Here is a 57,671-nt window from a genome sequence, read left to right on the forward strand (position 1 = left end):
CGAGTGCACCGCGATCGCCCAGGAGCACCTCGGCGCGGCGTTCGACGTGCAGGCCGGCGGCAGCGACCTCGTCTTCCCCCATCACGAGATGTGCGCCGGCCACGCCCAGGTCGCGGACCCGTCGGCGCCGTTCGCGAAGACCTACGTGCACGCCGGGATGGTCGGCTACGACGGCGCGAAGATGTCGAAGTCGCGCGGCAACCTGGTCTTCGTCTCGGCGCTGCGCAACAGCGACGTCGACCCGATGGCGATCCGGATGGTGCTGCTGCGCCACCACTACCGCACCGACTGGGAGTGGCTCGACGGCGAGCTGTGGGAGGCCGTCGACACCCTCGAGCAGTGGCGCCGCGCGCTCTCCCTGGGCGCCGGTGCGCCGTCGGGGCCCGTCGTGGCCGAGGTGCTGGCCGCCCTGGCCGACGACCTCGACGCCCCGCGGGCGCTCCGGGCGGTCGATGCCTGGGTGGCGGCCACCCTCGGCACCGACGGCCTGGCCGACACCTCCGACCCCGACGCCGCCCTCGCGGTGCACGCGGTGCTCGACGCCGCGCTCGGGCTCGACCTCTGAGGCGGCCCGGCGCGGTTTGTGACCAAACCGCACCCGGCCAGGGCTCAGGTCCGCGGTTTGTGACCAAACCGCACCCCGCCAGGGCTCGGGTCGGCGGTTTGTGACCAAACCGCACCCGGCCAGGGCTCAGGTCCGCGGATTGTGACCAAACCGCACCCCGCAGGGCTCAGGTCCGCGGTTTGTGACCAAACCGCACCCGGCCAGGGCTCAGGTCCGCGGATTGTGACCAAACCGCGCCCCGCGCGCGTCAGCCGTCGTCGTCGCGCCGCTTGAGGTACCGCTCGAACTCGCGGGCGATGGCCTCCCCGGACGCCTCCGGCAGGTCGGTGGTGTCGCGGGTCTCCTCGAGCGACCGGACGTACTCGGCGACGTCCTCGTCCTCCTCGGCGAGCTCGTCGACGCCGCGCTCCCAGGCCTGGGCGTCCTCGGGCAGGTCGCCGAGCGGGATGCTGGTCTCGAGCAGCTCCTCGAGCTGGCCCACCAGCGCGAGCGTCGCCTTCGGGCACGGCGGCTGGGCGACGTAGTGCGGCACCGCGGCCCAGTACGACAGCGCCGGGATGTCGAGGCGCACGCACGCGTCCTGGAGCACGCCGACGATCCCGGTGGGGCCCTCGTACGTCGACTGCTCGAGCTTGAGGCGGTCGACGAGGTCGGGCTCCGTGGCGGTGCCGGTGACCGGGATCGGGCGGGTGTGGGGGGTGTCGGCGAGCAGCGCGCCCAGGGTGACGACCAGCGTGGTGCCCAGGTCGTCGCAGGCCGCGAGGATCTCGGCGCAGAACTGGCGCCACTTCATGTTCGGCTCGATGCCGCGCACCAGGATCACGTCGCGGTCGAGGTCGGGGGGCGAGCAGACCAGGATCCTGGTGCCAGGCCAGCTCACGCGGCGGTGGCCGTGCTCGTCGGTGCCGACCACGGGGCGGTTGACCTGGAAGTCGTAGAAGTCGTCGGGGTCGATGGCCCCGACCACGCGCGCACCCCACACCCGGGCGAGGTGGTCGACGGCCGAGCTCGCGGAGTCCGCGGCGTCGTTCCAGCCCTCGAAGGCGGCGATGACGACGGGCTGCACCAGGCCGGGCATCTCCTCGATCTCGATCACGATGAAATCCTAGTCTGCGCACCTCACCGACCGGCGCGGGGATTTAGAGGAACCCGCCCGGCGGTGCCACGATTCGGGAATCCTGTCCGCACCGTGGACGCTGCTTCCTAGGCTGGACCCAGCACCCGCGAGGTGTGGCCCCCCGAGAGGAGTACGCGTGACTGAGCAGGCACGCCGCGAGCAGCACCTGAGGCCGGACGCCACGGCCGCCCTCACCAGCGCCCTCGAGGAGCGGATCCTCGTCATCGACGGGGCCATGGGCACCGCGATCCAGCGCGACCGGCCCTCCGAGGAGGGCTACCGCGGTGAGCGGTTCGCCGACTGGCCCAGCGACCTGCAGGGCAACAACGACCTGCTGACGCTGACGCAGCCCGACATCATCGCCGGCATCCACCGCGAGTACCTCGAGGCCGGCGCCGACATCATCGAGACCAACACCTTCAACGCCAACGCGATCTCGCTCGCCGACTACGGCATGGAGGAGCTCGCCTACGAGCTCAACTACGAGGCCACCCGCCTCGCCCGCCGGGCCGTCGACCAGGTCGCCACGCCCGAGCGGCCCCGCTACGTCGCCGGCGCGCTCGGCCCCACCACCCGCACCGCCTCGATCTCGCCCGACGTCAACGACCCCGGCGCGCGCAACGTCAGCTACGACGACCTTGTCGCGGCGTACTCGGAGTCCACCCGCGGCCTCCTCGACGGCGGCTCCGACCTGATCTTCATCGAGACCATCTTCGACACCCTCAACGCCAAGGCGGCGATCTTCGCCGTCGAGACGGTGTTCGAGGAGTACGGCCGCCGCTGGCCGGTGATCATCTCCGGCACCATCACCGACGCCTCCGGGCGCACCCTGTCGGGCCAGGTCACCGAGGCGTTCTGGACCTCGGTGCGCCACGCCCGGCCGATCGCCGTGGGCCTCAACTGCGCCCTGGGCGCCAAGGAGATGCGCCCCTACATCGCCGAGATGGCCCGGCTGGCCGACTCCTACGTGTCGTGCTACCCCAACGCCGGCCTGCCCAACGCCTTCGGCGAGTACGACGAGGCGCCCGAGGAGACCGCCGCGATCATCGCGGAGTTCGCCGACGCGGGCTTCGTCAACCTCGTCGGCGGCTGCTGCGGCACCACGCCCGCCCACATCGCCAGCATCGCCAAGGCGGTCGAGGGCAAGCCCCGCCGACAGCCGGCGACGGTCGAGCCCGCCATGCGTCTCTCCGGGCTCGAGCCGTTCACGATCACCGACGACAGCCTCTTCGTGAACGTCGGCGAGCGCACCAACATCACCGGCTCCGCGAGGTTCCGCAACCTGATCAAGGACGGCGACTACGACACCGCCCTCTCGGTGGCCGCGCAGCAGGTCGAGAACGGCGCGCAGGTCATCGACATCAACATGGACGAGGGCATGATCGACGGCGTCGCGGCCATGGACCGCTTCACCAAGCTGGTCGCCAGCGAGCCCGACATCAGCCGGGTGCCCGTGATGGTCGACTCCTCCAAGTGGGAGGTCATCGAGGCCGGGCTCAAGAACGTCCAGGGCAAGGCGATCGTCAACTCCATCTCCCTCAAGGAGGGCGAGGAGAAGTTCCGCGAGCAGGCCACGCTGTGCAAGAAGTACGGCGCCGCCGCGGTCGTCATGGCCTTCGACGAGGACGGCCAGGCCGACAACCTCGAGCGCCGCAAGGTGATCTGCGAGCGCGCCTACCGGATCCTGGTCGACGAGGTCGGGTTCCCGGCCGAGGACATCATCTTCGACCCCAACGTGTTCGCCGTCGCCACCGGCATCGAGGAGCACGCGACGTACGGCCTGGACTTCATCGAGGCCACCCGCTGGATCAAGCAGAACCTGCCCGGGGCCAAGGTCTCGGGCGGCATCTCCAACGTCAGCTTCTCGTTCCGCGGCAACAACCCCGTGCGCGAGGCCATCCACGCGGTCTTCCTGTACCACGCGATCGACGCCGGCCTCGACATGGGCATCGTCAACGCCGGCGCCCTGGTCGTCTACGACCAGGTCGAGCCCGAGCTTCGCGAGCGGATCGAGGACGTCATCCTCAACCGCCGACCCGACGCCGCCGAGCGGCTGCTCGAGGTCGCCGAGGCCCACAACAAGAAGGGCGAGGCGGTCGAGGCCACCGAGGAGGAGTGGCGCTCGCTGCCGGTGGGGGAGCGGATCACCCACGCCCTGGTGAAGGGCATCGACGCGCACGTCGAGGCCGACACCGAGGAGCTCCGCCAGGAGATCGCCGCGCGCGGCGGCCGCCCGATCGAGGTGATCGAGGGCCCGCTGATGGACGGCATGAACGTGGTCGGCGACCTGTTCGGCGCCGGAAAGATGTTCCTGCCCCAGGTCGTGAAGTCGGCGCGGGTGATGAAGAAGGCCGTCGCCTACCTCATCCCGTTCATCGAGCAGGAGAAGGTCGACAACCCGGCGCTGGCCACCGCCAAGGACACCAACGGCACCATCGTGATGGCCACGGTCAAGGGCGACGTGCACGACATCGGCAAGAACATCGTCGGGGTGGTGCTGCAGTGTAACAACTTCGAGGTCATCGACCTCGGCGTGATGGTCCCGGCGCAGAAGATCCTCGACACCGCCACCGAGGTGGGCGCCGACATCATCGGCCTCTCCGGGCTGATCACCCCCTCGCTCGACGAGATGGTGAACCTGGCCACCGAGATGCAGCGCCAGGGCCTCGAGATCCCGCTGCTGATCGGCGGCGCCACGACCTCGCGCGCCCACACCGCGGTCAAGGTCGACCCCAAGTACGCCGGCCCGGTGGTCTGGGTCAAGGACGCCTCGCGCTCGGTGCCCACGGCGGCGGCGTTGCTCCACGACACCCGTCGCGACACGCTGCTCGCCGAGGTCAAGGAGGACTACGACGCGCTGCGCGCCCGGCACGCCTCCAAGAGCGAGCGGAAGCTCCTCGACTACGACGCCGCCCGGGCCAACGCGACGCCGATCGACTGGTCGTCGTACCAGCCGCCCGCGCCGCGGCAGACCGGCATCCACGTGCTCGAGGACTACGACATCGCCGAGCTGCGCGACTACATCGACTGGCAGCCGTTCTTCAACGCCTGGGAGATGAAGGGCAAGTTCCCCGACATCCTCAACAGCCCCACCACGGGCGAGGCCGCGCGCAAGCTCTACGACGACGCCCAGACCATGCTCGACAAGCTGATCGCCGACAAGTGGCTGCGGGCGCGCGGCGTCTACGGCTTCCTGCCTGCCGCGGCCGACGGCGACGACACCATCGTCTACGCGGACGAGACGCGCACCACCGAGCTCACCCGCCTGCACCACCTGCGCCAGCAGGGCGAGCACCGCGACGGCGTGCCCAACCGCTCCCTGGCCGACTACGTCGCTCCAGCAGCCACCGGGCTGCCCGACCACGTGGGCGGTTTCGCGGTCACGGCCGGCATCGGCCTGCCCGAGCGGGTCCAGGCGTTCCGCGACGAGCTCGACGACTACAGCGCGATCCTGCTGGAGTCGCTGGCCGACCGGCTGGCCGAGGCGTTCGCCGAGCGGCTGCACCAGCGGGTGCGCACCGAGTTCTGGGGCCACGTGCCCGAGGAGCAGCTGAGCAACGAGGACCTGATCGCCGAGAAGTACACCGGCATCCGGCCCGCGCCGGGCTACCCGGCGTGCCCCGACCACACCGAGAAGCTCACCCTGTGGGACCTCCTCGACGTCGAGGCGGCCACCGGCATCGAGCTCACCGAGTCGATGGCCATGTGGCCGGGTGCGTCGGTCTCGGGCTGGTACTTCAGCCACCCGCAGGCGCAGTACTTCGTGGTGGGCCGGCTGGGCCGCGACCAGGTGATCGACTACGCCGAGCGCAAGGGCTGGACCCTCGCCGAGGCCGAGCGCTGGCTCTCGCCCAACCTGGGCTACGACCCGGAGGACTGATGCCGCTGCCCGCCGCCGTCCTATGGGACATGGACGGCACGCTGGTCGACACCGAGCCGTACTGGATCGCGACCGAGTTCGCGATGGCCGAGAGGTACGGCGGCACCTGGAGCGAGGCCGACGCCCTCCACCTCGTGGGCAACGACCTGCTGTCCTCGGGCCGCTACATCCGCGATCGGATGGGGCTCTCGCTCGAGCCGGAGGCGATCGTCGAGGAGCTGCTCGACGGGGTCGTGGCCCGGGTGCAGGAGTCGGTGCCGTGGCGGCCCGGCGCCCGCGAGCTGCTGACCGGTCTCCACGACGCCGGCGTGCGGTGCGCGCTGGTGACGATGTCGTACGAGCGCTTCGTCGCCCCGATCCTGGCCCACCTCCCGGCCGAGGCCTTCCGGGTGATCGTGACCGGCGACCGCGTCGAGTTCGGCAAGCCGCACCCCGAGCCCTACCTCACCGCTGCGGCGTCGCTGGGGGTCGACCCCGCCGACTGCGTCGCGATCGAGGACTCCAACACCGGCGCCAAGTCCGCCGAGGCCGCCGGCTGCACGGTGCTGGTCGTCGAGAGTCACGTGCCCGTCCTCGACGGCCCGCGCCGGATCTTCCGGGACAGCCTCGCCGACGTCTCCGTCGACGACCTGGGTGGACTGGCCGCCGAGCTGGGTTGAGGGGTGCGGTTTGGTCACAAACCGCGTCCTGCGGCGCTCCGAGCGCGCGGTTTGTGACCAAACCGCGTGCCTTGTCGCGAACGGCCGCGTCGGCGCGCCTCCGACAGCCCGGTACGCCGCCTTTCGGGTCAGGGGCGGCGGTGTGGTCACAGACCGCACACCTGAGCCGCGCTGAGGCACGGTTTGTGACCAAACGGCGGCCTCCTCAGGCCGGCGGAGTCGCCTCGGACCCGACGACGGCGCCACCCTCGGCCACCGCGTCCCGCGACGGGAGCGGCGGGGGAGTGCCTCCCCAGGCGGGACAGATCGCCTGGTGGGGGCAGAACCGGCAGGCGGGGCCGCGGTTGGGCAGCCACTCACCGGAGTCGTGGGCCTCCCGGATCGCCGCCCAGATCGCCTCGACCTTCCGCTCGGTCGCGCGCAGGTCGTCCTCGTCCGGCTCGTAGCGCAGCACCTCGCCGCTGCCGAGGTAGACCAGCTGCAGCACCCGCGGCACCACGCCCCGGGTGCGCCAGAGCACGAGCGCGTAGAACCTCATCTGGAACAGCGCCCCGGCTTCGAACCCCTCGCCCGGCGCCCGCCCGGTCTTGTAGTCCACCACCCGCACGGAACCGTCCGGGGCGACGTCGAGGCGGTCGACGATGCCGCGCAGCAGCAGCCGCGACCCGAGCAGCGCCTCGACGTACACCTCGCGCTCCGCGGGCTCGAGGCGACGCGGGTCCTCCAGGTCGAAGTACGCCGCAACCACCTCGTGGCACGACGCCCACCACTCCTCCCGGTCGAGGTCGGGGCCGAACATCTCCTCCATACTCGGCTCCTCGGCCACCACGGCGTCCCACGCGGTCGGAAGCAGCGACCGGGCGGTCTCGGGGGTGCGGTCCGCGGCCGGCACGTCGTAGAGGTCCTCGAGGACCTTGTGCACCAGGGTGCCGCGGACGGCGTCGGGGGAGTACGGCTCGGGGAGCCGGTCGACCGAGCGGAACCGGTAGTGCAGCGCGCAGCGCGTGAAGTCCATCGCGCGGCTGGGCGACAGCGCACCCAGGACCTCCACGCCGTCGACGGGTGTCCCGACCCGGGTCGGGTCAAGCGGCACGACCGGGTCGACCTCGAACGCCGCGACGTCCTGCTCGGCCACCATGTCCGCACCCTAGACGCGGCCGGCGACGGTCCCCCCGCGCGGCCCGTCCGCATTCGCCGACGCCCCGCGAGGGCCGGGCCCGGCCGGTCCGGGGCTCGACCGCGGCTAGACCGCGACTCGACCGCGACTCGACCGCGACTCGACCGCGACTCGACCGCGACTCGACCGGGGGCACCGGGCCGTCGCCGCGACCGCGGCCCGGGCGGGGGACGTCGGATAGCCTCGCCGACGTGTCCGACCCCGAATCCAGACCCCGCGCGCCCCGGCCTCCGGGGACGTTCCGGATCGGCACCATCGCCGGGAGCGACGTGCTGGTGTCGTCGTCGTGGTTCGTGATCGCGGGGCTGATCGCGGTGATCGTCTCCCCACGGGTCGACCAGGTGCAGCCCGGCCTGGGGGCGTGGAAGTACGTTGCGGGGCTCGCCTTCGCGGTCATCCTCTACGGCTCGGTGCTGCTCCACGAGGCCTCGCACGCCTACATGGCGCGGCGCTACGGCTTCGGCGTCGGCTCGATCACGCTGCACTTCCTCGGCGGCATGACCGCCATCGAGGGGGAGGCGCGGCGGCCACGGCAGGAGTTCATGATCGCCGTGGTCGGTCCGCTCACCTCGCTGGCGGTCGGGGCGGCCGGGGTCGGACTGTGGTTCGTCGTCCCCGACGGGCTGCTGCTGATGGCGGTCGAGGGGCTGGCCGGCGCCAACCTGCTCGTCGGGGTGCTCAACCTGGTCCCGGGCCTGCCGCTGGACGGCGGCCGGGTGCTCAAGGCTGCGGTCTGGGGTGCGACGGGCGACGTCCACCGGGGCACCATCGTCGCCGGCTGGGGAGGCCGGGTCACCGCCGTCCTGGTGCTGGTCTGGCCGTGGGTGCAGGAGCGGGTGCTCGACACCCCGCCCTCGCTGCTGGACTTCGTCATCGCCGGCATCATCGCCCTGTTCCTGTGGTCGGGCTCGACCGCTGCCATGTCGTCGGCACGGCTGCGCCGCCGGATCCCGCACCTGGTCGCCCGCGACCTGGCCCGCCGTACCCTCACCGTCCCCGAGGACCTACCGCTGGCGGAGGCGATCCGCCGCGCTCAGGACGCCGAGGCGGGCAGCATCGTCACGGTGACCTCGGGCGGGCACCCGGTCGGGCTGGTCAACGAGGCCGCCGTGCTCGCCACCCCCGACGACCGCCGACCCTGGGTGGCGACGTCGTCGGTGTCGCGCTCGCTCGGCGAAGGGCTCTCCCTGCCGGTCACGATCACGGGCGAGGAGCTGATCCTCGCGATCAGCCGGACCCCGGCGGCCGAGTACCTGCTGGTCGAGGAGGACGGCGGCATCTACGGCGTGCTGTCCACCGCCGACGTCGATCGGGCGTTCCGGGAGGCGCCGCACTAGGGTGCGGGGCGTGACCGAGGCCCCCGACGTACCCCACGACGCCTGGTCGGGCGTCCACCGCGGACCGCTTCGGGCCGGTGAGTGGGTCCGCCTGACCGACCAGAAGGGCCGGCGCCACAACATCTGCCTCGAGGCCGGCAAGCGCTTCTTCTCCAACCGCGGGCACTTCGAGCACGACGACCTGATCGGGCGCGAGGAGGGGTTCACCGTCACGTCGTCGGCGGGCGGGGAGTACCTCGTGTTTCGGCCGCTGCTCTCGGAGTTCGTGGTCTCGATGCCGCGCGGGGCGGCGGTGGTCTACCCCAAGGACGCCGCCCAGATCGTGGCGATGGCCGACATCTTCCCCGGCGCCGACGTCGTGGAGGCCGGGGTCGGCTCCGGCGCCCTGACCTGCTCGCTGCTGCGCGCGGTGGGCCCGCACGGGCGGGTGTCGTCGTACGAGCGCCGCGAGGAGTTCGCCGACGTTGCCCGGGCGAACGTCGAGCAGTTCTTCGGCGGCTCCCACCCGGCCTGGGAGCTCACGCTCGGTGACCTGGCCGAGGCGCTGCCGGCAAGCGGCGACCGCTGCGACCGGATCATCCTCGACATGCTCGCCCCCTGGGAGTGCCTCGACGCCGCCGCCGACGCACTCCGGCCCGGCGGGATCGTGTGCGCCTACGTCGCGACCACGACCCAGCTGTCGCGGTTCATGGAGACGGTCCGGGTGCACGGCGGGTTCACCGAGCCCCAGGCGTGGGAGTCGCTCGTGCGCGACTGGCACGTCGAGGGGCTCGCGGTGCGGCCCGGGCACAAGATGATCGGCCACACGGCGTTCCTGGTCACCGCTCGGCGGATGGCCCCGGGTCAGCGGGCCCCGCTGAAGAAGCGCCGGCCCGCGCCCGGCGCCTACGGCCCCGACTACACCGGTCCGCGGCCGCCGGGTGTGCCCGTGGAGTCCGCCGAGGGCTGAGCGGTGTCGGCGGCCCGGTGGGTGCGGTTTGGTCACAATCCGCGCCCCGCGGCCCGTCCGGTGTGCAGTTTGTGACCAAACCGCACACCCCCGCTCCGACCGCACGGCGCCACCGACCCGCCCGGTCGCACGAGCACCACACCGCCCGTCCACCCTTCGGGCACGCGTTCAAATCGTGACCAACACCGCGAGATATCCCCTTCTCTCCCGGACGTGCGCGGGTAATGTCGCACGCACAGGAGGTGTTGCCGATGTCGACATCGGATGGCGTTCCCAGCACGGGCGGCAGGAGCCCCGAGGAGCTCATGAGCCAGGTGCGCTTCCTGGAGGCCGAGGTCTCCGAGCTCCGCCGCAGGGTCGGTGACGGGCCCACCCAGTCGCGGGGGCTGGAGCTCCGGCTCGCCGACGCCCAGCGGTCGCTGGCGGCCGTGACCTCGCAGAACGAGCGCCTGGCCCAGACCCTGCGCGAGGCCCGCGAGCAGATCATGAAGCTCAAGGAGGAGGTCGACCGGCTCGCGCAGCCTCCCGCCGGTTTCGGCACCTTCCTCGCCCGCAACGACGACGACTCCGTCGACGTGTTCACCGGAGGACGCAAGCTCCGGGTCAACGTGAGCCCGAGCGTCGACCTCGACTCGCTGAGCAAGGGCCAGGAGGTCATGCTCAACGAGGCCCTCAACGTCGTCGCGGCGCTCGAGTACGAGCAGGTCGGCGAGGTCGTGATGGTCAAGGAGATCCTGGCCGACGGCCAGCGGGCCCTGGTCATCGCCAACGCCGACGAGGAGCGCGTCGTACGCCTCGCCGAGCCGCTGCTCGCCGACACCATCCGCGCCGGCGACAGCCTGCTGCTGGACTCACGAGCCGGCTACGTCTACGAGAAGGTGCCGAAGTCCGAGGTCGAGGAGCTGGTGCTCGAGGAGGTCCCCGACATCGCCTACGAGTCGATCGGCGGCCTCGGCGGCCAGATCGAGGCGATCCAGGACGCCGTCGAGCTGCCGTACCTCCACCCCGAGCTGTTCCGGGAGCACAAGCTGCGCCCGCCCAAGGGCGTGCTGCTCTACGGCCCCCCCGGCTGCGGCAAGACCCTCATCGCCAAGGCGGTCGCCAACAGCCTGGCCAAGAAGGTCGCGGCGCGCACCGGCCAGGAGGGGAAGTCGTACTTCCTCAACATCAAGGGCCCCGAGCTGCTCAACAAGTACGTCGGCGAGACCGAGCGCCACATCCGCCTGGTCTTCCAGCGGGCCCGCGAGAAGGCCAGCTCGGGCACGCCGGTGATCGTGTTCTTCGACGAGATGGACTCGCTGTTCCGCACCCGCGGCTCCGGGGTCTCCTCCGACGTCGAGAACACGATCGTGCCGCAGCTGCTCAGCGAGATCGACGGTGTGGAGCTGCTCGAGAACGTGCTGGTCATCGGCGCCTCCAACCGCGAGGACATGATCGATCCGGCCATCCTGCGGCCCGGCCGCTTGGACGTGAAGATCAAGATCGAGCGCCCGGACGCCGAGTCGGCGCGCGACATCTTCAGCAAGTACCTCACCCCCGACCTGCCGCTGCACGCCGACGACCTCGCCGAGTTCGGCGGCGACCGCGACGCGACCGTGGCGGGCATGATCCGCGCGACCGTGGAGCGGATGTACACCGAGACCGAGGAGAACCGGTTCCTCGAGGTGACCTACGCCAACGGCGACAAGGAGGTCCTGTACTTCAAGGACTTCAACTCCGGCGCGATGATCCAGAACATCGTCGACCGCGCCAAGAAGATGGCCATCAAGGACTTCCTCGACCACGAGCAGCGTGGGCTCCGCGTCTCGCACCTGCTGCAGGCCTGCGTCGACGAGTTCAAGGAGAACGAGGACCTGCCCAACACCACCAACCCCGACGACTGGGCGCGGATCTCGGGCAAGAAGGGGGAGCGGATCGTCTTCATCCGCACCCTCATCACCGGCAAGCAGGGCACCGAGCCGGGCCGCTCCATCGACACCGTCTCCAACACCGGCCAGTACCTCTGACCCCTCGACCCGCGCCGGATCGACGTCCGGCGCGGGCGGGTCGTGGCCCCTCCGGGGCCGGCTGATGCTGCTCAGCTCACGCCGCTCGGGCTCATCGACACGGGTGACGTCGGGCCGCGCACCGAGGCGGCGACGACCGCGACTCGCGTGCTGGCGGCCGCCAGCTGCGGCGCGACGAGGGGTGCGGTTTGGTCACAAACCGCACCCCTGATCACGCCCCGGCCAGGGTTTGTGACCAAACCGCGGACCCTTGAGGCCGCAACCCCGCCCCCAGCCTGAGGTCCCGACCGATCGGCGAGGGCGCCGACACACCCCGCGTGGTGGTAGCCTCCGTGAGCCGCTGGAAGCTGAACGTCACCGGCATGATGACCTCGGTCGCGCCATCGGTGACGCAGCCCATCAGTAGCTCGCGGCCGGACAGGTCGACCACGCCGCTGATCTGGACGGCACCCTGATCGTCGATGTCCAGCCCGACCAGCTGGGACAGGTCGCCGCGTTCGATGCCCGCACGGTCGCCCACCACGCACGTCCAGGAGTTGGCCGACTCCACCACCATCCCGCCGGTGCCGGTCAGCTGGTAGGTGCCAGCCGGGAGGGTCGCCCGCATCCACTTCTCGTCCACGAACGACTCCCCGCCCTCGGCCAGCACGATCCGTCGGGTGACCGGCTCGAGCTCCTGCGCGTGCCGACCGTCCACGCGGTCGGCGTTGAGGCGGGGTACCAGCCGGTTGCTCGAGACCTTGAGCGACGGTGCGGAGCGGCGCGACTTCAGTCGGAGCGCGGGGCCTGGGCCGGTGTTCTTGATCGTGGTGGTCCCGCGCACCGTCGTGGTGCCGCCGACCACCAGCCCGCGGCCGGTGGCGGCCCAGGCGACGGCGTCGACGCCGGCGACCAGCACCGTGGCAGCGCCGAGCACGGCGAGCCCGGTGCGCACCCGGCCCCCGCCACCTCGCGATCCGGCCCTCGACCGACCGCCGCCCCACCGCTGCGAGCGCGCGCTCATGCGCGGGCCTCGATCACCAGGTTGAACGGCGTCTCGGCCGCAACCCGGGCGGTGGCGAAGCCGGCGTCCACGAACGCCGCGGTGAGCCGCGCCGGTCCGGCCTGGGCGCCGAGCGCCGCGCCGCCGTCGGAGATGCTGTGAGGCACGCAGAGCGCCGAGCTCGCGGCGTAGTAGGTCAGGGTCACCGGGCTGTCGAGGGAGTCCTCGAGCCGGTCGGTGGCGAACGGCTCCACGGCGAACACCTGACCGCCCTCGGCGAGCCGGCCGCGGCAGTGGGCGAGTGCACCGACCGGGTCGCCCAGGTCGTGCACGGAGTCGAAGAAGCAAACGAGGTCGTAGGAGCCGGTGAACGTGGCGGCGTCGGACACCTCGAAGCGCACCCGGTCACCCACCCCGGCGGCCTCGGCAGCCTCGGTCGCCCGGCGCACCGACTCGGCGTGGGAGTCGATGCCCACGAACGTCGAGCGCGGGAACCGCTCGGCCATCATCACCACCGCCGAACCCAGACCGCAGCCGACGTCGATGACCCGGATCCCCGACTCCAAGCGCTCCATCAGGCCGGTGACCGCCGGCAGCCACTCGCTGAACAGGGAGTTGCGGTAGAGCGTGCGGAAGAACCGGTCGACGCCCGCGAACAACCGCGGGTCGTGGTCGTGCCACGGGACGCCGTCGCCGGTGGCGTAGGCGTGCGCGAGCCGGTCGACCGATGCGTAGACGGCGGTGATCACCTCGAACCCGGCGACGCCGGCGGCCGGGCTGTCGTCGTCGGCCAGGACCATCGCGTGCTCGGCCGGCAGCGCGAAGGTCGTGGTGGCGGGGTCGTAGGTGAGGTAGCCGATCGCCGCCTGGGTGGCGAGCCACTCGCGGACGTAGCGCTCGGCCAGGCCGGAGCGCTGGGCGAGCTGGGCGCTGGTCGTCCGCTCCACCGAGGCGAGCGAGCGCCACAGGCCGAGCCGGTCGCCGAGGTGGGCGAGCACGCCGTTGTAGGCGATCGCCCGGTCGACCGCGACCTTCATGGCGAACTCCTGGACCCGTTCGAGGTCGAGCGCGGGTGCATCGAGCTGGGTGGTCATGGACGGTTCCTCTCTGCGGGGCACCCCAGTGGTGCCCGGTGGCGTCACCCTCGCGGCGACCGATCGCACCGGGCTGTCACCCGCGTACGTCGCCTCACACGCCCGGTGACAGCGTGGTGACAGCGGACCACCCCACCCTCGAGTCCATGACCGAGCTCCTCGACACCTCTTCCTTCGTCTCCGTCCCCGACCTCACCCACCTCGGCACTGTGGTCACGGTGTGGGCCCATCCCGACGACGAGGCCTACCTCGCCGGCGGGCTGCTGGCCGCGCTGCGCGACGCCGGGCAGCGGGCGGTGTGCGTCACCGCGACCCGCGGCGAGGCCGCCGACCCGCACGCCACCGCGGGGGAGCGGGCCGCCCTCGCGGCCCGACGCACCGAGGAGCTGGCGGCATCGCTGGCGGTGCTGGGCGTGACCGAGCACCGGTGGCTGGACCTGCCCGACGGCGGTTGCGCCGACCTCGACCCGTCCGGCCCCGTGCGGTGCCTGGTCTCGATCCTCGACGAGGTGCGGCCCGACACGGTGGTGACGTTCGGACCCGACGGCGTCACCGGCCACCCCGACCACCGCACGGTGGGGGCCTGGACCGAGGAGGCGCTACGCCGCGCCGCGGTCGACCCGCTCGTCCTGCACCCCGTGGCCCCACTCGAGCCCGTCGACGCGGCGCTCGACGAGGAGCTCGACCTCTACGCCGAGGGCGGTCCGCGCACCTGCGCCGACGACGAGGTCGACCTCGCCCTGCCGCTGACCGGCGCCGCGCTCGACCGCAAGGTCGAAGCGCTGCTGCGCCAGCGGTCGCAGACCGGGCCGCTGGTCGACGCGATCGGGCTCGAGCGCTACCGAGCCTGGGTGGCGACCGAGCTGTTCGCCACCCCGGTCCGCGCCGGGTGACGAGCGGGCCCCGGGTCGGGCACGCTGGTGCCTCGCTCGTTGCACCGTCAGTTGCCGCGTCCGTTGCTGCGTCCGTCCCTGCGTCTGTCCCTGCCTCCGTCGCTGCGCTCGTCCATGCGTCCGTCGCCCCGCCCCGGGTCGCGCCGGTTGCCGGCCAGCCGCTCCGGTGGCCGCGGCTCGAACGATTGGCGGGGGACGCCCGCCGTGCCGAACAGGAGCCCCGCATGCCGTCCGCCGATCCGCCCACCGTCCTCCGCGGCGCGGTCGAGGTGCGGGTCGGCGTCCTGGGCCCGCTCACGCTGGAGGTCGACGGCGCCCCCGTGACAGTGCCCGGCCCACGACGGCGAGCGCTGCTGGCCCTGCTCGCCCTCGCGGGCGGCCGGGTCGTGGGTGTGGAGCGGCTCGTCGACGCGCTCTGGCCGGAAACGCCTCCCGACAACGCGGTGCCGGCGTTGTACAACCACGTGTCCCGGCTGCGGGGACACCTCGGCGCGCACGCCGGACGGCTCGAGCGCCTCGAGCACGGCTACCGGCTGGTGCTGGGTCGCGACGAGCTCGACAGCGACGCCGTCCGGCGGCTGGCCCGGCTGGTCGGTGCGCCCGGGACTCCGCCGCAGCAGGCGGCGTCGTACGCCCGGGCCGCGCTGGACCTGTGGCGCGGCACCGCGCTGGAGGAGTTCCGGGCGCTGCCGGCACTGGAGGTCGAGTCGGTGCCGCTCGACGAGCTGCGGCTGCGGCTGGTGGACGACCTGCTCGCCGCCCGGCTCGGCGCAGCCGAGCCTAGGGTGGCTGCGGACGCCGCCGCGGCGGTCGCGGCCCAACCGCTGCGGGAGCGCTCGGCCCTGCTGCTGGTTCGGGCTCTGGCCGCCGAGGGCCGGACTCCCGAGGCGATGGCTGCGGCCCAGGCCTACCGGCACCGGCTCGCCGAGGAGACCGGCCTCGACCCCGGGCCCGCGCTGGCCGAGCTCGAGCAGGCCGTGGCCAGCGGCCGCCTGGCTCCGGCAGCGGAGACCTTGGGCACCCAGGGCGCCGGAGCCGACAGGACCAGCGGCTCCTACGGCACCAACGGCCGGGCCCTCGAGGCACGCCGCGCAGTCGTGCGGCCCGTCGTGCGGCCGGACGGGCCGCTCGTGGGCCGGGAACGCGACCGGGCCGAGGTGCTGCGACTGGTCGGCAACCACGCGGTCGTGACCGTCACCGGGACGGGAGGCGTGGGGAAGACGCGCCTGGTGCTCGACGTCGCCGCCGACACCGCGGCGCGGTCGACGGAAGCGGAGGACCGCCCGGACGTCGTGGTCGTCGACCTCGCCGCGGTCGACCGGCCCGAGCGGCTCGCTGCGGCGGTCGCCACCGCGCTCGGGCTCCGCGCGACCGGGCGTCCCACGGACGTCGCCGTCGCCGACGCCCTCGGCCGCCGCGAGGTGTTGCTGGTGCTGGACAACTGCGAGCACCTCGCCGCGGCCTGCCGCGACCTGGTCACGACGCTGCGCGGCCGGGCGCCCGGGGTACGGGTGCTGGCGACCTCGCGGGTGACGCTGCACGCGCCGGGGGAGTACGTCGTGCGACTGCAGCCGCTGGGAGTGCCGCGCGACGCGGCCGACCCGTCGGCGGTGCGGCGGCAGCCAGCGGTCCGGGCGCTGGTGGAGCACGCCCGACGGCTGCGGCCCAACTTCGAGCTGGGCGAGGACGAGTTGGCCGACGCGGTCGAGGTGCTGCGTCGCCTGGACGGACTGCCGCTGGGCATCGAGCTCGCCGCTCGTCAGGTGGCGGTGATGCCGGTGCGCGCGGTGCGAGCGCGGCTCGACCGGGCCCTCGATCTCGCGACCGGCCTGCACCGTCCCGACGACGACCGGCAGCGGACGCTGCGCGCCACGATCGACTCGTCCTACCGGCTGCTCGGCGAGGAGGAGCGGCGGCTGCTGCGGTCGCTGGCGCCGTTCCCGGGAGGCGTCGACCTGGCCACCGTCGAGGCGCTGGCCGCCGACGCCGGCACCCGGGCGGACCCCATCGACGTGCTGCACCACCTCGTCGACGCGTCGCTGGTGGTCGCTGACACCGACATGGGTCGCTACCGGCTGCTGTTCACCGTGCGGGAGTTCCTCATCGAGCAGCTGCGCGCAACCCGGGAGCTGGCGGCGGCCGAGCAGTACTTCCTCGACCGGTGCCTGGCCGTGGCGACCGATCTGGGGGCGGCGATCGTCGGGCCCGACGAGCGGATGGCGGACGTCCAGGTCCGCTGCGAGCTCGACAACCTGCGGGCCGCGCGCGACGTGGCGGCCGGGAGCGGCCGCGACGACGTCCGGCTGGGCCTGACGCTCGCGCTCGCCGACGGCCTCGTGTGGCGCGACCTGCGCGAGACCTGGGACTGGGCGCTCGAGCTGGCCGCCGACCCGGCCCTCGAGGAACACCCGCTGCGCGCTGCGGTGCTGGGTTGCGCCGCCGAGGGCGCCCGGCTGCTCGGCGACCTCGACCGCGCCGAGGCGCTGGGGCGGCAGGCACTGGCGGTCGCCGGACCCGACGCCGACCTCGCCTCGACCTACCGGGCGTGGAGCGCGCTGGCCTCGGTGGCCCACTTCCGCGGAGACTTCGACCTCGCCCGCGAGCTGTGGCTGCGCTCCGGCGAGGGGCGCCCCGCGATCGCCGGCAGCTACCTCGCCTCCGCGGCGCTGGCCACCGGCTACGGAGGCGACCCCGCTCTCGCCCGCGAGCTGCTGACCCGTGCCCGCGCGCTGGTGGCGGACTCCGGGTCGGCCTCGCAGGCGGCGTTCACGTCGTACGTCGAGGGCGAGCTGATCGCCCCCGAGCGACCCGCCGATGCGATTCCGCTGTACGTCAGGGCGATCGAGTCGGCGCGCGGGGCCGGCTCGACGTTCGTCGAGGGCGTGGCCAGCGTCGCCCTGGCCTCGGCCCGGGCCCGCGCGGGCGACGTGGCCGGTGCCGCCGCCGGGTTCGACGAGCTGATCGGGCTGTGGCGTCGTACCGGCCAGGGGACCCAGCTCTGGACCACCGCTCGCAACGCGGCCGGGCTGCTCGCCGGGGTCGGCCGTCCTGACGTGGCCGCCCTGCTCCTGGTGTGCGCCGACGCCGCCCCCGGCGCCGCGGCGGTCGGCCCCCGGATCGCCCGCTTCAGCGGTCGGTCCTTCACCGTCGTCTCCGACCTGGTGGACGACGCCGTGCTCGCCCGAGTGCGGGAGGAAGCCGCTCGGCTCGGCCCAGACGGCGTCCTGGACCTGGCCGTCGCCGAGCTTCGGGTGCTGGCCGGCGGGTAGTCCTGGATCGTCGGGCGCCGGGGGTACGGTTTGGTCACCAACCGCACCCAGGGCGGGCCGGTGGCTGCGGTTTGTGACCAAACCTCACCCCTTCGAGACCGGCGCACCCACCAACCCCACCCCGCCCGCCCCGTACGCTCGGACCATGAGCGTCCGTCGTGTCATGGGCACCGAGGTGGAGTACGGCATCTCCGTGCAGGGGCAGCCCCTCGCCAACCCCATGGTCGCGTCCTCGCAGATCGTCAACGCCTACGCCTCGGCCACCATCAAGGCCCGCCGGGCGCGCTGGGACTTCGAGGAGGAGTCGCCGCTGCGCGACGCCCGCGGGTTCGACATGTCCCGCCAGGTGGCCGACCCCAGCCAGCTGACCGATGAGGACCTCGGGCTGGCCAACGTCATCCTCACCAACGGCGCCCGGCTCTACGTCGACCACGCCCACCCGGAGTACTCCACCCCCGAGGTGACCACGCCCCTCGACATCGTGCGCTGGGACAAGGCGGGGGAGCAGGTGATGCTCGACGCGAGCCGCCGGGCCGCCCAGATCCCGGGCGCCGCGCCCATCCACCTCTACAAGAACAACACCGACAACAAGGGCGCCTCCTACGGTGCGCACGAGAACTACCTGATGCGTCGGTCCACGCCGTTCGCCGACATCGTCAAGCACCTCACCCCGTTCTTCGTCAGCCGCCAGGTCATCTGCGGCGCCGGTCGGGTCGGGATCGGCCAGGACGGCCGCGAGCAGGGGTTCCAGGTCAGCCAGCGCGCCGACTTCTTCGAGGTCGAGGTGGGGCTGGAGACCACGCTGAAGCGGCCGATCATCAACACCCGCGACGAGCCGCACGCCGACCCGGAGAAGTACCGCCGCCTCCACGTGATCATCGGCGACGCCAACCTCTCCGAGGTCTCGACGTACCTCAAGGTCGGCACCGCCGCGCTGGTGCTGTCGATGATCGAGGACCAGTTCATCTCCGGCGACCGCTCCGTCGACGGTCCGGTCGCCGCGCTGCGGGCGGTCTCCCACGACCCCACCCTGCGCCAGACCGTCACGCTCGCAGACGGCCGCACCATCACCGCCGTCCAGCTGCAGCTGGAGTACCTCGACCTGGCCCGCAAGTACGTCGAGGACCGCCTCGGCGCCGACGCCGACGCCCAGACCCTCGACGTGCTGGCCCGGTGGGAGTCGGTGCTCGACCGGCTGGAGCGCGACCCGATGCTGTGCGCCGCCGAGATCGACTGGGTCGCCAAGCTCAAGCTGCTCGAGCAGTACCGGCAGCGCGACGGCCTGGAGTGGGACGACGCCAAGCTCCAGCTCATCGACTACCAGTACTCCGACATCCGGCCCGAGAAGGGGCTCTACCACCGGCTGGCCGCGGCCGGGCGGATGGAGCGGTTGCTCGACCAGGCCTCGGTCGACGCCGCGATGCACGACCCGCCCGACGACACCCGCGCCTACTTCCGCGGTCGCTGCCTGGAGAAGTTCCCGGACGCCGTCGCCGCGGCGTCGTGGGACTCGGTGATCTTCGACCTGCCCGGCCGCGAGTCGCTCCAGCGGGTGCCGACGATCGACCCGTTGCGCGGCAGCAAGGCCCACGTGGGCGACCTGCTGGAGTCGTCGGAGACCGCCGAGGCCCTGGTGGCGGCCCTGACCCGCTGACCCGCAGACCTGCAGTGCCGCCCCGCCAGCGCCCTCTCGCCAGCGGAGCGTCGGTGCTGCGTCGGTACCGGCGACCGGCCGAACCCGCCGGAACGGGACCCGGCGTGGCAATCCGGGGCGGCGATCCGGGGCGGAACGTCGGGCACGCTGTCGGGTCGAGTGGATAGGGTCGTGGCATGGCACAGGAGCAGAAGCAGCCACGGCGGTCCTCCGAGACCGAGGAGACGACCGAGGTCGCCCCGGAGACCGACGTCGCCGAGCGCAAGGAAGCCCTCGACGACGACGTCGACGCGATCCTCGACGAGATCGACGACGTCCTGGAGTCCAACGCCGAGGACTTCGTGAAGTCGTTCATCCAGAAGGGCGGACAGTGACGGACTCCCGACTCCCGGCCGCATACCTGCGGCCGGGCTCCTCGTCGTTCACCGACTTCCTCGCCGAGCAGGCGCCCGACCTGCTCCCGGCCCGCCGCGGGCTGCCCCAGGGCAGCGCAGCCGAGCTGGCGCCCCACGCGACGACGATCGTCGCGGCCACCTTCGAGGGTGGCGTGGTGATGGCCGGTGACCGGCGCGCCACGATGGGCAACGTGATCGCCCAGCGCGACATCCAGAAGGTCTTCCCGGCCGACGAGTTCTCCGCGGTCGGCATCGCCGGCACCGCCGGGCTCGCGGTCGAGATGGTCCGGCTCTTCCAGACCGAGCTGGAGCACTACGAGAAGATCGAGGGCACCACGCTCTCGATGGACGGCAAGGCCAACCGCCTCTCCGCCCTGATCCGGGCCAACCTCGGCATGGCGATGCAGGGCCTGGCGGTCGTACCGCTGTTCGCCGGCTACGACCTCGAGGCCGCCCAGGGGCGGATCTTCAGCTACGACGTCACCGGCGGCCGCTACGAGGAGACCGCGTTCCATTCGGTCGGCTCAGGCTCGATGTTCGCTCGCGGGGCGCTGAAGAAGCTCTACCGCGACGACCTGGACGCCGAGCGGTGCGTGGAGGTCGTGGTGCAGGCGCTCTACGACGCCGCCGACGACGACTCCGCGACCGGCGGCCCCGACCTGACACGTCGGATCTTCCCGGTGGTGCAGGTGATCACCGAGAACGGCGGCGTGCGGCTCGCCGACGCCAGCGTGGCCGAGATCGCCGACTGGGTGATCGCCGGACGGATGGAGCGGCCCGACGGACCGGCCGCCGAGCTGACGGGGGGTGCCTCGGCATGAGCATGCCTTTCTACGTCTCGCCCGAGCAGCTGATGAAGGACCGGGCCGACTTCGCCCGCAAGGGCATCGCCCGGGGTCGGTCGGTGGTGGCGGTGCAGTTCGCCGACGGCGTCCTCTTCGTCTCCGAGAACCCCTCCCAGGCGCTGCACAAGGTCTCGGAGATCTACGACCGGATCGCGTTCGCCGCGGTGGGCCGTTACAACGAGTTCGAGAACCTCCGCATCGCCGGGGTCCGGCTCGCCGACATGCGCGGGTACTCCTACGACCGGCGCGACGTGACCGGTCGCGGGCTGGCCAACGCCTACGCCCAGACCCTCGGCACGATCTTCTCCAGCGGCGGCGAGAAGCCCTACGAGGTGGAGATCTTCGTCGCCGAGATCGGCGACGACCCTTCGGCCGACCAGATCTACCGGCTCACCTACGACGGTCAGGTCGCCGACGAGCAGGGGTTCGCCGTGATGGGCGGCCAGGCCGACGTCGTCGCGGCCTACCTCCAGGAGCGGTACGTCGCCGGTGCCTCCCTCGACGAGGCGCTCGGTCTTGCCGTCGCGGCCCTGGGTCACACCAGCAACGAGCGGGGCGAACCCCAGGACCGGGTGATCCCCGTCGAGGACCTCGAGGTCGCCGTGCTCGACCGCACCCGCGCGCAACCCCGCAAGTTCGTCCGCCTCCGGCCGGCCCGGCTCGAGACCCTGCTGGGCGGGCGCGGGCCCTCCACCCCCGCGCCGCCCGACCCCGACGACAACGCACCCGGTACCGGCTCGAGCGACGCGTTCCCGGACGACCCCGCCGATCCGACCGACCAGACCAGCGGGGGAGTCAGCCCGCTGGAGGACCCGCTCACCGGAGCGCCGCCGGTCGCGCCCCCGCCGGTCGCGCCGCCCGAGGACGACTCCGGTCCGCTCTGATCTGGTCGGGGTGCGGTTTGGTCACCAACCGCACCCGATCCGGTCGCCGGGCGCGGGTTTGTGACCAAACCGCGCAACCACCAACCGTCCACATCCACCCTCCGGACGACGTCGTCCACAGCGCCGGCGGGTAGGCCCACGCCCGGGACCCGACCTGCGGGACCGTCTGCGCATGTCCACGGCTCCGCGGCAGCGTCGCAGCTCCGGCCCGTTCCGCGGCCAGGAGCGGTCCTCGGCGTTCCGCCGGGTCAGCCACGGGCTGTACCGGCCGGCCACCGACCAACCACCCTTCGACGAGCTGCTCCTCGACCTGGCCGCGTGGCTGCTCGTGCTGCCGGACGGAGCGGCGTTCACCCACCTGACCGGCGCCCTGCTGCGCGGCTGGGACGTCCCGACCCTGCCCGACCGGTTGCCGGTCTTCGTCGCGGTCCGCGGTGACGTGCCCCGGCCGCGCCGCCCCGGGCTGGTCTGCGCCCGCCTGGTCGGCGACCAGACGCGCGAGGTCCGCCACGGCCTACCCGTCGACCCCGCCGCCGAGATCCTGCTCCGCGCCGCGCGCGACCTCGGCGTGCTCGACCTGGTCGTGCTCGTCGACGCCGCCCTGCGCGCGGGGGACCTGTCCGCCGACGCGATGCGGGCGATCCTCGACAGCCGCCGGCCCGGCGTGCGCGCCCTGCGGGACGCCTGGGCGCTGCGCGACCCGCTCGCCCAGTCCGCGGGCGAGACGGTGCTGCGCACCTTCCACCACGCCGCCAAGGTCCCGGTCGCCTCCCAGGTCGTCCTCCACGGCGAGGGCGGCGCCGTCGTGGCCCAGGTCGACCTGCTGGTCACGGGGACCCGCCACGTCCACGAGTACGACGGCGCCCACCACCGCGACGGTCTCCAGCACCGCATCGACCTGCGCCGGCAGCGCGCTCTGCTCCGCGCCGGCTTCCAGCCCCGAGGCTTCACGCTCGACGACCTGCTCAACCACCCGGCCGCGGTGATGCAGGAGCTCGACCGCGCCCTGGGTCGGCGCCACGACGTGCGGCGGGTGGCCTCGTGGCGCCGGCTGGTGGGCCAGTCGCTCTACTCGGCCGCGGGCCGGACGCGGCTGGTCAACCGGTGGCAGCGGCGGATGGGCACCTTCTCCTGGGGTCCGGGTCCGTGACGCCGTCCCGATCCCGGCAGAACGTCGCAGCCGCGCGCGTCGATGGTCCCCACGGGATAGGGGTCGCCCTCTAGGCTGGCAGCGTGGACCGGCGGATCTTCGGCATCGAGAACGAGTACGGCGTCACGTGCACGTTCAAGGGCCAGCGCCGCCTCAGCCCCGACGAGGTCGCGCGCTACCTGTTCCGCAAGGTGGTCTCGTGGGGGCGCAGCAGCAACGTCTTCCTGCGCAACGGCGCCCGGCTCTACCTCGACGTGGGCAGCCACCCCGAGTACGCCACCCCCGAGTGCGACGACGTCGTCGACCTGGTGACCCACGACAAGGCCGGCGAGCGGGTGCTGGAGGGGCTGCTCCTCGACGCCGAGCAGCGCCTCCACGACGAGGGCATCGCCGGTGAGATCTACCTGTTCAAGAACAACACCGATTCCGCCGGCAACTCCTACGGCTGCCACGAGAACTACCTGGTCGGCCGTGCCGGTGAGTTCAGCCGGCTCGCCGACATCCTGATCCCGTTCCTCGTGACCCGCCAGATCGTGGTCGGGGCAGGCAAGATCACCCACACGCCGCGGGGGGCCAGCTACAGCGTCAGCCAGCGCGCGGAGCACATCTGGGAGGGCGTCAGCAGCGCCACCACCCGCAGCCGGCCGATCATCAACACCCGCGACGAGCCGCACGCCGATGCGGAGAAGTACCGCCGGCTGCACGTCATCGTCGGTGACTCAAACATGAGCGAGACCACCACGATGCTCAAGGTCGCCAGCTGCGACCTGGTGCTGCGGATGATCGAGGAGGGCGTGGTGATGCGCGACCTCACGATGGAGAATCCCATCCGCGCGATCCGCGAGATCTCCCACGACGTCACCGGGCGGCGCAAGATCCGCCTCGCTAACGGTCGCGAGGCCAGCGCGCTGGACATCCAGCAGGAGTACCTCAGCAAGGCTCGTGACTTCGTCGACCGTCGCGGCATCAGCACCCCGGTCATCGAGCAGGCCCTCGACCTGTGGGAGCGCGGGCTCAAGGCGATCGAGTCCGACGACCTCGGCCTGGTCGACCGCGAGATCGACTGGGTCATCAAGTGGAAGCTGATCGACCGCTACCGCGCCAAGCACGACCTGCCCCTCGGCCACGCCCGGATCGCCCAGCTCGACCTGGCCTACCACGACATCCACCGCCAGCGGGGCCTCTACTACCTGCTGGAGAAGCGCGGGGCGGTGGCGCGGGTCACGAGCGACCTGAAGATCTTCGAGGCCAAGTCGGTGCCGCCGCAGAACACCCGGGCCCGGCTGCGGGGCGAGTTCATCCGGCGGGCCCAGGAACGGCGCCGCGACTTCACCGTCGACTGGGTGCACCTCAAGCTCAACGACCAGGCTCAGCGCACCGTGCTGTGCAAGGACCCGTTCCGCGCGTACGACGAGCGCGTGCAGCGGCTCATCGACGGGATGTGAGCCCGGTCGGGGTGGGGGGTGGGGGCCCACCCCCCCCCCCGCGGGCCCGCGCGCGCGGGGTGTGGGCCCACCCCGGTTTGGACACCACCCGCCCGCCGGGTGGCCTCTCGCGCGCGTTTTGTCACCAAACCGCGCCCCACCCACGCCGCCGCCGCGCACCCGCCCGTTAGGGTTCACCCTGCACGCCACCCTCCCGTGAAGGTCTTCGAACTGTGATCCGACGTCGTCCCGGCCGCCGCCTCGCGGCCCTCCTGCTCGCCCTCGCGCCCGTCGCAGCGCTCGCCGCCTGCGGTGAGGAGGCGCCTCCCGGACTCGAGGCCGAGACGGGCTCCAAGACCGCGGAGGGGGCGGCCGCGTTCACGGTCTCCGGCGACGTCGGGGAGTCCCCGAAGGTGACGTGGAAGGCCCGGATGAAGGCCGACGACATCGAGCACGAGACGCTGGTGACCGGCGACGGGCCCGCCCTCGAGGAGGGCGCCTCCGCCCTCGCCCACCTCTGGATCGGCAACGGCTACACCCAGAAGTCCGGTTACGACACCCGCGAGGAGGGTGCGCAGCTGCTCACCGCCAACGGCGAGCTGCCCGAGTTCCTGGCGCCGGTGAAGGGCGCGACCGTCGGGAGCCGCATCCTGGTCACCGGGTCTGCCGAGAAGGTCTTCGGCGAGGGCGGCAACCCCGCCCTCGGCATCGGCAACAAGGACACCGTCGCGGTGATCATCGACCTGGTCAGCGACCTCGCGAAGCTGCCCACCGACATCCGGGCCGACGGCCCGCCGTGGATGCCGCGCATCGTCACGAACGACGACAAGCTGCCCACCGGCTTCAACTTCTCAGACGCCACCGCCCCGGACGACAAGCTCCACAAGGCGGTGCTGCTCAACGGCAAGGGCGCCAAGGTCGAGAAGGGCCAGACCATCGCGGTCAACTACCTGGGCCAGGTCTACGAGGGCAAGAAGCCGTTCGACGAGAGCTTCAGCAAGCCCGCGCCCACGACGTTCCAGATCGGCACCGGCGCCGTCATCAAGGCGTGGGACCAGGCGCTGGTCGGCGTCACGGTCGGCAGCCGGGTCGTGATCGCGGTGCCCCCGGAGCTGGGGTACGGCGAGAAGGGCAACAAGGACGCCGGAATCAAGGGCACCGATACGCTGTTCTTCGTCATCGACGTCCTTGGTGCGGCCTGACGCTCTGCGATGATGACGCCCTGACCGGGCGGGCTCCGGCTCCGGGCCTGGTCGCCGACCGGCGCAGGCACCAGGGCACGGCCAGCACCCGGATTGGACGTCGGGGCGGACACCCGACCGCGCCGGTGCCCAGCGACCGCGGTCGGCCCGAGAACACCAGGGGGTGAGCAGCAGGGTGGACATGACGACGCGCAAGGCCGAGCGGCTGATGAACCTCCTCATCATGCTGCTCGTCCAGCGCACCTACGTCCGCAAGGACCGGATCCGCGCGATCCTCTACCCCGACTCCAGCACCGACGCGTTCGAGAAGATGTTCGAGCGCGACAAGGAGGAGCTGCGCAGCCTCGGCGTGCCGATCGAGATCGGTCACGTCGACGCCTACTTCGAGGACGACCCCGGCTACCGGATCAAGCCCGACGAGTTCGCACTCCCCGACATCCGGCTCACGCCCGACGAGGCGGCCGTCGTCGGTCTCGCCACCAAGGTGTGGCAGCACGCCCGGCTCGCCGAAGCCACCGCCGAGGCGGTCCGCAAGCTCACCGCGCTCGGCGCGGAGGTCGACGTCAGCGCGCTCGACATCATCGAGCCGCGCCTCAACGCCGACGAGCCGTCGTTCGATGTGTTCTGGGAGGCGACCCAGGAGCGGCAGCCGGTGACGTTCGACTACCGCCGCCCCGGTCACGAGGAGGCCACCACCCGACACCTGCAGCCGTGGGGCGTCACCCGCTACAGCGGACGCTGGTACGTCGTCGGTCACGACACCGACCGCGACGCCGAGCGGGTCTTCCGGCTCTCCCGGGTCGTGGGGGAGCCGAAGAAGGAGGGGGAGCCCGGCTCCTACGACGTCCCGGAGGGCACCGACATCAGCGCCGTGGCTCGCCGGCTGGCACCGCCGCCGGTGACCACCCGCGCCGTGGTGCTGCTCCGCGAGGGGGCGGGCCACCCGCTGCGGCGTGCCGCCGACGAGGTCGAGAGCGACGTGCCCGGTCCCGACCAGCGCACCAGCTGGGACCGGGTGGTGCTCACCCGCAGCCCGATGGGCCTGGCCGACGAGGTGCTGGGCCTGGGCGCCGACGCCTACGTCGTGGAGCCGGCCGAGGTCCGCGAGCAGGTCGTGACCCGTTTGCGGGCCGCGGTGGGGGAGTCGTCGTGAGCGCCGGCGCCAAGGAGCAGGTGGCCAGGCTGCTGACCCTGGTGCCGTTCCTGCACGCCCGCGGCGAGGTGCGCGTCGAGGAGGCCGCCGCGGCCCTCGGCGTCCAGCCCGACCAGCTGGTGCAGGACCTGCAGGTGCTCTTCATGTGCGGCACCCCGGGCGGCTACCCCGACGACCTCATCGACGTCGACCTCGAGGCCCTCGACGAGGACGGCGACCGGGTGATCCGGGTCTCGAACGCCGACTACCTGTCGCGGCCGATGCGGCTGACCGCCACCGAGGCGAGCGCGGTCATCGTCGCGCTCCGGGCGCTGCGCAACGGCGCCCGCGACGCCACCCGCGAGGTCGTCGACCGCGCCCTGGCGAAGCTGGAGACGGCCGCCGCCGAGGGCTCGGGCGCGCAGCGCATCGACCCCGGCGCCGGGGCCGGCGACCCCGACCTCGCGCTGCTCGCGACCCGCCTGCAGGCCGCTGCAGACCAACGCCGCCAGGTCCGGCTCAGCTACTACGTCCCCGCCCGCGACGAGCGTTCGGAACGGATCGTCGACCCGCGCGGGGTCGTCACCGCGAAGGGCTTCTCCTACCTCGACGCCTGGTGCCACTCCGCGGAGGCACCGCGGCTGTTCCGCCTCGACCGGGTGGAGTCCGCCGAGGTGCTCGACGCCGCGATCCTCAGCGAGCCCGAGGCGCCCCGCGACCTCGGGGACGGGTTCTTCACCAGCGCCCAGGACACCACGCCGGTCACCCTCGAGCTGCAGCCGCAGGCGCGCTGGATGGTCGACTACTACCCCGTCGAGGACGTGCGACCCCGCGAGGACGGCGTGCTCCACGTCGACCTGGCCGTGGCCGACCCGCGCTGGTTGGTACGGCTGCTGCTGCGGCTCGCGCCGTACGCCACCGTCGTGGAGCCGGTCGAGCACGAGCAGGCTCGGTCAGAGGCCGCCCGGGCGGCGCTCGCGCTCTACGCGTAGGGCCGGCGCGGGTCGGCGTCCCGTCGCAGGACCGGGGTGGCCCGCTGCCCGCCCTACGCCGGGCTACACTGGCGGCGTACCCCAACCAGTGGTGAGGACCCCATGTCTGTTCCGATGATCGGTATGCCGAACGGCGCCGAGTGGCTCGTGCTCCTGGCCATCGTCGTGCTCGTCTTCGGTGCGGCCAAGCTGCCCGAGCTCGCCCGGGGCACCGGCCAGGCGCTCCGGATCTTCAAGGCCGAGACCAAGGGCCTCAAGGACGACGACGACACCACCGGCGACACCCCGGAGGTGCTGCCGCCGACCGCGGTCGAGCCCCCCGTGCAGCAGAGCGAGGCCCAGCGCCGGACCGACGGTCCGACCGCCTGACGGCTGGCCTCGTCCCGCCCCACCCCGACACCTGAGCCGAGCCACGGTCGAGCATGCGCCTGTCCGGCCTGGTCGCACTCTTCGTCGGCAAGCCCGTCCACCCCATCGGGGCCGACGGCCGGATGGCGCTCTCCGACCACCTGCGCGAGCTGCGCGCCCGGATCCTGAAGATCGCCGTCGTCATCGTCGTCGGCCTGGCGGTGTCACTGATCTTCTACAACCACCTGTTCGACGTGGTGGCGGGGCCGTACCGGGACGCTGCCGAGAAGATCAACGAGGGGCTCCCACCGGGGGAGCAGCGCACCATCGACACCATCGACGGCGCCGGCGGCGGCCTGCTGCTCTACCTCAAGCTCGGCGCGCTCGCCTCGATCGTCCTGACCAGCCCGGTGTGGCTGTACCAGATCTGGGCCTTCATCCTCCCGGGCCTGCACTCCCACGAACGCCGCTGGACCCGGGTCTTCGCCTCGGTGGCCGGTCCGCTGTTCCTCGTCGGCGTCTGGCTGGGCTACGTCACGCTGCCCAAGGGCCTCGAGGTGCTCATCGGGTTCACCCCCGACGGCCTGACCAACTTGATCGAGTTCAACGACTACCTCACGTTCTTCAGCCGCACGCTGCTGGTCTTCGGCATCGCCTTCGAGATCCCCGTCTTCGTGGTGCTGCTGAACCTGGTCGGCGTGGTCAAGGGACGCTCCCTCGGCGCGCACCGGCCGTGGATCATCGTGGGCGTCTTCGTCTTCGCCGCGGTGGCCACGCCATCGGCCGACCCCTTCACCATGACGTTCATGGCGGTGCCGATGGTGCTGCTGTTCTTCGTCTCCGAGATCATCGCCCGCTTCAACGACCGGCGCCGCGCCCGCAGGAACCCCTACCGCGACCTCTCGCCCGACGAGCTGTCCCCACTGTGAGGGCCCGTGGCTGACCCGCTGCCCGACCTCGACCCGTTCGACCTCCCGGAGTGGCTGGGTGCGGGGACCGTGACCTGGACGGCAACCTCCGGGCTGGGCCGCGCCTCCGTCGTCCCCGGCCTGCTCGCCACCGACGCGGGCGAGGAGCTGGCCTGCGACCTGGTCGCCGTCGACGACGCCCACCCGGTCCCGGTCGTCGACGAGGCCTGCCGCCGGCGCGCCCACCAGTCGTGGCGACACGGCCAGGTGCTGCTCGTGGAGCGCGACGGTCGGGCCGCCCTCGCCGCGCCCGGCACCTGCTTCTCGGCGGACTCGGTGCTGGAGACCCTGCGCCGGCTGTCCCTGGCGGTCGGCGCCCAGCCCGAAAAGTTCTTCGTACGTCTGGCGGTCGGGTGAGCGCGAGCGCCGCTAGGCGCCTCTCCGTGGGTGCGGTTTGGTCACAAACCGCGGCCCGACGCCCGGCCGGCGTGCGGTTTGGTCACCAACCGCGGCCCCAGCGCCCGGGTGGCGTGCGGGTGGGCACCGACCGCAGCATCCGGCTACTCCAGAGCCGGTGGGTCACCACCGGGAACCGCCGCGGCCGAATGGGCTGCGGTTTGGTCACAAACCGCGCTCCCACCCACCCACCGGCCCGCGGTTTGGTCACCAACCGCACGCCGTCCCCCGCCGGTAGGGTCCCGACGTGCCCCGCGAGATCGCCCTGCTCACCAACCCCACGTCCGGCCGGGGGACGGGGGCCCAGGTGCACGGAGCGGTGCTCCGGCGACTGCGCGACGCCGGCCTGGGCGTCCGCGACCTGCGCGGGCGCGACGCCGACGAGTCCCTCGACCTGGCCCGGGACGCGGTGGCCGAGGGGATCGACGGCCTGGTCGTCGTAGGCGGGGACGGCATGGTGCACCTCGCCCTCCAGGCGGTGGCCACGACGTCCACCACCCTGGGGATCATCCCCGCCGGCACCGGCAACGACGTGGCCCGCTACCTCGGCCTGCCCCGCCGCGACCCGCTGGCGGCCGCGGATCGGGTGGTGGCCGGCCGGGTGCGCACCATCGACCTGGCGCGCACCGGTGTGCACTGGTACGCCACGGTGCTCAGCGCCGGGTTCGACGCGCTGGTCAACGAGCGCGCCAACGCGATGGCCTGGCCGCGGGGCCAGATGCGCTACAACCTCGCCACGGTCGCCGAGCTGCGCACCCTCCGGCCGTGCCGCTACACGCTCGACCTCGACGGTGTCCAGCGGCACGTCGAGGCGGTGCTGGTCTGCGTGGGAAACGGCCCGTCGTTCGGCGGCGGCCTGCGGATCACCGAGGGCGCCGTGCTCGACGACGGCCTGCTCGACGTGGTGGTGATCCACCCCCTCACCCGGGGCGACCTGCTGCGCACCTATCCCCGGGTGTTCCGTGGCACCCACGTCACCCACCCCTGCTACGAGCACCACGTCGCCCGCCGGGTCACCGTCGCGACCACCGGCATCACCGCCTACGCCGATGGCGAGCGGCTCGCCGACCTCCCGCTAACGGTGGAGTGCGTGCCCGGCGCGCTGCGGGTGCTGTGCTGAGCGGGGCCCTTCCCAGCCGGCCGTAGGGTGGAGCCATGAGCTCCGCCGACGAGCTGTCGCCGTCCGAGCGGTACGCCAGCTACCGCTCCGGTCGCAGCCACCCCGTCGTCCGCGACTTCCAGTCCCTCTACGACTTCCCCCTCGACGACTTCCAGCTGCGGGCGTGCCGCGAGATCGAGGACGGCCGCGGAGTCCTGGTCGCCGCGCCGACCGGCTCCGGCAAGACCATCGTTGGCGAGTTCGCCATCCACCTGGCTCTCACGACCGGGCGCAAGGCGTTCTACACGACCCCGATCAAGGCGCTGTCGAACCAGAAGTACCACGACCTGGTGGCGCGCTACGGTCCCGACCAGGTCGGTCTGCTGACCGGCGACAACGTCGTGAACGGCGAGGCGCCGGTCGTCGTGATGACGACCGAGGTGCTGCGCAACATGCTCTACGCCGGGTCGCGCACCCTCGTCGGTCTCGGCTTCGTGGTGATGGACGAGGTGCACTACCTCGCCGACCGTTCCCGCGGCGCGGTGTGGGAGGAGGTGATCATCCACCTGCCGGAGTCGGTGAGCGTGGTCAGCCTGTCGGCGACCGTCAGCAACGCCGAGGAGTTCGGTGAGTGGTTGGCCACGGTGCGCGGTGACACGACCACGATCGTGGAGGAGCGGCGCCCGGTACCGCTCTTCCAGCACGTCATGGTCGGCAAGCGCCTTCTCGACCTGTTCGCCAAGTCCGACGTCGACGCCGCGGCCGGCTTCGTCAAGGAGGGCGCACCGGTCAACGGGGAGCTGATGCGGATCGCCCGCGACGACTGGGCCAGCTCCCGGATGCGCGACCGACGCTCCCCGCGCGACCGCGGTCGGGCCAAGGGCGGTCCACGCCAGGTGGGCAACGGACGCCGGGTCTGGATCCCCAGCCGCAGTGACGTCATCGAGCGCCTCGACCGCGAGGGGCTGCTGCCGGCCATCGTGTTCATCTTCAGCCGGGTCGGCTGCGATGCGGCCGTGACCCAGTGCCTCCACGCCGGCGTCCGGCTCACCACGCCGGAGGAGCGCGACGCGATCTTCGAGTACGTCGAGACGGCGTGCCGCCACGTGCCCGAGGACGACCTGCGGGTGCTCGGCTACCACGACTTCCTCGACGGACTCACGCGCGGCGTCGCGGCCCACCACGCCGGGATGCTGCCGGTGTTCAAGCAGATCGTGGAGGAGCTCTACCTGCACGGGCTGTGCAAGGTCGTGTTCGCCACCGAGACCCTCGCGCTCGGGATCAACATGCCCGCGCGCACGGTCGTGATCGAGAAGCTGAGCAAGTGGAACGGCGAGACCCACGCCGACATCACGCCGGGGGAGTACACCCAGCTCACCGGCCGCGCCGGCCGCCGGGGTCTCGACGTCGAGGGCCACGGCGTGGTGCTCTGGCAGCCGGGGATGAACCCCAAGGAGGTCGCCGGCCTCGCCTCCACCCGCACCTACCCGCTGCGGTCGTCGTTCCGGCCGTCGTACAACATGGCCGTCAACCTCGTTCACCAGTTCGGTCGCGGCACCGCCCGCGAGCTGCTGGAGCAGTCGTTCGCCCAGTTCCAGGCCGACAAGGCGGTGGTCGGGCTCGCGCGCCAGTTGCGCAAGGCCGAGGAGGCGCTCGACGGCTACCGCGAGGCAGCGACCTGCCACCTGGGCGACTTCATGGAGTACGCCGGGCTGCGGCGGCGGATCAGCGAGGTCGAGAAGAACGCCAGCAAGGCCCGGCGGGCCGACCGGCGCGAGGAGGCGGTCGCGTCGCTGGAGGCGCTGCGGCCCGGCGACGTGATCATGGTGCCGACCGGGAAGTTCGCCGGGTACGCCGTGGTCGTCGACCCTGGCAGCAGTCCCGAGGGCCCGCGGCCCTACGTCGTCACCGCCGACCGCCAGGCGCGGCGCCTCGCCATGGTGGACTTCCCCACCCCGGTGCAGGCGCTGACCCGGATCCGGGTGCCGAAGTCGTTCAACGGCCGCAACCCGCAGATGCGCAAGGACCTCGCCGCGACGCTGCGCAACCGCACCCACGACCTCACGCCCCCGCCGGGCTCACGACCCACGCGCGGCGCACCCCGATCCGACGCCGCCAGCGAGCAGGTCGACCGGCTGCGCGACCAGCTCAAGCGGCACCCGTGCCACGCGTGCCCCGAGCGCGAGGACCACGCCCGGTGGGCCGAGCGCTGGTTCAAGCTCGACCGCGACGCCGCCACGCTGCGGCGCCGGGTCGAGAACCGCACCAACACCGTGGCCCGCCAGTTCGACCGGGTCTGCGACGTGCTCACCGCGCTCGACTACCTCGACGGCGACACCGTCACCGAGCGCGGCGCGCAGCTGCGCCGGCTCTACTCCGAGATGGACCTGGTCGCGGCCGAGTCGATGCGGCTCGGGCTCTGGGACGGGCTCAGCGCGGCCGAGCTCGCCGCGGCGCTGTCGGTGCTCGTCTTCGAGGCCCGTCGCCCCGACGACGCCTCCTCGCCGCGGCTGCCCGGCGGCCGGGTCAAGGAGGTCGTCGCCGAGATGGTCCGCCTGTGGGCCGATCTCGACGCATTGGAACGCGAGCACCGCCTCGACTACCTGCGCCAGCCCGACCTCGGTTTCGCGTGGGCGGCGTACCGGTGGGCCGAGGGCGACGAGCTCGACGACGTGCTCACCGTCGTCGACCTCGCGGCCGGTGACTTCGTGCGCTGGATGAAGCAGCTCGTCGACCTCGCCGGGCAGGTCGCCGACGCCGCCGGTGGTGGTCCGCTGCGCGAGACCGCCCGCGACGTCGTCCGGCGGCTGCGACGCGGGGTGGTCTCCTACGACGCGCTGGAGGAGTAGCCGGTCGCTCGGGGGTGTGGTTTGGTCACCAACCGCACCCGGAGGGCGCGTCGGGACGCGGTTTGTGACCAAACCGCACCCCTGCCGAGTCAGTCGAGCAGGGCCCTCACCGCGTCGGCGACGGGAGTGTCGCCCCCGACCAGGTCCCACTGCTTGCCGATGCTGCCACGCTCGTCGAGCACGGCCGCGACCACGGCCGCGGTGTCGGCGCGGGTGACGTCGGCCTTCTCGAGGGTCTCCGCGAGCGCGACCCGTCCCGTGCCGGGGTCGTCAGTCAGCACTCCGGGCCGCACGATCGTCCAGTCGAGGTCGCTGGCGCGGAGCGCGGCGTCGGAGTCGCGCTTGGCCATCACGTAGGCACGCCAGACCTCGTTGGCATCGGCCGGCGGGTCCTCGTCCATGCCCAGCGCCGAGACCTGCACGAACCGTCGGATGCCGACGCTCCGGGCGGCCTCGATCGACTTCAGCGAACCCTCGAGGTCGACCGTGCGTTTGCGCTCCTTGTTGCCGTCGGGTCCGCCCCCGGCGGCGAACACCACCGCGTCGCAGCCCTCGAACGCCGCCACGAACGCGTCAACGCCCTGGTTCTCGATGTCGAGGAGGCGCACCTCGGCGCCCTGGGCCTCGAGCTCGGCGCGGTACTCCTCCTTCCGCACCAGGGCGACCGGCTGGTGACCGTTGGCGACCAGCTGGTCGAGGAGGAAGCGGGCCACCTGTCCGTGGCCCCCGACGACGGCGATACGACTCATGGCCGCAAGCCTACGGAGGCAGCGATGGGCACGAGGATTGCTGCGGTTTGGTCACCAACCGCGGTCCGGCGGAGCGCGACGGCCGCGGTCTGGTCACAAACCGCGGCTCAGGATGACCCGGGGGACGGCCCGTCCAACCCGACCAGGTCGTCCACGGGAACCAGGGACCGGTGCAGCCGGAGCCACGCGCGGGCCCGGCGGGCCTCGGTCAGCGACCGGCCGGCGAACCGGGCCACCGCCAGGTCGGCTCCGCCCTCGGCCCGGACAAGGAGCACGACTGCGCCGTCGGCCGGTGCGAAGGTGACGAGCGCGACCCGGGTCCACGGCAGGGTGCGCCCGTCGGCCAGGTTGATGCCGTCGTCGTCGAGGCGCACGGCGGGCTGCCGCCCGGCGGTGAGTCGGAGCGTGCCCCAGCCGGCGAGCCCGGCCCCGATGCCGGCGTAACCGACGGCTTGCACCCGGTCGACGCCGGTCAGGTCCTGGGTGACCAGGGCGGCCAGGCAACCGCCGGCGAGGGCCAGCCCGGCCACGACGAGGACCAGCGTCATCCCGCTCCGACCCAGCGGGACGCGCAGTGCGAGCGGGGGAGCCACGGCGCTAGGAGGGGGTGATCGCCGTGGTCAGGCGGGCGGCTGGGCTCTCCAGGTTCCACCGGTGCGCCAGCTCGACGACCCGGTCGGGGTCGCGCGGCACGGTGGGCAGCGCCAGGTCGGACCTGTCCAGCGGGAGCTCGCGGGCCACCGCGACCACCTGGGGGGCAACCGCGAGGTAGTCGAGGGCGGCGCGCACCTTGCCCCGGGGGCCGGGAGCGAGGTCGGAACCCGGGTCGTCGGCTGCGGCGAGCAGCCCGGGGATGTCGCCGAACCGGCCGAGGAGCGTGGCGGCGGTCTTCTCGCCGATGCCCGCCACCCCCGGCAGCCCGTCGGAGGCGTCGCCGCGGAGGGTCGCGAAGTCGGCGTACTGGTGCGCGTCGACGCCGTACTTCTCTCGCACCCACGCGTTGGTCACCCGTTCGTGCTTGCTGACGCCGCGCGCGATGTAGAGCACGCGGACCTGGGCCTCGTCGTCGACGAGCTGGAACAGGTCGCGGTCGCCGGTGACCACGTCGACCGGCAGCCCGGCGCCGGTGGCCAGGGTGCCGATCACGTCGTCGGCCTCGTAGCCGTCGGCGCCGACCACCGGGATTCCGAACGCGTCGAGCACCTCGCGGATGATCGGCACCTGCACCTCGAGCGGGTCGGGCACCTCCTCGACGTCCGGGGCCTCGCTGCGCTCGGCGACCACCCGGTGGGCCTTGTACGACGGCAGCAGGTCGACCCGCCACTGCGGGCGCCAGTCGTTGTCCCAGCAGCAGACGAGGTGGGAGGGCCGGTACTCGCCGACCAGCCGGGCGATGAAGTCCATCAGCCCGCGCACCGCGTTGACCGGCGTGCCGTCGTCGGCCAGCACCTCGGGGACGCCGAAGAACGCCCGGAAGTACATCGAGGCGGTGTCGAGGAGCATCAGGCGGTGGTCGCGATCTGGCACGCCCCAGACACTAGTGGCCCCGGCCACTAGCCTGTGCCCCGTGAGCCCTTCGGACGTCGAGGACAAGGACCGCAAGATCCTGCAGCTGCTGGCCGAGGACGGGCGGATGTCCTTCACCGACCTGGGCAAGGCCACCGGGCTGTCGACCTCGGCCGTGCACCAGCGGGTCAAGCGGCTCGAGCAGCGCGGGCTGATCCTGGGCTACGGCGCCACGGTGAGCTACGACGAGATCGGCCGACCGCTGACGGCGTTCATCTCGATCCGTCCGATGGACCCCTCGCAGCCCGACGACGCCCCCGAGCGGCTGCGCGGGATCCCGGAGATCGAGTCGTGCTGGTCGGTGGCGGGAGAGGAGTCCTACATCCTCAAGATCCGCAGCACCAAGCCGGCCGACCTCGAGGACCTGCTGGCCCGGATCCGGTCGGCAGCGAACGTCTCCACGCGCACCACGATCGTGCTGTCGACGTACTACGAGAACCGGCCGGTCGTCCACCACGAGTGACGCGGAAGGGGTGCGGTTTGGTCACCAACCGCACGCGGGCGGCCCCGATCCGCGCGGGTTGTGACCAAACCGCAGCCCTGCCGCGCGAGCACCGGCACGCCGGCAGCAGGCGGCGACCGACGCGGCCGGGGTTTGGGGACGGCGCGGGGGAGGCAGCATCCCCTGCGACAGACCACCTCGGGAGGAGACCAGCACCGTGGCCACCGGACCCACCGACATCCAACCCAAGCTGGATCGGATCGCTGAGCTGCTCATCGAGCGCGACATGCGCTACCACGGCTTCATGCCGTACGGCGACGGCTGGTACGACACCTCCCAGACCGCCGTCACCGACCTCGACAACCCGGTGGCGCCGGGGTGGATCCCCGGGCCGGGCGGGCCGCCGACGGGCGTGGTGATCTCCAACCAGCAGTTCAACGACATCTCCGGCGAGGACTCCTTCAACCCCACCACCGAGGTCTACGACCACTGGCCGCAGCGGGTGGCGGAGATCTTCGAGCCGTTCCTCGACTGCCCGCTGCGCGACGACTACGACACGCTGCTCTCGTTCGCCCGCAACGGCACCGAGCAGCTCAGCCTCAACGTCGTCCCCGGCGACAGCGAGCTCGACATCACCTACGCCGACAACCCCGACCTCCGCAGCGCGCTCGACACCGGGTCGGCCTCGCTCGCCGACCTGCACGGCGAGGCGATGAACGCCTTCCGGCTCCGCTACTGGGGCCGGCTGGAGGGGATCTTCGACCGCTACAGCCTCGCGGCCCGGTCGCTGTGGGTCATGTACCTGGCGCAGTCGGAGATCTGGGCCAACTACTGGGACGACCTCGAGGCCCTCTGCGACCGGGTGATCCAGGGGCTCGACGACCCGCAGTCGGTCGACATCCCGTTCACGACGATCGCGACCATCTCCGGGATCCTCGGCAAGCTCCCGGCCGTGGGCCCGGTCTTCTCCGGCATCGGCACGGCCGCCACCATCCTCGGCACCCTGCAGACGGCGTTCGCCCACGAGCCCACGACCCGCGGCTACTCCTTCGACGGCGACGCCCACGCCTGCGAGGACCAGATCGTCCAGGCGCTCAGGGACCTCAGCGACGACGTGCGCGACCAGGAGGAGGGGCTGGCCGAGAACGCCCGGTCGGTGGAGGAGTGCCTGGGCGGGGCCGACTTCCGGCTCGACCGGCCCGTCGACGTCCTCGACGCCGACCAGCGCTCCGACGTCATCACCGACGGCGACCTGGTCGTCCTCGACCGCGGGACGCTGGAGTTCATCGCCCGCGACATCCTGCAGGCGGTCGCCACCACGCTGCGCGATGCCACAACGTGGAACCGGGTCAGCATCGCCCAGTTCGCGTTCCGCCGACCGGCGGCGGTCGGGCGTGCCACGATCGGCCCCTACAACCCGCTCGACAACGTCTGCGAGCGGCTGAACCTGCTCTGCGACACCGCGGCTGCGACCCTCGACGACGTGGCCGAGGTGCTGATGGTCTTCGCCACCAACTTCGAGCTGCTCGACGACGCCGTCGGCGGCCAGATGGAGCAACACCTGGCCGCGCTCGACAACTGAGCGGCAGCCGCCGTCACCAGGCCTGCAGCGCCGCCGTGCGTCGCGAGGCCTCGGCGACCTCGGCCGCCCGCAGCGCCGACTCGTCGAGCCGGCCGTGCTCGGCCCACCACGCCTGGCCCTCGGCCGGCAGCGTGTGGATCGGGTCGTAGTACTCGTAGGTGCGCGAGAGCGCCTCGGTGTCGTCGGCCTCGATCGAGGTGCGGTAGTTCTTGGTCCAGTACGAGATGCCGCGCTCGTGGTCGTAGTCGGCGAGCTGGTGCACCCAGCGCTTGCCGACGAACGGCACGTCGCACACGATCCGTGGGGTGGCGAAGCCCGGCAGGTAGCCCATGATGTGGTGCTGCAGGCGCTGGGCGTCGGCGACCGAGACCCGCCAGTGCTCGGAGAACGGGATCATGTCGCACATGTAGAAGTAGTAGGGCATGACCTGGGCGCCGTCGAGGAGGCGGAAGCACAGGTCGAGCAGCGCGTGCGGGTCGGCGTTGACGCCGTTGAGCAGCACGCCCTGGTTGCGTACGTCACGCAGGCCGGCCTCGAGCATCGCGGACGTCGCCCGCGCGACCAGCGGCGTCACCGACGCGGCGTGGTTGGCGTGGGTGTGCATCGCCAGCGAGACCCCGCGGGAACGCGCGAGGCCGGCGACCCGGGCCACGCCCTCGCGGACGTCGTCCTGCAGCCAGTGCTGCGGGAGCCCGATCAGCGCCTTGGTGGCCAGCCGGACGTCGCGGACGTTCTCGATCGCGAGCAGGTCGGTGAGGAACGCCTCGAGCCGGGGCCAGGGCATGTTGGCGACGTCGCCGCCGGAGACCACCACGTCGCGCACGGTCGGGGTGCGGCGCAGGTAGTCGAGCATGTCGCCCAGCCGGTCCTGCGGCTTGGCGACGAACTTGAGCTTGTCGACCACGGGGGTGGAGTTGCCGACCAGGTCCATCCGGGTGCAGTGGCCGCAGTACTGGGGGCACGTCGGCAGCAGCTCGGCGAGGACCTTGGTGGGGTAGCGGTGGGTGAGGCCCTCGGTGGCCCACATGTCGTGCTCGTGCAGCGAGTCGCGGGTGGCGTGGGGGTGGGAGGGCCAGTCGGTGCGCCGGTCGCTGAAGACCGGGATCATGTAGTGGCGCACCGGGTCGGCGTAGAGCGCCTCGGTCATCGATCCCGGCCCGCCGGGCACGAAGGTCGGGACCATCGTGTTCATCATCTGCGGCGGCACCAGCATCGACATCGTCGCGCGTTCGGCCTGGTCGCGCTCCAGGTCGGCGTAGAACCGCTCGTCGACGAGGTCGCCGAGGAGGTCGCGCAGCTGCCGCACGTTCTTGACGCAGTGGGCCCGCTGCCACTGCACCGACTCCCACTCCGCGGCGGTCACGTCGCGCCAGCCCGGGAAGCGGGTCCAGTCCGGCTCGACCAGCTCGACCTGCCGGTAGGGGTAGGGCTGACCGCCCTGGAGGTGCGCGGCGATCGAGGTCTCGATGGTCATGGCCCGAGGATAGCCACAGATCCTCCGGTAGTGCAGCATCGTCGCCGCAGATCCTCCGGCTAGTCGAGATCTGAGGCGCGCAACGTCCTGACGACCGCGGGGTGGTCGGGGCCGGCTCCGTAGCGCAGGGCGAAGACGCCCTCGACCAGCGAGCGCAGGTCGGGGTCGGCGCCGGGAGCGAGCTCCTGCGACATCAGCAGCAGCCGCGGGGCGAAGCCGTCGTGGGGTGGGTGGTAGTCGCGCACCGGCAGCAGCCGGCCCCCGAGCCGCTCGTAGAACACGATGCGGCGCCGGTGCTCCTCGACCTCGGCGGGGGAGAGGCCCTCCTCGTCGGGGTCCTCGACGTCCCAGACGAACAGCCGGCGGCCCTCGCGGCGCAGCCGGTCGGTCACCGCGGCCCAGAGCCGGCTCCCGTCACCCCGACCGCGGGTGCCCACGGCGTAGTAGCGCAGGAACGTCCAGCCGCTGTCAGCGCCGTCGTCGGCGACCAGGTCGCGCACCAGCGCGAGCCCCACCGGCGCGGCGTCGACGACGCCGACGAGCATCCGGTCGACCAGCAGGTCGGCGAACGGCACCCGGAGCGCCTCCGGGAAGGCGTCCTCGTAGATCGCCCGCACCCGGTCCACGTCGTCGGCGGACAGTGCGCCGAGCTCCACCAGCTCCATCGACACCATCAGCCGCCCTCCTCGGCGTCCCAGGCGGTCTCGCCCCCGACCACGGTGCGCAGCACCTCGATCGCCCCGATCCGGTCCGGGGCGACGGCCGCCGGGTCGTCGGAGAGCACCACCAGGTCGGCCAGCATGCCGGGGGCCAGGGTGCCCAGCCGGTCCTCGAGGTGGGAGGCCTGCGCCGAGCCCACCGTGTACGACGCCAGCGCCTCGAGCCCGGTGAGCGCCTCGGCGGGCCCGAACGCCGCGCCGGCGGCGGTGCGCCGCTCCACCATGTCCTGCATGCCGAGCAGCGGCGCGCCGTCGACGACCGGCCGGTCGGAGCTGCCGGGCAGCACCAGCCCGGCGTCGAGCAGCGAGCGCAGCCGGTAGGCCTGCCCGGCGCGCTTCGGGCCGAGCGCCCGCAGGAAGCCGTCGCCGAGCTCGCGGACGAACCTGGCCTGAGGCACCGGCACCACCCCGAGCGCCGCGGCGCGGGTCACCTGGTCGTCGCGGGCCACGCCGAAGTGCTCGATCCGGTGTCGCGGGTCGGGGCGCGGCCAGCGCCGCTGGGCCTCCTCGTAGGCGTCGAGCACCAGGTCGATCGCCGCGTCGCCGATCGCGTGCGCCGCCACCCGCCAGCCGGAGCGGTGGGCGTCGACGATGGTGCGCCGCAGGTCGTCGGCCTCGCCCTGCAGGTAGCCGCGCTCTCCCGGCGCGTCGGCGAAGTCGTGGCACATCGCGGCGGTGTGGCCGATCAGCGAGCCGTCGCTGAAGATCTTCATCGGACCGATCCGCAGCCGGTCGTCGCCGAACCCGGTGCGCAGGCCCAGGTCGAGCCCGACCGGCAGGCCGTCGTCGGCGTGCCCCGCCAGCGGGTGCAGCACCTCGGCGGCGACCATCAGCTCCACGCGCACCGGGAGCCGGCCGGCGTCGCGCGCCCGCTGGTACGCCGCCACCTCCACCGGGCTCTTGCCGATCCACCCGCCACCTATCCCCGCCTCGACGCAGCGGGTGATGCCCTGGCGCAGGTAGACCCGCGCCGCCCGCTCGATCGCGTCGACGAGCACGTCGACGGGGTAGGGCAGGACCAGCGGGTTCAGCAGCTCCTGGGCCGTCTCCTGCAGCACCCCGGTGGGCCGGCCGTCGGCGTCGACGACCACCACCCCGCCGGGGACCTCGCGGCCCCGCTCGGCCAGGCCGAGCCGGGCCAGCACCGCCGAGCTGACCGTGCACATGTGGCCCGAGGTGTGCCGCAGCCACACCGGCCGGCCGTCGGCGGCCCGGTCGAGGGCGTCGCGGTGGGGGTGGCCCCCGACCTTGTTGTCGTCGTAGCCCGCGCCCACGACCCACTCGCCCTCGGGCGTCTCCCGCGCACGCTCGGCGACCCGGTCGAGCAGCTCGTCCATCGAGCCCACCCGTAGGTCGACCTCCGCGAGCGTGAGCCCGTACCACGCCATGTGGTTGTGGGCGTCGGAGAAGCCGGGAGCGACCACGGCGCCGCCCAGGTCGACGACCCGGCGGGCGGGCACCTCCTCGAGCGCCACGACCCGGTCGCCGAGCACGGCCACCGCCTCGGCGGTGCCGGCCCGGTCGGGCCCGGTCAGCGTGCGCACCCGAGCGTTGGTGAACAGCGTGTCGGCGAGCAGGCTCATGCCAGCTGCGCCTTCGCCACCCGGTGCGAGGCGGTCAGGGGGAGCTCGTCGCGGAACACCCACGAGGTCGGCACCTTGAACGACGCCAGCCGCTCCCGGCACCACGCGGTGAGCTCCTCCGCGCTGGCGCCGGGTGCGACGACGTAGGCGCGCACCTCCTCGCCGCGCACCTCGTCGGGCACGCCGACGACCGCGGCGAGGCGGACCGCCGGGTGGGCGGTGAGCACCTCCTCGACCTCGTGGGCCGCGACGTTCTCGCCGCTGCGCCGGATCATGTCCTTGAGGCGGCCCTGCAGGTGGACCCGGCCGGCGTCGTCGATGCGGGCCAGGTCGCCGGTGCGGAACCAGCCGCCCTCCTCGAACGGGTCGGGCAGCCCGAGGTAGCCGTCCATCATCCCCGGTCCGCGCAGCCACAGCTCGCCGTCGACAACCCGGGCCTCGCGGTGCGCGGCCGGCCGGCCGAGGCACCCGGTGCCGACGAGCTCGTCGTGGTCGTCGTCGGTGACCCGGATGTCGGCGCCGGTCTCGGTCATGCCGAAGCACTCGTACCAGCCGACGCCCCAGCGCTCCTCGATCGCCGCGTGGGCCGACGGCGGGATGGCCGAGCACTGCACCACCCGCACCCGGTGGTCGCGGTCGAGCGGGTCGGGCGGCATCTTCATCAGCAGCGTCGGCATCGAGGCCAGGCAGTAGAAGTAGGTCACCCGGTGCTCGCGCGCCTTGGCCCAGAAGGTCGAGGGGTGGAAGCCGTCGAGCACGACGAGGTGGGCGCCGGCCAGCATCGCGGTGACCAGGTTCCACTGCGGGTCGATGTAGTAGAAGGGCTGCGCGGTCAGCATCACGTCGTCGGGGCCGATCCGCGGGAACCCGTCGACCAGCGAGCCGGCCAGCGTCGTCCAGTAGCCGTGGGAGAGGACGCAGCCCTTGGGCCGCCCGGTGGTGCCGCTGGTGTACTGCACGTTGGCGGTGGTGCGCCCGTCGACCTCGACCGCCGGGAGCGGGGACGGCGCGCCCTCGGTCACCGGCAACGACGCCGCGTCGACGACCTCGAGGCCGGGCAGGCCGCGCAGCACCTCGGCGTACGCCGGCGAGGTCACCGCCAGCCGGGTCCCGGAGTCGGCCACCACGTGACCGGCGTCGACCGAGCGGTAGCGGGTGTTGAGCGGCACCATCGCCGCGCCGAGCCGGTGCAGGGCCAGCCAGGTCAGCGGCAGCTCGGGGCGGTTGTCGAGCATCACCGCCACCCGGTCACCGGACCCCACGCCGCGCGCGACCAGGCCCGCGGCCGTCGCGCCCACCCGCGCGCCCACCTCGGCGAAAGTGAGCGTCACGACGTCGGTGCCGTCGTCGAAGGTCCAGGCGGGCCGATCGGGCCACGCACCCACCGCGTGGTCGAGGAGCGCCACCAGGTCGGAGCGCGGCGGCTCAGCCACGCCGGAACTCCGCGGTGGGTGCGGCCGACTCGCCCGAGAGCGAGGTCAGCACGGCGTGGTCGACCTCGCGCTGCATCGCCTCGTCGACGGTGGCGTCCAGCCCCGCGTCGAGCACCTGCTTGGCCAGGCTCACCGACAGCTCGGGCCGCTCGGCGATCCGGCGGGCGAGGTCGAGCGCGACCTCCTCGTGCCGTCCGGTCGGCGCGGAGCGGGCGACCAGCCCGATCCGCGCGGCCTCGGCGCCCGAGACCCGCTCGCCCAGGAGCAGCAGGTCCTTGGCGCGGGCCCAGCCGACCAGCTGGGGGAGCAGCCGCGAGATGCCGCCGGTGACGCTGAGGCCGACACCCACCTCGGGGAAGCCGAACGACGCGTCCTCGGCGGCGACCACGAGGTCGCAGCAGAGCGCGAACTCGGCGCCGGCGCCGAGGGCGTAGCCGTGCACCGCCGCGATGACCGGGCCCGGGAAGCGCCGCACCAGCCGGGTCACGTCCTGGATGGCCTCCAACCGGGCCCGGGTCTCGAGCACGGTCTCCTCCGGCTCGGGCTCCTTGAGGTCGTGGCCGGCGCAGAACGCGCGACCCCTACCGGCGAGCACCACCGCGCGGACGCCGTCGTCCTCGGCGCGCCGGAGCGCGTCGACGAGCCCGTCGGTCAGGGCCGGCACCACCGCGTTGAGCCGGTCGGGGCGGTTGAGGTGCACCCGCGCGACCGGCCCGTCCACGGCGTACTCCACCGCTGGTCCGGTCGTCGGCGCCCGGCTCGGCTCAGCCTCCACGTGGTCCTCCCTGGTTGTCGTGCTGGGGTGCCGGAGCATCCAACACCAGTGCGACGGTAGGCCCGCACCCACCCCGCCCGCGAGGGCCGGGGCGGCGCGTCGGCGGCGACACGCCGCCGACCCGCGAGATTTCGGTGAACCGGAGGCGAACGGCAGGCATCGCCTGACCTGCGACGACGCGTGTTTGCGCAGGTCAGAGGGGCGTTGACAGGGCGGTCCGGGGCCACGAAGGTGTCCGGTGTTCGCTCGTGCAGGTCGTGGCCGGCGGACCGACGTCCGAGTGATCTGGTCGGAGGGTGAGGTGCCATCACCCCACCGACCTGGTTCGCGGAGGTCGGTCCGCTCCGCGAGGGCGGACACGGAAGGGCCCCTTGCCCCCTAGACAACAGCCCGGTCGCGGCAGCCAGCAGCGGCACGAGTTGGTCCGAAGGGCCACGGGGCCCTTCCGGAGCCCTGCAGGCGGGCTCCTCCTCCGAGCCGGCGTCCCGTCGCGGAGGCACCGGTAGCGTGGGCCCGTGCTCTGGAGGATCCCGCTCGCCGTGACCTCCGGTCTGCTGCTCTCGCTCGCCTTCGAGCCGGTCGCGCTGCCCTGGGTGCTGCCGGTCGCGGTCGCCGGCTTCGCCGTCGCCGTGCGCGGGCTGCCCGCGCGGCGCGCCTGGCTCCCGGGCCTGCTGTTCGGCGGCTCGTTCTACTTCGTCCACATCCACTGGATGAACGCAGTCGGCCGCGACGCCTGGCTGGCCCTCGCGGCGGTCGAGACCCTCTTCTACGCCCTCACCGCCGCGCTGTGCGCCCTGTTGGCCGCCCGCCGGTGGTGGCCGCTGTGGTGGGCCGCGGCGTGGACGGCGGTGGAGGTGTGGCGCAGCGGCTGGCCGTTCAGCGGCATGCCGTGGGGGCGGCTCTCCTTCGCCGTGGTCGACACCCCGGTCGCGGCCTCGCTGCCCTACGTCGGCGCGGTCGCGGTCAGCTTCGTCCTCGCGCTCCTCGGCTTCCTGCTCGCCCACCTGGTGCTGGCCCCGCGCGGCGGTCGTCGGCCGACCGCGCTGGCGCTGGCCGGGCTGGTGGCGGCGCTGGCGGTGCCGGCACTGCTGCCCTGGACCGGTGAGAGTGCCGGGAGCTGGCGGGTCGCGGCGGTGCAGGGCGACGTGCCCGGGCCCGGCAACGACATCCTCTACGACCACCGCCAGGTCACCGACAACCACGTGCAAGCCACCATCGACCTCGCGGAGCGGGTCGACGCCGGGCTCGAGCCGCGCCCCGACCTGGTGGTGTGGCCCGAGAACAGCACCGCCGTCGACCCCTTCCGCGACGCGGGCACCAACGCCGGCATCCGGGCCGCCTCCGAGGCGATCGACGCCCCCGTCCTGGTCGGCGGCATCGTCGACGCTGGCTCCGAGCACGTGCTCAACCAGGGGATCGTGTGGGACCCGGTCACCGGGGCGGGCGACCGCTACACCAAGTGGCACCCGGTGCCCTACGGGGAGTACGTGCCGTTCCGATCGTTCTTCGACAACATGAACTTCGGCCGGCTGGCGATCATCTCCCGCGACATGCTCAGCGGCACCCGCGGCGAGCCGCTCGAGATCGGCGGCGTGCGGGTCGCCGACGCCATCTGCTTCGACATCGCCTACGACGACGGCCTCCAGGCCCAGCTCTCCCGCGGCGCCGACCTGCTGACCGTGCAGACCTCCAACGCCACGTTCATCTTCACCCACCAGATCGAGCAGCAGTTCGCGATCACCCGGCTGCGGGCCCTCGAGTTCGGCCGCAGCGTCGTGGTCGCCTCCACCAACGGCGTCACCGGGGTGATCGGCCCCGACGGCGAGGTCGTCGACCGGGCCGACACCCGTAGCACCGCGGTGCTCAGCCAGGACGTCGAGCTGATCGGCAGCCGCACCCCGGCCACCCTGATCGGCCCGTGGACCGCCCGGCTGTGCACGCTGGTGACGGTGGCCGGCCTGCTGCTGGGGACGGTCGCGTATCGTCGGCGCCGGGACACTGCCGGGTCTCCGCCGGTGCTCGTGACCGCGGAGGGCGCAACGCCCGGACAGTGAACAGGGAGGCAGCCAGAGTGGACACCCGCGACCTCGGCCGCGTCGTGATGGTCGTGCCGACCTACGACGAGGCCGACAACCTCGCCTGGATCGTCGACCGGATGCGCACCGCCCGGCCCGAGGTCGACGTGCTCGTGGTCGACGACAACTCACCCGACGGCACCGGTCGGGTCGCCGACGAGCTCGCGGCGACCGATCCCGGCGTGCACGTGCTGCACCGCGCCGGCAAGGGAGGCCTGGGCGCGGCGTACCTCGCCGGCTTCGCGTGGGCGCTGGCCGCGGGCTACGACGTGGTGGGGGAGATGGACGCCGACGGGTCCCACCAGCCCGAGCAGCTGCACCGGCTGCTGGAGGGGCTGCTGGCCGCGGACCTCGTGATCGGCTCGCGCTACGTGCCGGGCGGCTCGGTGGTGAACTGGCCGCGCACCCGCGAGCTGATCTCGCGCGGCGGAAACCTCTATGTCCGGCTGCTGCTCGGCATCACGGTGCGCGACGCCACCGCCGGCTTCCGGGTGTTCCGGCGCAGCGCGCTGGAGAAGATCGACCTCGCCACCGTCCGCTCCACGGGCTACGTCTTCCAGACCGACCTGGTGGCCCGCTGCCTGCGCGCTGGGCTGACCGTGCGCGAGGTGCCGATCGACTTCGTGGAGCGCGAGCGCGGCGACTCCAAGATGAGCGGCGCCGTGGCGGCGGAGTCGCTGTGGCGGGTCACGGTGTGGGGGCTGCGCGAGCGCTGGGCCCAGCTGGCCGGCACCCGCCGCCGGCGGCGGTCGTGACCCGCTCGGTGACGGAGGTGCTGCCGCGATGAGCCCGACCCGCCGGCGCCGCTGGCTGCCCCTGCTGCTGGTGCTGGTGTTCGTGGTGATGCCGGTCGTGGAGATCTACGTGATCATCCAGGTCGGTCAGGTGATCGGCGCCTGGTGGACGATCCTGCTGCTGGTGCTCGACGGCATTCTCGGCTCCTGGCTGATCCGCCGCGAGGGCGCCCGGGCGTGGCGGGCCCTGCAGGCGGCGCTGTCCAGCGGCACCATGCCGGCGCGCGAGCTGGCCGACGGGGCGCTGATCCTGGTCGGCGGCACCCTGATGCTCAGCCCGGGCTTCGTCACCGACGCGTTCGGGGTGCTGCTGGTGCTGCCGTTCACCCGACCGGTGGCACGCCGGCTGCTGACCCAGGTCGTGGCGCGCCGGCTGCTCCCCGTGCCCCCGCCGGGACGCGGTCCCGGCGGCCGCACGTCGCGCGCCCCGGGAGACGCGACTCGCCCCGGACCGGGGACGCAGGGTCCGGTGGTCCGGGGCGAGGTGGTCGATCCCGACGAGGAGCCGCGCTGAGCCGGCTGCCGGGGCCTGACGACGTCAGGCGCTGACGGACTTCTTCTTGCTGCCGCGGTGCAGGTGCGCGGGGCCGATCTCGCCGCCGCGGAGCAGCTCGAGGCGCTCCTTGAGGATGTCCTCGAGCTCCTTGACCGAGCGGCGCTCGAGCAGCATGTCCCAGTGCGTGCGGGCGGGCTTCTCGGCCTTCACCTCGGGCTGGATCCCGGAGACGCTGAGGGCCTCGGCGCCGCAGCGCGGGCACTCCCAGACCGCCGGGATGTCCGCCTCGACCGACATCGTGATCTCGAACTCGTGCTCCTGCGGGCAGCGGTAGCCGACCTGCTGACGGGCGGCGAACTCGATGCCGCGCTCGTCCTCGAAGCTCTGGCCGCCCAGTCGGGCTCCACGCAACGTGCGCTCAGCCATGAGGCACCTCCAAACTTTTCGATCCCCGTGGGTGTTGCTCTGAAGAGACGGTCGGCCGCTCGCGCCGTGACGCGAGATCCTCCGCGGCGGCGGTCCCGACCCCTCGAAGTCTTCAACGGTAGCGAGGGAGCCAAGATTCCGCAGAATCAGTGGGCGGACCGTCGGTACGGAACCGGTACCCGGGAGCGGGCTCAGAACACCTCGGGCACCCGGTTGCCGGCGTCCCGGATGGCCCGGCGGGGGTCGACCCGCAGCAGCAGCACGAAGCCGAGCACGAAGAAGACGATCAGGACGGAGATCGCCGGGCGGTAGCTGCCGGTCAGCTGGAAGACCAGCCCGAACAGGAACGTCCCGAACCACGACGTGCCGCGCTCGCAGGCGTTGTAGAGGGCGAAGTAGTTGCCCTCGCGGCCGCGGGGGATGAGCAGCGAGAAGAAGGAGCGCGAGAGCGCCTGGGTGCCGCCGAGCACCAGGCCGATGGCGACCGCGACCAGCAGGAACAGCGCGACGTTGCGCTCGGGCAGGAAGATCGCAACCACCACGATCGCCATCCAGGCCACGATGCCCCACTTGATCGGCCGGTAGGAGCCGTGCCGCTGCGCCCAGCGACCGAACAGCAGCGCGCCGCCGAACGCCACGAACTGGATGACCAGGATCGTCGCGATCAGCACGCTGGTGCTGAAGCCCAGCTGCTTGGATCCGTACGTCGAGGCGGCGTAGATCACCGTCTGGATGCCGTCGTTGAAGAACAGGTAGGCGGCCAGGAAGGTGAGCGTCTTCGGGTAGCCGCGCATCTCCTGGAACGTCGCGGCCAGCTGGCCGAAGGACCGGTCCCACAGCCGGTCACCGGCGCTGGCCGGTACCGGGTGGGGCGCGTGGTTGCGCAGCCGCACGAACGGGATGAGCGTGAACCCCGCCCACCAGACCGCCGCCGAGAGCAGCGAGAGGCGCACCGCCATCGCCTCGGTGAGGCCGACGGCGTCGTGGCCCAGGAACACCCCGAGGTTGACCGCCAGCAGCAGCCCGCCGCCGAGGTAGCCGAACGCCCAGCCGCGGGCCGAGACCCGGTCGCGCTCGTCCTCGGTGGAGATGTCGACCAGGATCGCGTAGTAGCTGACCAGCGAGCAGCCGGCCAGCACGGTCGCGGCGACCACCGCGAACGCCCCGATCTGCCAGTGGTCGTCGCGGACGAGGAACAGCAGCGCGCCGCAGGCCGCCCCCGCCCAGGCGAAGCCGGCCATGTGGGTCTTCTTGCGGGGCGACTGGTCGACGAACGCACCCACCAGCGGCAGCACGAACGCGCTGAGCAGGGTGGCGAAGCTGGTCAGGTAGAACGGCAGCGACCCGGCCGAGAGGTGCAGGCCCAGCAGCGAGACCGTCTCGTTGCAGGCCTCCTCGGTCTTCTCCACGCAGCCGGCCGCCGTGCCCGCCACCGTGATCAGGTACGGCGCGAACATCACCGACAGCACGGTCGTGTAGAACGCCGAGTTGGCCCAGTCGTACCAGTACCAGGCGCGCTGGTCGCGGGCCCGGTGCAACGGCTCCAGGTCGGCGATCGGTGTCGGTGTGCTCATCTGGTCTCCCCTCCTGCCCGACCGTGCGGTCGGCGTACCCCTGCTGGACCTCCGGCGCGGCCTACCGCCACTGGCCGCGCTCGACCAGCACCTCCTTGAGCGTGACGGTGTCGTCGGTGAACAGCCCGTCGACCCCCCGGTCGAGCAGCTCCCTCATCTCCGCGGGGTCGTCGACGGTCCAGACGTGCACGTGCAGCCCGGCGGCGTGCGCGCGGCGCACCAGGCCGGGCGTCACCAGCGTCAGCGCGCCGCGGCGGTGGGGGACCTGGAGCGCGGCGGGCCGGCCGCGCGTGAGCAGCCGGGCCAGGCGGCCGCTGGGCAGGAACCGGTAGGCCGCGACCTCGAGCGGGTGCCCGGACGTCGGCACCCGGCCGCCGGTCAGCCGCCGGAACTCGCCCAGTCGGCGCGCGGAGAAAGAGCCGACCACGACCCGGTCCTCGGCGCCGCGCTCGGTGACGAAGGCGGCCAGCGGTGCCACGGCCGCCGCCGCCTTGATGTCGATGTTGAACCGCACGCCGGGGAACTCGTCGAAGAGACGGGCCAGGGTCGGCACCTCCTCGCGCCCGCCGACGACGACCTCGCGGACCTCCTCGGCGGTCAGGTCGGCGATCGCGCCGTAGCGGTCGGTGACCCGGTCGAGGACAGGGTCGTGGAAGGCCAGCAGGACGCCGTCGCGGGTCACGTGGACGTCGGTCTCGAGGTAGTCGTAGCCCAGCGAGACGGCGTGGCGGAACGCCGCCATCGTGTTCTCCAGGCCCACCACCTCCGGGTGGTGGCCGCCGCCGCGGTGGGCGAACGCCAGCACCGACCCCGGCCTCTCGAGCACCGCGTCGAGGTAGGGCAGCCCGGTGCGCGGCGAGGTCACAGCGAGCAGTATCCACCGGCGCGCGTCCCGGGGCCGAGCGCCGGGCCGGGCTACGGTGCCGGAATGGAGCCCCTGACCTGTCCCCAGTGCGGCACGGAGATGGAGCGGCGCCCGGTGGGGGAGGGAGCGGTCTCCTCGTGCCCCGACGGGCACGGCGTCTTCCTGTCCCGCAGCGACCTCGGCGCCCTGGTGGAGTCGGAGGGCGACTGGCACCGCTACGCCGGCCAGCACACCGCGCCGATGCCGCGCATCACGCCCAACATGACCGCGCCGCCGCCGACCCGGACGCCGGCCCGGGCGTGGGTGGAGACCCTCTTCTTCTGAGCCGGGCTCCGCGACCGGTCAGATGTCGCGGAACGTCTCGATGCTGGCTCCCAGGGTGTTGAGCCGCTCGGCGAGGTCCTCGTAGCCGCGGTGGATGACGTAGGTCGACCGGAGCACCGAGGTGCCCTTGGAGGCCAGCATCGCCAGCAGGATCACCACGGCCGGCCGCAGCGCCGGCGGGCAGACGATCTCGGTGCCGGAGAAGTGCGTCGGGCCCTCGATCATCACCCGGTGGGGGTCGAGCAGCTTGACCTGGCCGCCGAGCTTGTTGAGCTCGGTGAGGTAGATGGCCCGGTTCTCGTAGACCCAGTCGTGCAGCAGGGTCTGGCCCTCGGCCACCGCCGCGATCACCGCGAAGAACGGGAGGTTGTCGATGTTCAGGCCCGGGAACGGCATCGGGTGGATCTTGTCGTGGGGGGCCCGCAGGTGGCTGGGCCGGGTGGTGATGTCGACCAGGCGGGTGCGGCCGTTGCGGGCGTCGTACTCCTCGGTGCGGGAGTACTGGAAGCCCATCTCCTCCAGGGTGGCCAGCTCGATCTCGAGGAACTCGATCGGCACCCGCCGGATGGTGATCGACGACTGGGTGACGATGGCCGCGGCGAGCAGCGACATCGCCTCGATGGGGTCCTCGCTGGGGGCGTAGTCGACGTCGACGTCGATGTCCTCGACGCCGGTGACCGTCAGCGTGGTGGTGCCGACGCCGTCGACGGTCACGCCGAGCTTCTGCAGGTAGAAGCAGAGGTCCTGGACCATGTAGTTGGACGAGGCGTTGCGGATCACCGTGGTGCCGGGGTGCAGCGCAGCCGCCATCAGCGCGTTCTCGGTGACGGTGTCGCCGCGCTCGGTGAGCACGATCGGGCGGCCCGGGGCGATCGCCGGGCTGACCTGCGCGTGGTAGCTGCCGTCGGTGGCCTTGACCTCGAGGCCGAACGGGCGCAGCGCGGCCATGTGGGGCTCGACGGTGCGGGTGCCGAGGTTGCAGCCCCCGGCGTAGGGCAGCTCGAAGGTCTCGGAGCGGTGCAGCAGCGGGCCGAGGAACATGATGATCGAGCGGGTGCGCCGGGCGGCGGTCTCGTCGATGTTCTCGAGGTTCAGCTGGCGCGGCGGCACGATCTCGAGGTCGTTGTCGTCGTTGAGCCAGCGGGTCTGCACGCCGACGCTGTTGAGCACCTCGAGCAGCCGGTTGACCTCCTCGATCCGCGCGACCTTGCGCAGCGTCGTGCGGCCCCGGTTGAGCAGCGAGGCGCACAGCAGCGCGACACCGGCGTTCTTGGAGGTCTTGACGTCGATGCTGCCCGACAGCGTGGTCGGCCCGGTGACCCGCAGGTGGGTGGGGCCGGCGCCGAGCGCGACGATCTCGGAGTCGAGGGCCTCGCCGATCCGGGCCACCATCTTCAGCGAGAGGTTCTGGTGGCCCTTCTCGATCCGGTTGATCGCGCTCTGGCTGGTCGACAGCCGCTCGGCGAGCTCGGACTGGGTGAGCCCGCGGTAGGTGCGCGCGTCGCGGATCAGGTTGCCGATGCGTCCCTGGTAGCCCTCGTCGGTCATGCTCCCAACGGTAACTCACATGTGAGATAAAGCAACTCGCCGGGCGACGCCGACGAGTCGTGGGGGAGGACCTCGGTGCAAGGATGGCACACATGCGAGCGACGACCATCCACGCGCCGGGCGACATCCGGCTGACCGAGGTGCCCGACCCCACCATCGAGGCCCCCACCGACGCGATCGTCAAGGTGGTGGCGGGCTGCGTCTGCGGCTCGGACCTGTGGCCCTACCGCGGCGAGAACCCGATCGACGCCGGCTCCACCATCGGCCACGAGTGCGTCGGGGTGGTCGAGGAGGTCGGGGGAGAGGTGTCGTCGTTCCGGCCGGGTGACTTCGTGGTCGTGCCGTTCTGCCACGCCGACAACACCTGCGCCCACTGCCGCGCTGGCGTGCACTCGGCGTGCACCAACCTCGGGATGACCGCGTCGGGACAGGCTGAGTACGCCCGGGTCACCCAGGCCGAGGGCAGCCTGGTGAAGACCGACGGGACCCCCGACGACGAGCTGGTGCCGTCGCTGCTGGCGCTGACCGACGTGATGGCGACCGGGTGGCACGCCGCGGTGGCGGCGCGGGTCAAGGCTGGCGACACCGTGGTCGTGGTGGGCGACGGCGCCGTGGGCCTGTGCGGCGTGCTGGCTGCCAGCGTCATGGGCGCCGAGCGGGTGGTCGTGATGTCGCGCCACGAGCCGCGGCAGCGGCTGGCGCGCGAGCTCGGCGCCACCGACGTCGTGGCCGAGCGGGGCCGCGAGGGCGCGGCGGCGATCAAGGAGCTCACGGCCGGGGTCGGCGCCGACGCGGTGCTCGAGTGCGTCGGCACCGACGACGCGATGGGCACGGCGTTCGCCGTCGCCCGGCCAGGATCGACGGTCGGGTTCGTCGGCGTGCCGCACGGCGTCGAGCTGCCGGTGCGGCGGATGTTCCAGAAGAACGTCGGGCTGGCCGGCGGCATGGCGCCGGTGCGGGCCTACCTGCCGGAGCTGCTCGACCTGGTCGTGAGCGGCCGGATCGACCCCGGGCGGGTCTTCGACGCGACGATGCCCCTCGACGAGGTCGCGGACGCCTACCGGGCGATGGACGAGCGCCGGGCGATCAAGGTGCTGCTGCGTCCCTGACCGGGCGCGTCCCCACGACGCGCAGGGTCAGCGCTCGCCGGGCAGCGCGACCGGCTGGCACTCGCAGCCGGCGTCGCAGGCGAGGAAGGTGTGCGCGGCGTGCCCGCAGCGCTGGCACGGCAGGTCGTGCGACAGGTGCGTGTCGCTCTCGACCACGGTGTCCCACATCGACTCCACCTCCCCTCGAGGCCTTGGTGCGGTGCGACCGACGGTAGGACCCGGGAGGGACGGTCGGGGCGCGAAACACCGGGCCTGGTCCCAAGACCATCCGAGCGGACCGTGGGGGCATGGCCCGTTCGGGTGGTGTGCACGACACGCGGGGGCCCGCGTGGGACGATCGGCGCCGTGGGCGGCACGGCGGACGACGGGCGGTTGCGCGACCTGGTCCGGCTGCGCCGGGTGCGTGACCGGATCGACCGCGAGTACGCCTCTCCGCTCGACGTCGAGGCGCTGGCCCGCGGCGAGCACATGTCGGCCGGGCACCTGAGCCGGCAGTTCCGCGCGGCGTACGGCGAGTCGCCGTACTCCTACCTGATGACGCGACGCATCGAGCGGGCGATGACGCTGCTGCGCCAGGGCGAGCTCAGCGTGACCGAGGTCTGCTTCGCCGTCGGCTGCCAGTCGCTCGGCACGTTCAGCACCCGGTTCACCGAGCTGGTCGGCGTGCCGCCGAGCACCTACCGGCAGCAGGCGCGCAGCGACATGGCCGGCGTCCCGTCCTGCGTCACCAAGCAGGTCACCAGACCGGTCAGGAATCGAGAAGCGAAGCCGCCCGCCCGGCCCTAGCGTTCGGGGCATGGACATCAGCATCCACTCCGCGTTCCTGCCCCACGACGACGCCGAGGCGGCCCTCGGCTTCTACCGCGACCTGCTCGGCTTCGAGCTGCGCAACGACGTCGGCTACAACGGTCTGCGCTGGCTCACGGTCGGGCCGCCCGGCCAGCCCGGCACCAACCTGGTGCTGTTCCCGCCCGGCGCCGACCCGGGCGTGACCGATGACGAGCGCCGCACCGTGCTGGAGATGATGGCCAAGGGCACCTACGCCATGGTCACCCTCGCCACCCCCGACCTCGACTCGGTGTTCGCGCGCCTGCAGGCCGGCGACGCCGAGGTGATGCAGGAGCCGACAGACCAGCCCTACGGCATCCGCGACTGCGCCTTCCGCGACCCTGCCGGCAACACCGTGCGCATCAACGAGGTGAGCTGACCGGACCACCGGCACCGATGGATCCGGAGGCCGAACCCGGTCTGAGCGAGCGACCCTCAGCACCCCGGATCCGGTAGACAAGGGACCGCCGTCGCGCCGACGGCGGTCCCGCCGAACGATGGAGAGCCGACACCGCATGACCCAGCACCCCGCCGACAGCCACGACCGCATCCGGGTGACCGGTGCCCGCGTCAACAACCTCAAGGACGTCAGCCTCGACATCCCCAAGCGCCGGCTCACGGCGTTCACGGGGGTGTCCGGGTCGGGCAAGAGCTCGCTGGTCTTCGGCACCATCGCGGCGGAGTCACAGCGGCTGATCAACGAGACCTACAGCGCCTTCGTGCAGGGCTTCATGCCGTCGCTGGCCCGCCCCGAGGTCGACCACCTCGAGGGGCTCACGACGGCGATCCTCGTCGACCAGGAGCGGATGGGGGCCAACCCGCGGTCGACGGTCGGCACCGCCACCGACGCCAACGCGATGCTGCGCATCCTGTTCAGCCGTCTCGGCGACCCCTACGTCGGGCCGCCGACGGCGTACTCCTTCAACGTGCCGACCCGCAAGGCCAGCGGGATGATGACCACCGAGAAGGGCGGCCGCACCGAGCGCCGGGTCGCCAAGCAGGAGGTCTACCTCGGCGGCATGTGCCCGCGCTGCGAGGGCATGGGCAAGGTCAACGACATCGACCTGACCGCCCTCTACGACGAGGAGAAGTCGCTCAACGACGGCGCGCTCACCGTGCCCGGCTACTCCATGGACGGGTGGTACGGCCGGCTCTTCGAGGGCATGGGCCTGCCGATGGACAAGCCGATCAAGTCCTTCACCAAGAAGCAGCTCGAGACGATGCTGTGGTCGGAGCCGACCAAGATCAAGGTCGAGGGCGTCAACCTCACCTTCACCGGCATGATCCCGCAGATCCAGAAGTCGATGCTGTCGAAGGATCCCGAGGCGATGCAGCCGCACATCCGGCGCTTCGTCGACCGTGCGGTGACCTTCCAGACCTGCCCCGACTGCGACGGCACGCGGCTCACCCCCGAGGCCCGGGCCTCGAAGATCCGCGGGGCCTCGATCGCCGACCTGTGCGCGATGCAGATCAGCGACCTGGCCGCGTGGGTGCGCGACCTGGAGGAGCCGTCGGTCGCGCCGCTGCTCAAGGGGCTGCAGCACCTGCTCGACTCGTTCTCCGAGATCGGCCTGGGCTACCTCTCGCTCGACCGGCCGGCCGGCACGCTGTCCGGCGGCGAGGCGCAGCGGACCAAGATGATCCGCCACCTCGGGTCGCCGCTGACCGACGTCACCTACGTCTTCGACGAGCCCACGATCGGCCTGCACCCCCACGACATCGAGCGGATGAACCAGCTGCTGCTCCAGCTGCGCGACAAGGGCAACACCGTGCTCGTCGTCGAGCACAAGCCCGAGGCCATCGCGATCGCCGACCACGTCGTCGACATCGGCCCCCGCGCCGGCAGCGAGGGTGGCCGGGTGGTGTTCGAGGGCACCGTCGAGGAGCTGCGGACCAGCGACACCCTCACCGGCCGCCACCTCGACGACCGGGCCTCCCTCAAGGACGAGGTGCGCGAGGCGTCCGGGGCGCTGGAGATCCGGGGCGCCTCGACCAACAACCTCCGCGACGTCGACGTCGACGTGCCCCTGGGGGTGCTGACGGTGGTGACCGGCGTCGCCGGCTCGGGGAAGAGCTCGCTGATCCACGGCTCGCTCGCGAGCCGCGAGGGCGTGATCGTCATCGACCAGGGCGCGATCAAGGGCTCGCGCCGGAGCAACCCCGCGACGTACACCGGGCTCCTCGAGCCGATCCGCAAGGCCTTCGCCAAAGCGAACGGCGTCAAGCCGGCCCTGTTCAGCTCGAACTCCGAGGGCGCCTGCCCGACCTGCAACGGCGCCGGCGTGATCTTCACCGAGCTGGGGCCGATGGCCACCGTGGAGTCGCCGTGCGAGGAGTGCGAGGGCCGCCGGTTCAAGGCGGAGGTGCTCGAGCACACCCTGGGCGGCAAGGACATCGCCGAGGTGCACGAGATGTCGGTGACCGACGCGCTCGAGCACTTCGGGGGAGGCGAGGCGAAGGTCCCGGCCGCCGTGAAGATCCTCGACCGCCTGGTCGACGTCGGCCTCGGGTACATCACCCTCGGGCAACCCCTGACGGCCCTGTCCGGCGGGGAGCGCCAGCGACTCAAGCTCGCCGTCCAGATGGGGGAGAAGGGCGACGTCTACATCCTCGACGAGCCCACGACCGGCCTGCACCTCGCCGACGTGGAGAACCTGCTCGGCCTCCTCGACCGCCTCGTCGACTCCGGCAGGTCGGTGATCGTCATCGAGCACCACCAGGCGGTGATGGCGCACGCCGACTGGATCATCGACGTCGGCCCGGGCGCCGGCCACGACGGCGGCCAGGTCGTGTTCGAAGGCACGCCGGCCGACCTGGTCGCCGCGGACGAACCGACGCTCACGGGGCGGCACCTGGCCCAGTACGTCGGTCAGCCGGTGGGCTGACGTGCCGGCTGGGGCGCTGGCCAGGGGTTGGCTGGAGCCCGGTCGAGGCAGGTCGGCCCCGGACTCGGCGTAGCGGAGGGGGCTCGGTTACGGCCGTGGCGAGACCGCGGAGCAGTGCTCGGCCTCGGCGACGGGATCCTCCATGCGCCACCCTCCATGCGCCACCCTCCATGCGCCACCCTCCATGCGCCTGTCCTGCGCCCGTCCTACGCCCGGACGGGCATGAGCACGACACCTCTTATGTCAGGTCGGTTTCGCGCGGACGTGCTGGTTGCGCGGAGGAGTCCGCCAAGCTGCGTGTCCGATCCATCCGGTTGGCGCTGCACGCCGGCCGAGGATCCGGGACGCCAACCGCGCCTTTGCGTGGTTGGTGCGCTGGTGCGAGCACGAACCGGCGCCTCAACCGCGCCTTTGCGTGGTCGGTCACATCCGTCCGCCGACGTGTCGCGTCCACCCACGACGCGGCGAGGCATACCGCCGATAAGCGACATTATGTCAACTTACCTGGAGGGGGGAAGGCCTCGTCCTCCTCCGCCGTTGCTCGGCGCCCTGCCGAGGAACGCCACGAGTCGGTCGACGGCCGGGGCGTCGACGGGCACCGCGACCCTTGGTCCGAACGCGTCCCCGCGGCGTTCGTCGGTGAGCAGCGACGACACCAGCGCCAGCACGTCGGCGGCGTGGTCGTCCGGGACGCGCGGGTCGGCGCCGCGTGCCGTGGCGACGTCCCAGGCGTGCACCGTCAGCTCGATGGCGCCGGTGCTGGCGGCGTCCTGGGCGAACTTGGCGCGTTTGGTGCCGGGCTCCGCGGCGACGGTCGCCTCACGATGGCTCCTGGCGAACTGCTCCACCCGTGCGATGGCGTGGGCGGCGGGGTCGGCGACGCCGTTCGGCGCTGGAGGCTGCTCGAAACCTCCCGAGGTGAGCATCGTGGCGAACCCGTCGGCGGAGCCGGCGACGTGGAGCAGCAGGGTGCGCAGGTCCCAGCCCGCGCACGGCGTGGCGCGGTGCAGCTCGTCGGGGCGAACGTCGCGCAGCGTGCCGAGCAGCACCTCGCAGGAGCGCCCGAGGCGCTCGGTCGTTGTTGTCACTGCGCGGCCCGCCAGGCGTGCGCGGCCGGGGCCATCGCCCAGGGCTCGCTCGGCAGGGTCTCGCCGGTCT

The 57,671-nt window shown here is 72.6% G+C and carries 51 protein-coding genes (2 of these 51 running past the window's edge); 32 read left to right on the forward strand and 19 right to left on the reverse strand.

Annotated elements, in window-relative coordinates:
• Positions 1-565 carry the end of a cysteine--1-D-myo-inosityl 2-amino-2-deoxy-alpha-D-glucopyranoside ligase gene (gene mshC, locus JT721_RS07245; RefSeq protein WP_205472285.1) on the forward strand. The gene continues 674 nt to the left of window position 1, outside the view, so only the last 565 of its 1,239 coding nucleotides appear in the window; its start codon lies off the left edge, out of view; the stop codon is at positions 563-565.
• 247 nt (positions 566-812) lie between these two features.
• On the opposite strand, the gene JT721_RS07250 is transcribed toward mshC, so the two are convergent.
• Positions 813-1,661, reverse strand: a complete 849-nt coding sequence (locus JT721_RS07250) for a PAC2 family protein (protein ID WP_205472286.1) — start codon at positions 1,659-1,661, stop codon at positions 813-815.
• Positions 1,662-1,818: 157 nt separating this feature from the next.
• Between JT721_RS07250 and metH the strand changes: the two genes are divergently transcribed.
• Positions 1,819-5,562, forward strand: a complete 3,744-nt coding sequence (gene metH / locus JT721_RS07255) for a methionine synthase (RefSeq protein ID WP_307827935.1) — start codon at positions 1,819-1,821, stop codon at positions 5,560-5,562.
• On the forward strand, positions 5,562-6,221 hold the full coding sequence (locus JT721_RS07260; RefSeq protein WP_240340306.1) for an HAD family phosphatase: 660 nt from the start codon (positions 5,562-5,564) through the stop codon (positions 6,219-6,221). The genes metH and JT721_RS07260 overlap by 1 nt, the downstream gene beginning before the upstream one ends.
• Before the next feature lie 205 nt (positions 6,222-6,426).
• Here JT721_RS07260 and JT721_RS07265 read toward each other — a convergent pair whose 3' ends face one another.
• Positions 6,427-7,359, reverse strand: coding sequence for a PD-(D/E)XK nuclease family protein (locus JT721_RS07265; protein ID WP_205472287.1), 933 nt, complete (start codon positions 7,357-7,359; stop codon positions 6,427-6,429).
• 230 nt (positions 7,360-7,589) lie between these two features.
• Here JT721_RS07265 and JT721_RS07270 point away from each other — a divergent pair, with 230 nt between their 5' ends.
• The 3 genes from JT721_RS07270 to arc all read left to right on the forward strand — a co-directional run bounded on the left by JT721_RS07270 (position 7,590) and on the right by arc (position 11,690).
• On the forward strand, positions 7,590-8,735 hold the full coding sequence (locus JT721_RS07270) for a site-2 protease family protein (RefSeq protein ID WP_307827936.1): 1,146 nt from the start codon (positions 7,590-7,592) through the stop codon (positions 8,733-8,735).
• 10 nt (positions 8,736-8,745) lie between these two features.
• Positions 8,746-9,684, forward strand: coding sequence for a tRNA (adenine-N1)-methyltransferase (locus JT721_RS07275; protein ID WP_205472288.1), 939 nt, complete (start codon positions 8,746-8,748; stop codon positions 9,682-9,684).
• A gap of 251 nt (positions 9,685-9,935) precedes the next feature.
• Positions 9,936-11,690, forward strand: a complete 1,755-nt coding sequence (gene arc, locus JT721_RS07280; RefSeq protein ID WP_205472289.1) for a proteasome ATPase — start codon at positions 9,936-9,938, stop codon at positions 11,688-11,690.
• A 211-nt stretch (positions 11,691-11,901) separates the two neighbouring features.
• On the opposite strand, the gene JT721_RS07285 is transcribed toward arc, so the two are convergent.
• Both JT721_RS07285 and JT721_RS07290 read right to left on the reverse strand, forming a co-directional pair.
• Entirely contained in the window at positions 11,902-12,624 is a 723-nt protein-coding gene (locus JT721_RS07285; protein WP_205472290.1) for a hypothetical protein, read from the reverse strand.
• 65 nt (positions 12,625-12,689) lie between these two features.
• Complete coding sequence (locus tag JT721_RS07290; protein WP_205472291.1) at positions 12,690-13,766, reverse strand: trans-aconitate 2-methyltransferase; 1,077 nt, start codon at positions 13,764-13,766, stop codon at positions 12,690-12,692.
• Positions 13,767-13,912: 146 nt separating this feature from the next.
• On the opposite strand from JT721_RS07290, the gene JT721_RS07295 reads away from it, so the two are divergent.
• The 16 genes from JT721_RS07295 to JT721_RS07370 all read left to right on the forward strand — a co-directional run bounded on the left by JT721_RS07295 (position 13,913) and on the right by JT721_RS07370 (position 33,266).
• Positions 13,913-14,659, forward strand: a complete 747-nt coding sequence (locus JT721_RS07295) for a PIG-L deacetylase family protein (RefSeq protein ID WP_205472292.1) — start codon at positions 13,913-13,915, stop codon at positions 14,657-14,659.
• A 224-nt stretch (positions 14,660-14,883) separates the two neighbouring features.
• Entirely contained in the window at positions 14,884-17,928 is a 3,045-nt protein-coding gene (locus JT721_RS07300) for a BTAD domain-containing putative transcriptional regulator (RefSeq protein ID WP_205472293.1), read from the forward strand.
• 145 nt (positions 17,929-18,073) lie between these two features.
• Positions 18,074-19,582 (forward strand): depupylase/deamidase Dop, encoded by a 1,509-nt coding sequence (dop, locus tag JT721_RS07305; protein WP_205472294.1) that lies wholly within the window; start codon positions 18,074-18,076, stop codon positions 19,580-19,582.
• A gap of 176 nt (positions 19,583-19,758) precedes the next feature.
• Positions 19,759-19,956, forward strand: a complete 198-nt coding sequence (locus tag JT721_RS07310; protein ID WP_205472295.1) for a ubiquitin-like protein Pup — start codon at positions 19,759-19,761, stop codon at positions 19,954-19,956.
• The gene (gene prcB, locus JT721_RS07315) at positions 19,953-20,798 is read left to right on the forward strand and encodes a proteasome subunit beta (RefSeq protein ID WP_205472296.1); all 846 of its coding nucleotides are present in this window, start codon (positions 19,953-19,955) and stop codon (positions 20,796-20,798) included. Before JT721_RS07310 ends, prcB begins: the two co-directional genes overlap by 4 nt.
• Positions 20,795-21,706 (forward strand): proteasome subunit alpha, encoded by a 912-nt coding sequence (gene prcA / locus JT721_RS07320; protein ID WP_205472297.1) that lies wholly within the window; start codon positions 20,795-20,797, stop codon positions 21,704-21,706. The genes prcB and prcA overlap by 4 nt, the downstream gene beginning before the upstream one ends.
• A gap of 172 nt (positions 21,707-21,878) precedes the next feature.
• Positions 21,879-22,856: a hypothetical protein gene (locus JT721_RS07325; RefSeq protein WP_205472298.1), complete on the forward strand. Its 978-nt coding sequence runs from the start codon at positions 21,879-21,881 to the stop codon at positions 22,854-22,856.
• A gap of 83 nt (positions 22,857-22,939) precedes the next feature.
• Positions 22,940-24,301 (forward strand): Pup--protein ligase, encoded by a 1,362-nt coding sequence (gene pafA, locus JT721_RS07330; protein ID WP_205472299.1) that lies wholly within the window; start codon positions 22,940-22,942, stop codon positions 24,299-24,301.
• 212 nt (positions 24,302-24,513) lie between these two features.
• Entirely contained in the window at positions 24,514-25,482 is a 969-nt protein-coding gene (locus JT721_RS21660) for an FKBP-type peptidyl-prolyl cis-trans isomerase (RefSeq protein WP_205472300.1), read from the forward strand.
• Between the two features lie 181 nt (positions 25,483-25,663).
• Positions 25,664-26,635 (forward strand): YafY family protein, encoded by a 972-nt coding sequence (locus JT721_RS07340; protein ID WP_205472301.1) that lies wholly within the window; start codon positions 25,664-25,666, stop codon positions 26,633-26,635.
• Entirely contained in the window at positions 26,632-27,606 is a 975-nt protein-coding gene (locus JT721_RS21665; RefSeq protein WP_205472302.1) for a YafY family protein, read from the forward strand. Before JT721_RS07340 ends, JT721_RS21665 begins: the two co-directional genes overlap by 4 nt.
• A 114-nt stretch (positions 27,607-27,720) precedes the next feature.
• Positions 27,721-27,975 (forward strand): twin-arginine translocase TatA/TatE family subunit, encoded by a 255-nt coding sequence (gene tatA / locus JT721_RS07350; RefSeq protein ID WP_205472303.1) that lies wholly within the window; start codon positions 27,721-27,723, stop codon positions 27,973-27,975.
• A gap of 53 nt (positions 27,976-28,028) precedes the next feature.
• Complete coding sequence (gene tatC, locus JT721_RS07355) at positions 28,029-28,883, forward strand: twin-arginine translocase subunit TatC (protein ID WP_205472304.1); 855 nt, start codon at positions 28,029-28,031, stop codon at positions 28,881-28,883.
• Positions 28,884-28,889: 6 nt separating this feature from the next.
• Complete coding sequence (locus JT721_RS07360) at positions 28,890-29,279, forward strand: hypothetical protein (RefSeq protein WP_205472305.1); 390 nt, start codon at positions 28,890-28,892, stop codon at positions 29,277-29,279.
• 286 nt (positions 29,280-29,565) lie between these two features.
• Positions 29,566-30,438, forward strand: a complete 873-nt coding sequence (locus JT721_RS07365; RefSeq protein WP_205472306.1) for a diacylglycerol kinase — start codon at positions 29,566-29,568, stop codon at positions 30,436-30,438.
• Between the two features lie 35 nt (positions 30,439-30,473).
• A complete protein-coding gene (locus JT721_RS07370) occupies positions 30,474-33,266 on the forward strand; it encodes an RNA helicase (RefSeq protein ID WP_205472307.1) in 2,793 nt (930 codons plus the stop codon).
• 89 nt (positions 33,267-33,355) lie between these two features.
• On the opposite strand, the gene JT721_RS07375 is transcribed toward JT721_RS07370, so the two are convergent.
• From JT721_RS07375 to JT721_RS07385, 3 genes are all read right to left on the reverse strand, one after another.
• Positions 33,356-34,015 (reverse strand): SDR family oxidoreductase, encoded by a 660-nt coding sequence (locus tag JT721_RS07375; RefSeq protein WP_205472308.1) that lies wholly within the window; start codon positions 34,013-34,015, stop codon positions 33,356-33,358.
• A 107-nt stretch (positions 34,016-34,122) separates the two neighbouring features.
• Complete coding sequence (locus JT721_RS07380; RefSeq protein WP_205472309.1) at positions 34,123-34,563, reverse strand: hypothetical protein; 441 nt, start codon at positions 34,561-34,563, stop codon at positions 34,123-34,125.
• Positions 34,564-34,612: 49 nt separating this feature from the next.
• Entirely contained in the window at positions 34,613-35,518 is a 906-nt protein-coding gene (locus JT721_RS07385) for a 5'-3' exonuclease (RefSeq protein WP_205472310.1), read from the reverse strand.
• Positions 35,519-35,582: 64 nt separating this feature from the next.
• On the opposite strand from JT721_RS07385, the gene JT721_RS21325 reads away from it, so the two are divergent.
• Both JT721_RS21325 and JT721_RS07395 read left to right on the forward strand, forming a co-directional pair.
• Positions 35,583-36,044: an Lrp/AsnC family transcriptional regulator gene (locus JT721_RS21325; RefSeq protein WP_307827938.1), complete on the forward strand. Its 462-nt coding sequence runs from the start codon at positions 35,583-35,585 to the stop codon at positions 36,042-36,044.
• 196 nt (positions 36,045-36,240) lie between these two features.
• Complete coding sequence (locus JT721_RS07395) at positions 36,241-37,605, forward strand: hypothetical protein (RefSeq protein WP_205472312.1); 1,365 nt, start codon at positions 36,241-36,243, stop codon at positions 37,603-37,605.
• Positions 37,606-37,618: 13 nt separating this feature from the next.
• Here the strand turns inward: JT721_RS07395 and JT721_RS07400 are convergent, their stop codons facing one another.
• The 5 genes from JT721_RS07400 to JT721_RS07420 are packed head-to-tail and all read right to left on the reverse strand — an operon-like array spanning position 37,619 to position 43,547.
• Positions 37,619-39,079 (reverse strand): KamA family radical SAM protein, encoded by a 1,461-nt coding sequence (locus JT721_RS07400; protein WP_205472313.1) that lies wholly within the window; start codon positions 39,077-39,079, stop codon positions 37,619-37,621.
• A gap of 59 nt (positions 39,080-39,138) precedes the next feature.
• Positions 39,139-39,753 carry a GNAT family N-acetyltransferase gene (locus JT721_RS07405; RefSeq protein WP_205472314.1) on the reverse strand — a complete coding sequence of 205 codons (615 nt, stop codon included), beginning with the start codon at positions 39,751-39,753 and terminating at the stop codon, positions 39,139-39,141.
• Positions 39,753-41,381, reverse strand: coding sequence for an amidohydrolase (locus tag JT721_RS07410; RefSeq protein ID WP_240340307.1), 1,629 nt, complete (start codon positions 41,379-41,381; stop codon positions 39,753-39,755). The genes JT721_RS07405 and JT721_RS07410 overlap by 1 nt, the downstream gene beginning before the upstream one ends.
• Entirely contained in the window at positions 41,378-42,814 is a 1,437-nt protein-coding gene (locus JT721_RS07415; protein ID WP_205472315.1) for an AMP-binding protein, read from the reverse strand. The genes JT721_RS07410 and JT721_RS07415 overlap by 4 nt, the downstream gene beginning before the upstream one ends.
• On the reverse strand, positions 42,807-43,547 hold the full coding sequence (locus tag JT721_RS07420) for an enoyl-CoA hydratase/isomerase family protein (RefSeq protein ID WP_307827939.1): 741 nt from the start codon (positions 43,545-43,547) through the stop codon (positions 42,807-42,809). The genes JT721_RS07415 and JT721_RS07420 overlap by 8 nt, the downstream gene beginning before the upstream one ends.
• A gap of 557 nt (positions 43,548-44,104) precedes the next feature.
• On the opposite strand from JT721_RS07420, the gene lnt reads away from it, so the two are divergent.
• Genes lnt through JT721_RS07435 form a run of 3 tightly spaced genes read left to right on the forward strand, consistent with a single transcriptional unit; the run spans position 44,105 to position 46,972 of the window.
• A complete protein-coding gene (gene lnt / locus JT721_RS07425; protein WP_205472317.1) occupies positions 44,105-45,643 on the forward strand; it encodes an apolipoprotein N-acyltransferase in 1,539 nt (512 codons plus the stop codon).
• A 47-nt stretch (positions 45,644-45,690) separates the two neighbouring features.
• Complete coding sequence (locus tag JT721_RS07430; protein WP_205472562.1) at positions 45,691-46,419, forward strand: polyprenol monophosphomannose synthase; 729 nt, start codon at positions 45,691-45,693, stop codon at positions 46,417-46,419.
• Between the two features lie 28 nt (positions 46,420-46,447).
• Positions 46,448-46,972, forward strand: coding sequence for an FxsA family protein (locus JT721_RS07435; RefSeq protein WP_205472318.1), 525 nt, complete (start codon positions 46,448-46,450; stop codon positions 46,970-46,972).
• 24 nt (positions 46,973-46,996) lie between these two features.
• On the opposite strand, the gene JT721_RS07440 is transcribed toward JT721_RS07435, so the two are convergent.
• From JT721_RS07440 to JT721_RS07450, 3 genes are all read right to left on the reverse strand, one after another.
• A complete protein-coding gene (locus JT721_RS07440) occupies positions 46,997-47,380 on the reverse strand; it encodes an RNA polymerase-binding protein RbpA (protein ID WP_205472319.1) in 384 nt (127 codons plus the stop codon).
• 191 nt (positions 47,381-47,571) lie between these two features.
• On the reverse strand, positions 47,572-48,954 hold the full coding sequence (locus JT721_RS07445; protein WP_205472320.1) for an MFS transporter: 1,383 nt from the start codon (positions 48,952-48,954) through the stop codon (positions 47,572-47,574).
• Between the two features lie 61 nt (positions 48,955-49,015).
• Entirely contained in the window at positions 49,016-49,819 is an 804-nt protein-coding gene (locus tag JT721_RS07450; RefSeq protein WP_205472321.1) for a glycerophosphodiester phosphodiesterase, read from the reverse strand.
• Positions 49,820-49,882: 63 nt separating this feature from the next.
• Here JT721_RS07450 and JT721_RS07455 point away from each other — a divergent pair, with 63 nt between their 5' ends.
• A complete protein-coding gene (locus tag JT721_RS07455; RefSeq protein ID WP_205472322.1) occupies positions 49,883-50,143 on the forward strand; it encodes a zf-TFIIB domain-containing protein in 261 nt (86 codons plus the stop codon).
• 18 nt (positions 50,144-50,161) lie between these two features.
• Here JT721_RS07455 and JT721_RS07460 read toward each other — a convergent pair whose 3' ends face one another.
• The gene (locus tag JT721_RS07460; protein ID WP_205472323.1) at positions 50,162-51,691 is read right to left on the reverse strand and encodes a UDP-N-acetylglucosamine 1-carboxyvinyltransferase; all 1,530 of its coding nucleotides are present in this window, start codon (positions 51,689-51,691) and stop codon (positions 50,162-50,164) included.
• Positions 51,692-51,783: 92 nt separating this feature from the next.
• Here JT721_RS07460 and JT721_RS07465 point away from each other — a divergent pair, with 92 nt between their 5' ends.
• Positions 51,784-52,800: a zinc-dependent alcohol dehydrogenase family protein gene (locus JT721_RS07465; RefSeq protein WP_205472324.1), complete on the forward strand. Its 1,017-nt coding sequence runs from the start codon at positions 51,784-51,786 to the stop codon at positions 52,798-52,800.
• Positions 52,801-52,827: 27 nt separating this feature from the next.
• Here the strand turns inward: JT721_RS07465 and JT721_RS07470 are convergent, their stop codons facing one another.
• Positions 52,828-52,968 carry a hypothetical protein gene (locus JT721_RS07470; RefSeq protein WP_205472325.1) on the reverse strand — a complete coding sequence of 47 codons (141 nt, stop codon included), beginning with the start codon at positions 52,966-52,968 and terminating at the stop codon, positions 52,828-52,830.
• A 177-nt stretch (positions 52,969-53,145) separates the two neighbouring features.
• On the opposite strand from JT721_RS07470, the gene JT721_RS07475 reads away from it, so the two are divergent.
• The 3 genes from JT721_RS07475 to JT721_RS07485 all read left to right on the forward strand — a co-directional run bounded on the left by JT721_RS07475 (position 53,146) and on the right by JT721_RS07485 (position 56,513).
• The gene (locus JT721_RS07475) at positions 53,146-53,586 is read left to right on the forward strand and encodes a helix-turn-helix transcriptional regulator (RefSeq protein ID WP_205472326.1); all 441 of its coding nucleotides are present in this window, start codon (positions 53,146-53,148) and stop codon (positions 53,584-53,586) included.
• 10 nt (positions 53,587-53,596) lie between these two features.
• Positions 53,597-54,007 carry a VOC family protein gene (locus JT721_RS07480; RefSeq protein WP_205472327.1) on the forward strand — a complete coding sequence of 137 codons (411 nt, stop codon included), beginning with the start codon at positions 53,597-53,599 and terminating at the stop codon, positions 54,005-54,007.
• Positions 54,008-54,143: 136 nt separating this feature from the next.
• A complete protein-coding gene (locus JT721_RS07485) occupies positions 54,144-56,513 on the forward strand; it encodes an excinuclease ABC subunit UvrA (RefSeq protein ID WP_205472328.1) in 2,370 nt (789 codons plus the stop codon).
• 500 nt (positions 56,514-57,013) lie between these two features.
• Here the strand turns inward: JT721_RS07485 and JT721_RS07490 are convergent, their stop codons facing one another.
• Both JT721_RS07490 and JT721_RS07495 read right to left on the reverse strand, forming a co-directional pair.
• Positions 57,014-57,601 carry a TIGR03086 family metal-binding protein gene (locus JT721_RS07490; protein ID WP_205472329.1) on the reverse strand — a complete coding sequence of 196 codons (588 nt, stop codon included), beginning with the start codon at positions 57,599-57,601 and terminating at the stop codon, positions 57,014-57,016.
• Positions 57,598-57,671, reverse strand: the final stretch of a protein-coding gene (locus JT721_RS07495) for a metalloregulator ArsR/SmtB family transcription factor (RefSeq protein WP_307827940.1). 754 nt of this gene lie beyond the right edge of the window; 74 of the gene's 828 nt are visible here — the last part of the coding sequence; its start codon lies off the right edge, out of view; it ends in the stop codon at positions 57,598-57,600. The genes JT721_RS07490 and JT721_RS07495 overlap by 4 nt, the downstream gene beginning before the upstream one ends.

Source organism: Nocardioides sp. SYSU D00038, assembly GCF_016924665.1.
In the GTDB taxonomy this organism is placed as follows: Bacteria; Actinomycetota; Actinomycetes; order Propionibacteriales; family Nocardioidaceae; genus Nocardioides.

Bases quoted from the DNA above. Each gene is read 5' to 3' on its own strand.
- JT721_RS07435 (WP_205472318.1), top strand. From the start codon at position 46,448: ATGAGCCCGACCCGCCGGCGCCGCTGGCTGCCCCTGCTGCTGGTGCTG.
- JT721_RS07310 (WP_205472295.1), top strand. From the start codon at position 19,759: ATGGCACAGGAGCAGAAGCAGCCACGGCGGTCCTCCGAGACCGAGGAG.
- JT721_RS07340 (WP_205472301.1), top strand. From the start codon at position 25,664: ATGACGACGCGCAAGGCCGAGCGGCTGATGAACCTCCTCATCATGCTG.
- JT721_RS07385 (WP_205472310.1), bottom strand. From the start codon at position 35,518: ATGCTCCTCGACACCGCCTCGATGTACTTCCGGGCGTTCTTCGGCGTC.
- JT721_RS07300 (WP_205472293.1), top strand. From the start codon at position 14,884: ATGCCGTCCGCCGATCCGCCCACCGTCCTCCGCGGCGCGGTCGAGGTG.
- JT721_RS07485 (WP_205472328.1), top strand. From the start codon at position 54,144: ATGACCCAGCACCCCGCCGACAGCCACGACCGCATCCGGGTGACCGGT.
- JT721_RS07400 (WP_205472313.1), bottom strand. From the start codon at position 39,079: ATGACCATCGAGACCTCGATCGCCGCGCACCTCCAGGGCGGTCAGCCC.
- JT721_RS07380 (WP_205472309.1), bottom strand. From the start codon at position 34,563: ATGACGCTGGTCCTCGTCGTGGCCGGGCTGGCCCTCGCCGGCGGTTGC.
- JT721_RS07375 (WP_205472308.1), bottom strand. From the start codon at position 34,015: ATGAGTCGTATCGCCGTCGTCGGGGGCCACGGACAGGTGGCCCGCTTC.
- JT721_RS07265 (WP_205472287.1), bottom strand. From the start codon at position 7,359: ATGGTGGCCGAGCAGGACGTCGCGGCGTTCGAGGTCGACCCGGTCGTG.
- JT721_RS07440 (WP_205472319.1), bottom strand. From the start codon at position 47,380: ATGGCTGAGCGCACGTTGCGTGGAGCCCGACTGGGCGGCCAGAGCTTC.
- JT721_RS07480 (WP_205472327.1), top strand. From the start codon at position 53,597: ATGGACATCAGCATCCACTCCGCGTTCCTGCCCCACGACGACGCCGAG.
- JT721_RS07455 (WP_205472322.1), top strand. From the start codon at position 49,883: ATGGAGCCCCTGACCTGTCCCCAGTGCGGCACGGAGATGGAGCGGCGC.
- JT721_RS07430 (WP_205472562.1), top strand. From the start codon at position 45,691: ATGGTCGTGCCGACCTACGACGAGGCCGACAACCTCGCCTGGATCGTC.
- JT721_RS07295 (WP_205472292.1), top strand. From the start codon at position 13,913: ATGACCGAGCTCCTCGACACCTCTTCCTTCGTCTCCGTCCCCGACCTC.
- JT721_RS07325 (WP_205472298.1), top strand. From the start codon at position 21,879: ATGTCCACGGCTCCGCGGCAGCGTCGCAGCTCCGGCCCGTTCCGCGGC.
- tatA (WP_205472303.1), top strand. From the start codon at position 27,721: ATGATCGGTATGCCGAACGGCGCCGAGTGGCTCGTGCTCCTGGCCATC.
- arc (WP_205472289.1), top strand. From the start codon at position 9,936: ATGTCGACATCGGATGGCGTTCCCAGCACGGGCGGCAGGAGCCCCGAG.
- prcA (WP_205472297.1), top strand. From the start codon at position 20,795: ATGAGCATGCCTTTCTACGTCTCGCCCGAGCAGCTGATGAAGGACCGG.
- JT721_RS07260 (WP_240340306.1), top strand. From the start codon at position 5,562: ATGCCGCTGCCCGCCGCCGTCCTATGGGACATGGACGGCACGCTGGTC.
- JT721_RS07370 (WP_205472307.1), top strand. From the start codon at position 30,474: ATGAGCTCCGCCGACGAGCTGTCGCCGTCCGAGCGGTACGCCAGCTAC.
- JT721_RS07470 (WP_205472325.1), bottom strand. From the start codon at position 52,968: ATGTGGGACACCGTGGTCGAGAGCGACACGCACCTGTCGCACGACCTG.
- dop (WP_205472294.1), top strand. From the start codon at position 18,074: ATGAGCGTCCGTCGTGTCATGGGCACCGAGGTGGAGTACGGCATCTCC.
- JT721_RS07445 (WP_205472320.1), bottom strand. From the start codon at position 48,954: ATGAGCACACCGACACCGATCGCCGACCTGGAGCCGTTGCACCGGGCC.
- JT721_RS07460 (WP_205472323.1), bottom strand. From the start codon at position 51,691: ATGACCGACGAGGGCTACCAGGGACGCATCGGCAACCTGATCCGCGAC.
- tatC (WP_205472304.1), top strand. From the start codon at position 28,029: ATGCGCCTGTCCGGCCTGGTCGCACTCTTCGTCGGCAAGCCCGTCCAC.
- JT721_RS07405 (WP_205472314.1), bottom strand. From the start codon at position 39,753: ATGGTGTCGATGGAGCTGGTGGAGCTCGGCGCACTGTCCGCCGACGAC.
- JT721_RS07290 (WP_205472291.1), bottom strand. From the start codon at position 13,766: ATGACCACCCAGCTCGATGCACCCGCGCTCGACCTCGAACGGGTCCAG.
- JT721_RS07465 (WP_205472324.1), top strand. From the start codon at position 51,784: ATGCGAGCGACGACCATCCACGCGCCGGGCGACATCCGGCTGACCGAG.
- JT721_RS07410 (WP_240340307.1), bottom strand. From the start codon at position 41,381: ATGAGCCTGCTCGCCGACACGCTGTTCACCAACGCTCGGGTGCGCACG.